The organism is Shewanella sp. N2AIL, from assembly GCF_022690845.1.
GTDB classification, from domain to species: domain Bacteria; phylum Pseudomonadota; class Gammaproteobacteria; order Enterobacterales; family Shewanellaceae; genus Shewanella; species Shewanella baltica.
The window spans coordinates 57,672-115,342 of sequence record NZ_JALBYT010000003.1; the positions used below are offsets into that span (position 1 = coordinate 57,672).

Consider the following 57,671-nt stretch of genomic DNA (forward strand, 5'->3'; position numbering starts at 1 on the left):
AAGAGCCGCCTATCAAGTCGGCGTGCTAAAAGCACTGGTTCAGCTTTATCCGCGTAATCACGGCATTCCCTTTAAAATCATTTGTGGCACCTCGGCAGGCGCCATCAATGGTACTTCTATTGCCACTCATGCTTCTTGTTTTCATCTTGGCGTCAAAAAGCTCGAATGGGTGTGGCGCCATTTTGAAACTCGCAAAGTCTATCGCGCATCCATCACAGGCGTGCTTGGCCATCTTGGGAAAATGGCTCTCAAAGGCATGCAGGATGATAAGGTGAATACCGATGCGGGCAGTCTGCTCGATAACGATCCACTGCGAAAACTGCTCAATGAATTAATCGATTTCAAACGCATCGACCGTAATATTCGCAGCGGCGCACTCACAGCTCTCAGTGTCGATGCCTCTTGCTACAACAACTCACGTTCGGTGAGTTTTTTCCAAGCTTCACGGGATATCGAAAACTGGACCCGCGCTCGGCGCAGCGGCGAACGTATGATGCTCAATACTGAACACTTACTCGCCAGTTCGGCCATCCCTATGGTGTTTCCTTCGATTAAACTCAACCAAGCCTATTATGGCGATGGCTCAGTCCACCAGCTAGCACCACTCTCAAGCCCTATCCATTTAGGCGCAGAAAAACTCTTAGTCATTAACCTAGAGAGCCCACACAAACACTTCCCAATGGAACTGGAATATCACCCGAAAACAGCAACCATAGCAGGCCACCTGCTCGATACTATCTTTTCAGATACCTTAAACAGTGACCTTGAGCGGCTCGAAAGGATCAATAACACCTTAAGCCTGATCCCCGAGTCAAGCCGTAACAAGCTCGCCTTACATCCGATTAAAACCTTAGTCATCAAGCCCAGCGAAGACCTCAGTAAAATTGCCGCCCGCTTCTACGATGACATGCCATGGGCAGTAAAAACCTTACTCGGTTTTATCGGCATTGATAGACAATCAGATTCTAGTATCGTGTCTTACCTACTATTCGAAAAAACCTACACCAGCGCGTTGATCGACCTAGGCTACAAAGATGCCATGGAGCAAATCGACGAACTAAAAGCGTTTTTTGGTTTAAAGTCAGAAAATAGCGCAGAATCTCATCGCTAACAGCTATGATGCAGCACTCATTGACTAAAGCAGATTTATAATGGCAAGTATCTATGGCGTGTTCATAGCAAATATAAATAACTCATTAAAATAAATGGGCTTAGCTAAAGTTGAGTAAAATTTCAATCGAAAGCCTGAATCCTCTTTAGGATTTAAGATTGATCATTTAGCTAGTATCCCCTATCATGTTTTACTAGATTAGCTAAAATCACTTAAATTTTTTCTAAAAGGGAATCACGATGAAAAAAACTTCACTAGCACTTATAGCTTCTATCGCTATGTTCAGTTCAGTTGCAGTTCAGGCGGTAGGTGAAGAAAATACATCTACTACATCTACTACAAGTACTACTGCTGGCGGTGCATCTGGCGGCGGTGTAGGTGGCGCAGTTGGTGGTATTGCTGCAGGTGGTATTGCTGCTGGAGCAGTGATTGCTGGGGCTGTAATCGTATCTAACAGCTCTGATGGTAACCCTATCACTAGCACAGGTACTAATACTACCACTGGTACTGGCAACTAATCAGTTATTAATGACTTTTAAACAACCGCCTATTGGCGGTTGTTTTTTTTGCTCGTTTAGAGAAAGTGAGAATCACTTCATTCATTGAAATAAGTCTCAGATATCTCTACATTAGATATTTATTACTATTGAGAATAAGCAACTCGGATGCGTATAAATAAAAAACTACTCTTACTCACAGCCTCAATTGCATTAATGAGTATTGCTGGCTGTAGTCAACGAATTAGCGCCCTCAACGATACGATGAAGTTGGCTTTTATTGGAGAGAACGATATTAAGCTCACCACCGAGCAAATAAAAGCCAATCCCTACTCCAGCATCTATGTCAAGATAGAAGGGACACCTCAAGCATTTGTAGTTTTAGCATTTGCTGAACCAAAACAAACTCTTACCTCTGTCAGACCGGCGCCAGAAGCAATGGAGCTAAAATGGCTCTCTGCAGATAAAGCAATGTTAGTGACAGTGAACGGGCGCTTGGTGAGAACTCATAGTCTGCTCTCAGGCAATTTAGCCGCGATTGAAAGTTCAGAACCTGATCCTATTCTCCTAGGTCTGCATCTAAATAGTACGCCTAAAACTTGGACTCGCACACTTGACTGGCAACCCGGCTACCATTATGGGTATAAACTTAATTCACAGTTTGATTTTATCGCTGAGGAAAAGATACTCATAAATGATACTCCCACTCAAGCATTGCATTACAGCGAGTTAGTATCTGTTGAAGGTCTTAATATTCAATATTTAAATGAGTTTTGGTTAAAACCGGATAATGGGCACGTCATTAAAAGCCGCCAGAAGATAGCACCCAATCTGCCTTTTATCGATATAACTTTACTTAAGCCATTTGCATCTTAGTGGAACCATTATGAGATATTACATCGCGCCATTGGCACTTGTACTTAGTTCAGCACTAACGGCAACCGTTCATGCTGAAACCCAGTTATTCATCAGTACATCTACGAATCAGGATGCTCAGGTTCAACTAAACTATCCGACAGCAGTGCGTATAGAAAAAATAGTACAAGACGGATTACAGCAACTCCCAGCATATAATAAAACCACGAATAAAGAGATTGTTCCTATTTATTGGTTAGGTGCGGCATTACTCGATATTCAAAATACCGCCGCTTTAGAAACGAAACGTCAGCAAGTATTGAGCCAGTTAGCTAAAATAGGCCAAGTAAAAGACGACAGTGCTTACATCGCAAAACTGGCTAAGCTCGCACAACTTATTCGCAGTCTACAACTTGGGCAGCGCGTAATGCAGCCTCTAGATATTGACCTTATTCGTATCAATGATTCATACAACTCGCTAATTGATGGTCGTTTCCTATTAGTCTTACCGCCTCGTCCAAGCACTGTCACAGTGCTTGGTGCAGTAGCTCAAACAGGGGATTTGACATGGCAAGGCCAAAAGACTAGCAAAGATTACCTCAAACAAGCAGGGTTACTCGATAATGCTGAAACAAGTTTTGTGTGGATTATTCAACCCGATGGCAAAGCGATAAAACAACCCATCGCTTATTGGAATCATCAAGAGCAAGATATTGCTCCTGGAGCAAGTCTCTACGTTGAGTTTTCAAGTCTATTTGATGACTACACTCAACTGAATGAAAACATTGTTGAATTACTTAGGAATCGGGCTCTGTAATGAAAAAGTCTAGCCACACAATCCATACCTTAGGCCGATTATCTGCACTGTCTTTGGCATTATTACCATTACTCCAGGTAACTGCAGATGAGTTTTCTTATCCAACACTGTTAGCCTCGCAATCAGATTTTGGCGGTGTTGGTTTAATGCAAATGCCCACAGGCCGTATGGCGCCTGAAGGCGAATTTAATTTTGCGACTAGCTATAACGACGAATATCAGCACTTCACAGCCTCAGTTCAGCTGTTTCCTTGGTTTGAGACCACTGTTCGTTATACGCAGGTACAGGATTTACTCTATAGTAACGACCCCAATTTCAGTGGTAACACTAAGTACACCGATAAAGGTATTGACTTTAAAGTTCGGTTGCTTGAAGAAACAAACTGGCTTCCAGAAACCTCTATTGGTGTACGCGACTTTGGCGGAACAGGCTTGTTCGATGGCGAGTTTATTGCAGCGACTAAACGAGTCGGCCCACTAGACTTCACCTTAGGGATTGGCTGGGGTTATATCGGTAATAGCGGCAACCTAACTTCAGATAAAAAGGATCTTAACTATAACTGCGATCGTGACACTTCCTATGGAGGTAAAGGGGGAACGGTTGATTATCAGCGTTGGTTTAAGGGCTGTGCTGCACTATTCGGTGGCGTTGAGTATCAAACTCCATGGAAACCGTTGCGTCTAAAGCTTGAATATGACGGCAACGATTATCAATCCGACTTCCCTGTTGTTCGAGGTGATATTGCTATGCCACAGGACAGCAAATTCAACTATGGTTTACTATACCGATTTGGTGACTGGGGCGATCTGCATTTAAGTTATGAACGTGGTAATACTTGGACGCTCGGTTTTAGTTTACAAACGAATTTCAATACCTTAACTCAGATAAAGCGCGATCCTGCTGCAGCTAAATATAAGCCAATACCAGCGGCACCATTAACGCATGTGCAAACAGCCAATATTCCATTAGATAGTGTTAGCCCTTCAGAAAATATCATTGCGAAGGCTGACACCACTCTACACATCAAAGCAGAAATAGCTGACACACATTTAATCGTTCAGCCTAAAGAAGCAATGTTAAAAACAACAATTGACTGGAATAAGGTTGCGCAGGATCTGCAAACGATTTCAGGCTATAGCAACGCTAAAATTTACCTCGACTCTGACAGTATTACCGTGGTTGGAGAGCAAACTAAATATCGTGATAGAAATGAAGCCCATCAAAGGGCCGCTACTATACTCGCTAATAATAGTGAATTATCTCAAATCAAAGAATATCGCTTAATTGAGACCCATTATAGCCAGCCGATTACAGAAACGCGTATTGATGCAGAAAAATTTGCCCAAGTAGCCAGCTTTGGTTACCTCAATGCTAAGGTTACTGATGCGAGTCAAGTTGTTGTCCCACGCTTACCCCAAGGTGAGTTAGTAACGCGTACTAATGAAGATTGGCTGGATAAATTAGGCTTCGATGTTGCTCCCACTATGGTGCAATCCTTCGGAGGCTCAGAAGGCTTCTACATGTTTAATATCGGTGTTACTGGGAGTGCAAACTATAAGTTTACCGATAATTTCGAATTTGGCGGTTCTCTTTATCTCAACTTATACGATAACTACGATAAGTTTTTATATGACGTACCACCAGACGGTACCGACTTGAAACGAGTAAGAACGTTAATACGCCAGTACGTTCATGATAACCCAGTGCGGGTTAATAACCTCCAATTGACATGGATGGATAATCTTAGTGATAACATTTCCTACCAAGCCTATGGCGGATATTTAGAGATGATGTATGGCGGTGTGGGGACAGAATTTCTCTATCGTCCACTCAATAGCCAATGGGCATTTGGTTTTGATATTAACTATGCGAAACAGCGAGATCCCGACAGTATGTTCGGTTTTTTTAGTGACGAAAACCAATTTGACCCTCTAACCAATCGGGCTTATCGAGTGCAAACCGGTGTTGTGACTGGGCATGCAACGGCTTATTACCAGCCGGAGTGGTTCCCCAATACTTTGCTTAGAATAAGCGCGGGGCAGTATCTTACCGAAGATAAAGGCGTGACGGTTGACTTCTCTAAACAGTTTGATAGCGGTGTGATTGTCGGCGCATTTGCGACTAAGACTGACCTATCGGCAGAAGAATATGGTGAAGGCAGCTTTACTAAGGGCTTCTATATTTCGGTGCCATTCGATCTAATGACCATCAAGTCCACCCACAGCCGCGCCTTCCTATCATGGATGCCGCTGACCCGCGACGGTGGTCAAATGCTCGGCCGTAAGTACAACTTATTTGATGTCACTGACGCTCGTGCGCCCTGGTATACCAGACCGAGTGTTGAACCAGCAAAATAGTACCTAGCTAAAACTAAAAACGGGCAAGATAATTCTTGCCCGTTTTGTTTTCTGCCCATAAAAACGGTTTAAAAAATCGAGGACTTAATGCCACCGATAAATATCAAGTTAAGCGCTCTACTCTATTGGCGACTTGATCCCATGTGGCGATGAGCGTAAATACTGTGGCGGCGCTTTAACCGTTGCACCGAGTGTTGCTGCCGCATGCCAAGGCCAATGGGGGTCATAGAGCATAGTGCGAGCAAGCGCGATAGCATCGGCCTGCCCCTGTGCCAGAATCGTTTCCGCTTTATTAGCATCCGTGATTAACCCCACGGCAATCACAGGCATATTGACCTTAGCTTTAATGGCCTCGGCAAAAGGCACTTGAAAGTGTTCTGCCACAGGGATTTGCTGCAGTGGACTTAACCCGCCGGTACTCACATGGATAAAATCACAGCCTCGGGCCTCTAATGCTTTTGCCAACACTAGGCTTTGGGCCAAATCTCAACCTCTCTCGACCCAATCGATTGCCGAAATCCGCACACCGAGTGCCATTTTAGGCGATATCACAGCCTTGTCCTTCCTTTTAATACAAGACGAGGCTGGCTTTATGATGCTGCACTGGCGAGACTATCTCGCGCGGATAAAATCGGTGCGGTAATTAACGGCCAATCAATAGCAAATTCAGTACTGTTCCACGCGATAACACTTTCATCTTCAGGATCATAATATTGGGTACATTGATAAATAACTTCAGCATAATCGCTGAGAACATAAAAACCGTGAGCAAAGCCCGGTGGGATCCACATTTGCAGATGATTCTCTGCCGATAGCACTCGCCCAACCCATTTCCCATAGGTGGCAGAGTCGGCCCTTATATCGACGGCCACATCACAAATGCTCCCTGCACAGACCCGAACTAATTTCCCCTGCGGTTTACACCGTTGAAAATGCAAGCCTCGTAGGACATTACGTTGCGAACGGCTGTGATTCTCCTGCACGAACACACATGACTCTAATCCCCGCTGTGCAAAGCAGGCATCAAAATAGGATTGCCTAAACGTCTCCATAAAGAAGCCGCGTTCATCCCCAAAGACTTGCGGTTCAAACACCAGTACTTCGGCTAACTCAGTTGCGCTACATTTCATCAAATACCTGCTTATCGAGTAATGCCTTGAATAGCGGTAAATCGTGGGGAGTACAAATGATCAAGATGTCTCGAATACCAGCCTGCATCAGGGTGACAAGTGGATAATAAATCATAGGTTTATCGTAAATGGGCAGTAATTGCTTACAGACAACCTGCGTCATAGGATAAAGACGCGAGCCAGTACCGCCCGCCAGTAAAATGCCTTTTCTCATTGAAATATTTAAGATTGATAAGCCATGTGAAGTGCCAAGATTGTAGCATATAAAAGACGACGAGCCGGAAGAACGGATGACAGGACATGAGCCATTCAATTAAGACAAACGCCTTTGCTGAACTAAGTGTTGACTAATCTACGCCCTTAGTACTTTCGGGGATCAGCATCTCAATACGTAACCCTTGATTTGGTGCCGAGAAGAGTGAAACATCACCATTGAGCTTTTGGGTGACCAGATTATAAATAATCGACATCCCTAACCCTGTGCCACCAGTTTGGCGCGCCGTGGTGAAAAATGGCTCGAATGCTTTGGCTTTCACTTCATCGGACATGCCGATGCCATTGTCTTGATACGTCATCTTGATCTGTGATCCCTCCTTTTCAACCACAATATCAATTTGTTTATCTGCGGCAAAGTCATCGGGGAAAGCATGGCGAAAACTGTTAGCAACTAAATTGGTAAAGATCTGAGCGATCGCTCCTGGGTAAGAATCAATGAAAATATTGTCATCGAGTTCAACTTTTAAAGTGATGTTTTTCTTACGCATTAAAGGCTTTAACGAACTAAAAATTTGGAAAATATAATTCTTTAAATTAAAGTGCTCACGTTCTAATATCGATTGATCTGCGGCAGTACGTTTAAAGTTATGCACCAGTTCAGCAGCGCGGGAAAGATTACGCTCGATTAAACATAAACCGTCCTGCATTGTATTGATAAAGCTGACAAACTTATCTTCATCGAGATCGTTTTTCTCGAATGATCCTTTTAGTAGCGACAGCTCATCCAAGCAATGGGTCACGGATGTCACCGCGATCCCCAGCGGCGTATTGACCTCATGGGCCACACCGGCGACTAAACTGCCTAATGCGGCCATTTTTTCATTCTCAATTAAGTGCTTTTGGGTCGATTTTAGGGTTGATAAGGCCGTCTCGAGCTCCGTTGTTCGCAGTTCAACTTGATGCTCTAAATCGGCATTAATGAGTTTGAGCTGTTGCTGGTATTCGAGGATCTCTTTAGCACTCATGGCTCGGCCAAACAGATCGGCCAGTGCCGAAGCAAACGCCTTTTCATCCCGCGTCCATTCCCTCGCCTCACCTTGATGCTCAGAACAAATAATCCCCACCATTTTGCCGTGGTGACGAATGGGGCTATCAAGCATAGAGGTGATCTGATTCGGTTTCAGGTAGGTTTCAACAAACTCTTTAGTGGCGGGATCGGTTTGGGCATTATTGGCGACAATAGTGCGCTCATTGTCGAGTAGGCTGAAATAATGGGGAAACTGCGCGCGAGTGAGCACTAACGCCTCTTGTGGCTGTTGGTGGTCAAGTAAATAATAACAAGCGATAGTCTGATTATCCTGACCAAACAACCAAATACCCGCCCGCGAGATATGCAATCCCTTACAGATTGAACTCACAATAAGTTGCGAGGCTTGAATGAGATCGCCCTCATCAATAACCTGAGATTTACTAACATCAAATAGGATTCGATCAAGCATTCGGGTCATAGCGGTTCATCCGGAATATGGATATGTAGGGAGGCAAACGCATCTAACAGTTTTAGGCTAGCTTCACACAATACGGGGTCAAACTGCTTACCCGATTGCGCCAAAATATACTCTCGCACCGCATCGACTGACCAAGCCTCTTTGTAACTGCGCTTGGAAAGCAAGGCATCAATTACATCGACAATCGCCATGAGTCGGCCTTCAATGGGAATATCTTCCTTAGCAATTCCACGGGGATAACCTTGCCCATCCCAACGCTCATGGTGGGTATAAGCGATTCGGGCACCCATTTTGGCAATAATACGATTTGAGCCTGCGAGCAAGTTATAGCCTTTCTCAGCATGGGTTTGCATGATCGCCCATTCCTCGGCATCAAGCTTGCCTGGCTTATGTAAGATACTCTCAGGGATACCTATTTTACCTACATCGTGCAAAGGCGCGGCGTAACGAATCGTTTCAATAAAGTCGGCGTTCATGCCAATGGCAATCGCGAGCATTTCAGTCATGCGCGCAACCCGGCGTACATGGGCTCCGGTCTCTTTACTGCGCTGTTCAATGGCATCGCCTATGATTAAAATCAGCTCCCTTTGTGTTTGCTGTACATTTTCACGGCCCGACAAATTCTCGAAGGTTAAGCTCACATTCGCCGCAAATAGCTCAAGAATACTGACTTGAAAATCCGTTAACTTAGTGTCGTGTTGCAAATATAAAATACTGGTGACATGGCCACTTAGCTCATAAAATCCAACGTAAATATTGTCACGAACGAGCGAGGTTCTTAGCGCAATAGCCTCAATAATATACTCACGTACATCCCCTGGTAGCGTCTCAACGCTGCCACCTTCACAGTAACTGACCATATCGCCCGTGGCGGCCAGTAGGTTCATTTGGGTATCGAGGTAAAGGTCTTGATGGTAACTCGTGAGATACAGGGCTGAGCTTTCAAGATTGAGTAACTGCAAAGTCTGTTCGAGCACCGCACTGCCAAAATTATGCAATGTATGGCTTTTAAGCACAGAGGTAGAGGCGGCAATGACTTTCTCCATCCCCTTTTGGCTTTGCTCGATAATTTTAATATCGCGATAGGAACGCAGCGAAGTGTAGACACAAGACTTAAGCCGAGCCGCGGTAAGTTCTGTTTTGGCTTTGTAATCATTGATATCAAAATCCCGAATTACTTGTTCTTCTGGTGCCTGTCCCGGCTGACCTGTGCGCAAAATGATGCGGGTGCTGTGATTATTTAGTTCAGTACGGATTTTTTGAACCAGTTCTAATCCGGCATGGTCGGTTTCCATGACCACATCAATAAAAGCCAATGCGATATCTGTTTCGGTTTGAAGTAACGCTAAGCCTTCCGCAGCGCTGTAACAGGAATAGAACTGTAGTACCCGATTATCTAAGGTCAGGTTTTTTAGGGCAAATCGAGTCACCTCATGGATCCCTGGCTCATCATCAATAATGGCAACTTTCCAAATGCCTTGTTTAGGCTTATGGGATGTATCCTCGATAACATCAGCACTTTTCTTAAATAACGCCACAGAACCACCGTCTACGATGAATAGTTAAGCTTTAGTATAGATTCAATCTCGAAAGTGACTAGTTTCAAAGGATAAATTATCATCTTATTAGTTACAGACTTTAGGCTAATCACTAACACTCTCGCCACGTGGAATACAAATACACAAAACTTAACCTATTGTTATAAATTAGGAATAGTCAAAGTTAGGCTCTGCCAACCTTGACGGGTATGATGAATACACTTAATCCATAACACCCTGAAATGCTATTGGAGCCACTATGAACAAATCACTATGTTACATCGCACTGCTGGCCTTATTTACCACTGCTTGCTCAGAAGCCTCAAAAGAAAACACTGCGGTTAATACAGCCCAGGTTCAAACAGAAGCCGCTACAACCGTCCCTGTCGGCGATACCAGTCAAAATTCGCTCGATTGGGCAGGCAGCTATGAAGGTGTGTTACCTTGCGCCAGCTGTGAAGGCATTCAAACCCTGATCACATTACAAGCTGATAATCGCTTTGTTCAAGAAACGGTTTATTTGGGTAAAGATGAGAAGATTTTTAAATTGATAGGCAAAGCGGTGTGGGATGAGAAAGGCCAAAAAATCACCTTGGATGATGGCACACAATATCTGGTCGGCGAGAATCAACTGATCATGTTAGATACTGAAGGCAAAAGAATTACCGGTGATCTGGCCGCTAATTATGTATTGAAAAAGAAACAATAGCAGAACAAATATACGCTCAAGGATGAGCGAGCATCATTAATCAACCTCAAGGTAAATACAGAGACGAAGGAATGACTTCAGATAAACACACGCAACTGATCCGCTACCAAGATTGCCCATCAACACCATGGAAAAATGGCGGCGGCAGTACCAAACAGTTACTTATTTCCCCAAGTAATGCGGATTTATCCAACTTTGATTATCGAATAAGCATAGCCAGCATTAGTAGCAACGGACCCTTTTCCTTATTTATTGGCATAGACAGACAACTGGTTATCCTTGAAGGCGATGGTGTTGAACTCAACATCAATAGTCGTGAAGAGGCAAAACAGCTGATTGACCTTAGGGGAGAAGAAAGAATACAGGGAGACGCAGATACAACTGAATATAAGAGGCTTACACCCGCAGATAACCCATTCTGCTTTGCAGGTGAAACCTCAATAACAAGCAAACTATTAGGTAGTGATGTTATTGATTTTAATGTGATGACCAAACGCGCAGCATTTAAAGTGCTGACTCAAAGGCTCAACGTTAATGGCATATTTATCGAAAAACATGCGGCCATATCGAACACCGCCATCGATGCACACCATAACAAGACAGAAGCGCCTATCGTTCAACTACTCTGCTTTTTAGATACAATGACATGGGAGCATAATGGGGAGAACATCAAGATCATGCCATACGACATACTTATCATTAAACCAGACCAAGATATAAAATTAGTCACGACAGCGCCAAGTCAATTACTTAGCGTCACCATTACGGCCTGTTAACCATGAAAAGTAGTTCTTGCTTCTAAGGCAACCAAAAATCAGCCTGAATAAAATGATAGCGATCACTATCGGCAATAGAGGCTAAGGACTCAAGATCACTGGCATAGGTCAACTTATCAAAATTGAACACAACACACGTCGTTTGCTCAATCAGCATCCGGACCAAAGCAGAACCGATAAAGCCAGCTCCTCCCGTAATCAGTATTCGCATATCACTCACCCAAAAAAGTTAAAGGTTAGAAAACAAAAAGCCAGAAAGTAGACAACTTTCTGGCTTGAAAACTCAGAATATCAATCCTGAATGGACGTTAGGCTTAACAGAGTCCAGAGCTAAGCTGCTCGTACCGCATCTGCGATAAACTCGGCTTGAGTCTGTGTCATAATATTATCGGTAGATTCGACCATTACCCGAATAAGCGGCTCTGTTCCGGATTTGCGCAACAAAACTCGCCCTTGGTCACCTAAAATCTCTTCGGCTTTAATCACGGCTTGCTGAACACTAGTCGTCGCTAAAATGCTATCGGCATCAGCCGTAGCTAAACGTACATTTATAAGTACCTGCGGCAACTTAGTCATCCCCGCTTTAATATCGGCTAAACGTTTACCTGACTCTAATACAGCTTTAAGTACCTGTAAGGATGCAACAATACCATCACCCGTTGAAGCATGCTGCAAACTCAATATATGTCCTGAACCCTCACCGCCCAATTGCCAGCCAGTCGCTTTAAGCTGTTCAACCACATAGCGGTCGCCTACTTTTGCGCGAACAAAAGGGATATCCATCTGCTTAAGCGCAAGCTCTAAGCCAAGATTTGACATTAAGGTACCAACCACGCCACCCGTCATTTCACCTTTGCTGTGAGCGGCATGAGCAAGAATAAATAAAATCTCATCACCATCCACTACATGGCCATTGTGATCGACAAACATAACACGGTCAGCATCACCATCGAGCGCAATCCCTAAATCAGCTTCATGCACCATAACCGCAGTTTGCAAACTGTCTAAATGTGTCGCGCCGCAGTGATCATTAATATTCACGCCGTTAGGTTTGTCATTGATGCTAATCACTTCAGCACCAAGTTCACGGTAAACATTAGGCGCGATATGGTATGCAGCACCATGGGCACTATCGACAACAATCTTCAATCCCGCTAGAGACAAATGATTTGGAAAAGTGCCTTTGCAGAACTCAATATAACGACCGGCAGCATCATCAATACGGCGTACTTTTCCCAACTTTTCCGAGGCAACACACTCCATTGCATTCTGGTTCAGCGCCTTTTCTAACAAGGCTTCGATTTCCAGTTCCTGCGCATCATTTAACTTAGTACCGGAATTAGAAAAGAACTTAATGCCATTATCATAAAATGGATTGTGTGATGCGCTGATCACCACCCCTGCGTCAGCCCTAAAGGTCGATGCTAAATACGCCACCGCGGGTGTAGGCATAGGGCCAATGAGCGCAACATTCACGCCCGCAGCAGAAAACCCAGCTTCCATAGCCGACTCAAGCATATAGCCACTAATACGGGTATCTTTACCAATCAACACTTCTTTAGTGCCAGTGGACGCCAGCACAGTGCCAGCCGCCCAACCTAACTTCATCGCAAAATCAGGCGTTATAGGGAATGTACCCACCTTGCCACGCACACCATCGGTACCAAAATACTTCCTAGACATACTGCATCCTTAAAAACCTCATAAACGAAAAAAGCCAAATCAAACCTGATTTGGCTTTTTAAAAATGACTTAAACTAAGAAACCAAATTAACTACTTTAGCTTTAACATCAATAGGTTTAGACGATTTCTTTTGTTGCCAGACTAAATCGCAAATACCATCTGTTGGTGCAAATCCCGTCGGGGCCGAGAGCAAAATCTCACGGATCGCCTCATGATTAAACTCATGGCAAGCTTTATCTAAACGATTAAGGATTTGCTCTAATTGGGTCCAGGGCAGAAATATCTCATGAGCTGTCATAATACGCTCATGGTCTGTCCCTGTTACATCATCACCAATCAGCAATTCTTCATAGAGTTTTTCACCAGGGCGTAGGCCACTAAACTCAATGGCAATATCGCCATGTGGATGATCTTCATCTTTAACCTCAAAACCACTGAGACGGATCATTTTAGCCGCCAGATCAACAATTTTGACTGACTTGCCCATATCAAGCACAAACACATCGCCACCCTTGCCCATTGCCCCTGCTTGAATAACCAGCTGAGATGCTTCGGGAATGGTCATAAAAAAGCGGGTGATTTCAGGATGAGTTACAGTAACAGGGCCACCATTAGCAATCTGTTTACGGAACAAAGGCACAACTGAGCCTGATGAACCAAGCACATTACCAAAACGCACCATACAAAAACGCGTTTGGTGCGACTCTTTAGATAGCGCCTGCAATGCCAGTTCGGCCATACGTTTAGTGGTACCCATAATATTGGTGGGGCGCACGGCTTTATCGGTAGAAACCAAAACAAAGGTTTCAACTTTTGCTGCAATTGCGGCTCTAGCGGTATACAAGGTACCAAATACGTTGTTGCGAATACCTTCAACCACATTATGCTCAACCAAAGGCACGTGTTTGTAGGCGGCTGCATGGTAAACAGTTTGTACATTAAAGGCTTGCATTACCGCTTGTACACGATTTTCACGTTGTACAGACCCCATCATGGGCAAAATTTCAATATCAATACCCAAATCATGGGCAGTAGCAGAAAGCTCACGTTCAATGGAGTAAAGTGCAAATTCTGATAACTCAAATAGCACTAGCTTTTTAGGAGACTGCTTTAAAATCTGCCGGCATAATTCAGAGCCAATCGAGCCCCCTGCCCCTGTCACCATCACCACTTTATTTATGATGTTAGCGGACAATAGGTTTTGTCTAGGTGCAACAGAATCACGGCCCAGTAAATCTTCGATTTCTACTTCTTTTACATCACTAAATAATTTATCCCCACTAACAAGATCTGCCATAGCGGGTAAGGTCATCACTTTTACAGTAAGTGGCTCAAGCTGATTAATAATTTCTTGCCTACGTGAACGCGAAGCACTCGGCATAGCAAGCAATACACGGGTAGTCACATTCTGCTTGATTAACTTACGTAGCTCTTGCGGCGCATGTACATGCAGGCCTTGAATTACCGTACCCTGCAAGGTTTCATCGTCATCTACAAAGGCAATAGGATGGTATTCATGGCTTTGTGCAAGGGCAATGGCGGTTTGACGACCACTGACACCAGCACCATAGATCACTACAGGTTCACCACGGCGATTCATTCCGGCACCCACCAGTGAACGCATTAGCGATCTAGCCCCTCCCACAAACACCAAAGCAAAGGCGGCATAAATAAAAGGCACTGTACGAGGTAAATCGACCTCACCGTAGTAGGCAAGTAAAACCAATGCAACAGTTGACGCCAGAACCCCTGCAACTATCGCGGTAAAAGCTTGTGAACCGATATAACGCAGCACTGCGCGATAAAGCCCCAGTCTTACAAAGGCAGCAATACTGATAGGAATGGTTAACGCGATTAACCCCCAGTATTGGGCTTTAAGTAAGACCTCAGCCGAATCCAAACGCACAAGTAATGCAAACCAAAAAGCAAATAGCAAAAACACCGAGTCTACAACAACACTGACTAAACGCTTTTGCGACCGTTTTAACGAGAATAAAAATTGCAAAAATTCCATCTTTTGCTCCAATGACATTTTCTTCATAAGTTAACCAATAACACTGTCGTGAACACGACACCACCCAATACATCAGGGAGCCGCATTATAGCACCCTGATAGCGTAAAGATGAAACATCCTGGCGCCATCTGAGAAGTACACAACAGTTCACCACATTGATTTCTAAAAAAGGGTCGAATGTAGCGTTACCACATTCAACATTTTGGCTACGCAAACCAAGCAGGGATGAATGCATCCTTCACGAGTAAACCACAACCAGATCGTGCCACCTTAGCAACGTCGCTTTACGCACTTGCAAACGACATGCTGGCAAACACCGACAAAGACGACTGGCAATGATCATCTGCTTAACAGCAAGGCAGGTGAGTAGCAACCGACTGACTGACACATAAAACTCGCGGCGAAAATAGGCTCCGAAATCGCCGCAACATGGCAGAACACATCGCTGCACAAAACAGCCCTGAGACAGTTTTTTCGGCCGTTCATCACATTTGAGACAGATCCCAAAAACGCTAAACGTTACAAAACAACCGCCTAGCGTTAAAGCACAAATAGATAGGCCTAAATATCTACTTTACAGCATCACCACTGCCACTGCCAGTCGCCGTCATCAGGATGTATTTAAAATAACGACCCAAGGTTAAGGTATCGATCATTTGCTTATCCGTTTGCGCAAGCAATTTAGGCGTGGACATATCAATATTTTGCACTTGCGCCAATCCTGTTATACCTGGTAACACATCATATACCCCTAAGGCATCACGCTCGGCTATCAATTCTTCTTGGTTAAATAAGTTCGGCCGTGGACCAACCAAACTCATTTCACCTTTTAAGACATTAATCAGTTGTGGTAATTCATCAATTTTAGTTTTCCGCAAAAAACAGCCAAACTTAGTAATAGCAGCATTATTGGCAAGATGACTGGCAACCGATGCGGTATTTTTACTCATAGTACGAAACTTAATTAGCTTAAATAGCCTTTTATGTTTACCAACTCGAGTTTGAATAAAAATCGGTGAGCCTGTATCAAACAGACCGATGACGGTGACGATGAGTAATATCGGCCATAGAAATAACAACCCAAAAAATGCTGCAAGAAAATCAATTAAACGAATCATGTTCTACCATCATTTAGTTTTTGTTTGAAGAAAAGCTTGCGCTGCTTGTTTAAATCCTTCTTTCAGAGTCTGCGGAGGCCTCCAACCTAAGGTTTCTTTTGTATGAGAAATATCAACCTGCAATGAACCTATTAACCTATCCACCATATCTGATTTGTTAAATATCTTAGCAGCAAATTTATAACACCAAATGGGGATGGGGACTTGCATTGAAGGCTTACCTAGTGCCTTTGCCATTTGACGCACCATTTCAGAGGTCGATACATCATGATCATCTGAAACGAGGAATACTTGATTAGCAGCTTTAGGATGGTCAATACAAGTAATGATTAAATCAACAATATTGGTAACTGACACCAGACTGCGTCTATTTTGAGTAATACATCCAAATGGCAGCGGCACACCTTTAGAGACTAAGTTCATCAGTGCAGCGAAATTCGCCTTTACACCAGGACCATAAACTAACGTTGGTCTTATGATCACGATCTGTAAACCAGTCATATCTGCAAAGTTTTTTAACAAAATTTCAGCTTCTGACTTTGACTGACCATAGTAATCATTAAAATGATGTGTATCTGAATATTTAAATATATGCCCATCCGAAGTCGAGTCGCCATTGACTTTTATGGAACTAACAAATATAAAACGCTTGACTCCAGATTCAAAAGCGTTCTTAGCCAACTTCAAAGTAGCTTCAGTATTCAAGGCTCGATATTCAGCGAGTGGATCTAACGCAGCATCATTCATGATATGAGCCCTAGCTGCAATATGAATAACAACATCGACACCTTGAAGCCTTAGATCAGCATCTGCCGAATCATTTAAATCATATAAAATAAACTCACCATCATAGTTTTCTGGCCGATTACGCCCAAGCACAACTGTTTCTGTACCTATATTATCAATAACTTGGAGTAAATGTCGCCCAATAAAACCAGTTGTACCAGTTAGCAATAACTTCATAGTTCATACCCCAACACTTCGTTATAAATATCTCGAAAAGACGATAAAACTACAGAGTAATCATATTTAGTGACAGCTAAACATCTACTATTTCTCCCATACAACTTCCGGAGCTCGATATCATTGACAAGAATCTCAATTGCATCTGCTAAAGCGAACTCATCTTTAATAGGAACAAGTAATCCATTTATTAACTGTTTATCTACAATCTGTCGGCATCCAGGAGTATCAGTGGTGACTATGGGAAGACCGCATGAACAGGCCTCTATAAGTGACTTCGGCAAACCTTCCCTGTAAGAGGGCAAACAAGCAATATTTGCACCATTATATACTTTACATATATCACGTTTAAAACCTAAATAGTCAACATTTTTAATGCTACATATTATTTTTAGCTCCTCCGAACTAATAGAAGATATATTATTTTCATCTATGTCACCAACTACTTGCATTATAACATTTACGTTTCTATCAACTAGGATTTTTGCAGCTCGAGCGAACTCCATAATTCCTTTATCTTTAAGCAGCCTAGCAAGAAAAACCACTCTGACAGGCAGTATATCTTCTTTTTCTGCAGGTATTAAAGCTCGAGTATCAACACCAGCACCATTTACTAACTTGGCTTTAGAAATAGGTAAAATATTTTTACTTACAAAAAAATTATGATCATCTTCATTTTCAAAAATAACAAGCGTACCATTTCTTGAAAATGAAAACTTATACATTAACCTTATTAAATTCCAAAGCATTTTTTTTATAAATAATCCTGATATTGATAAGGATCCCATCCCAGTGATGGAGTAAACTCCCTTTAGATTTGAGTTTCTATAAAAAAACTTAAGTAACAATGCTGAGTAAAGTACCGGTTTAATGGTAAAAGAATGGATTAGATCAAAATTAAAAAACCTCAACAACCTATAAAGAGAATATAAAGTTACTAATTCTGAGTATATAGAGGTCCCTTTTCTTGATAAAGGTAAATAATGTGTAATAAAACCTTCAGATTCAAAAATATCAAACTTTTCCTTATCACCAGATACTATATGAACTTCATGATTTGAATCCTTAAGAGATCTCGCCAACATTATAAAGTGTGAATAAAAGAATACGGAAGAGTTTACAATAAATGCTACTTTTAACTTAGGAGTCATAATGAGTACCAATCATCTAACGCTATCTATATATTGTTCAAACCTTAGCTTAGAGTTTTCAAAGTTAAAATTCAACGCTACGGTTCTTAAATAGAGTGGGCTAGCCGTGAAATCTACTTTTACTAATTTAATTAGCTCATCAAGATCATTATATAAAACATAAGCATCTGGAGGTAATCCTAACCCTTTAGCTTCTGATGTCATTAAAAAAGGGATACACCCTGCTGCAAGGGACTCAAGAGCACCTATTGCCACAACACCAGTACCCTCACCAGCGACAAGTGAAAACTTACAGCTCGCATAAAAACCTGCGATATCAAAAGAAAAGTATTCTTTCTGACCATAACCTTTAAATCTCTTGATTAAAGTAGCTAGTCCATTAGGATTAACATACAGGCCAAGATGTACTTTAAACATATTATCAAAGCTATTTCGATTTGCAATCTCATGTCTGATCGGATGCAATGTTACACGACTACGATTGTATATTCCAAAATCATAACTATTAGCATTTATGTCATGATAAGTCCCAGATACAGCAACACTTTCTTTTTTGCCTTCTATATCAACAGAAAAAAACCTATCCTTAACATAAAATGGCATAACGATAATATCACGCTTATAACCAATAAACTTGGTTTTAAAGTAAGTACATAGAGACACATCAGAGTCATACAAAAGGTTAACGTTAGGTTCTAGATATACCGTATTATAACCATAAGTATGATAATGAGTTAGATGAATACTGAAGGACTTAGCTTTTTGAACCTCTTCATGCGTTAAGCGGCTAAACTTTTTATAACCAAAACAAAATACATCTTGTCCTGAAAAACTATCAATGAAGCAACTACGATCAATTTTATTTAACTTACTCCAAAAAAAAACCTCTACCATAACAATAAATTTCATAAGTAAAGGTGGGACTTTATTTAATATAACCTGTGGTAGGGATGAATTTTTGTAAGATATATATATCTTAACACCATTACGTTCATCCAAAGCATCCTTAATATACTCATATTTCTTTAGCCCATTACGCTTTCCAAAGTAATAGGAGAGCGGAGTAAAAATATTATCATCACAATGAGGATCATATAGTATCATAAATACTTAGCCTTAATTAATCGTAATAACCAGAGAAAAGCACTGTAGTAATGTCCAAATTCAAACATTTTTTTAGCTGTATAGGCGTGGCCTTTTATCAAAGGCTGTTTCCTTCTTCTAAGTTCACAACCGTTGCTTATACTAGAGGCATTGTCGTTACAATATATTCTTGCTGGATAACCAGCATCTATGGATTTAAAATGGTCTATAGTTGATATGTACCTTAATAAGCCAGCAAATTCATGGCCTCTAAAAACCCCAATAAACGGTTTACCATTTGTTTTTCTGATGCAAAGCAATCGTTCTCCTGTATTATAAGTATCTGTAAGTAAAAAATAACTATCAAATCTTTGTCTTTCTAATACCATACCAACTAGCTTATTATTCAAGTTAACAGTACGGAACAAATAACAATCAAGATTAGTTTCAATTATGTCATTGAAAATTATCTCAAGAGATCCATCTATTAATAAATCATCAGAGTCCAAGAAAATTACATAATCTCCGCATGCTAAAAACCAGCCTTTATTGCGGCTATAAGTAACTCCCATATTCCGAGAGTTCCTTATTATTTTAATATAACTATACTTTTCAGCCCATTCTAAAATAGATTGACTCAAGACGGGTGGAGTATCATCAACAATAATAATCTCGACATCTAAATTTCCAACTTGACTAACTATGCTATTAATACACCTAGTTAAAAGCTCGTAACTCTTGTATACGGGTATGACAAATGATATTTTCATAAACTACTTCACGGACTCCGGAATAAAAAGATTACCAAAAACAGATCTGAACATGAATAAATTTGATACAACCATACCTATAGATATTGAGAATAAAAAAATCTCATAACTTTCAAAAAATATTGACAAAACATAACCCAGCAGTATAACAATTACATTTAGCACATTTGAGTAAATAACAATTGAATATTTACCTGTCATTGTTAACAAGCAAGCTAAAGGTCCTGTAAGAACATTACACACCTGGCCAATCAAAAGTATTTGCAAAAGGGTATGATATTCTTTGTACAACTCTCCAAAAATTCCCATGAAAAAAGTTGAAAAGGAAAACAAACAAATGATCACAGGGATTGTAAAAGTCACAACAAAAAATGTTGAGTTAATATATAAACGTTTCAATTCACAATTCTGATTATTTATATTATATGCAGCAAATAACGGTGCTGTTACAGTATTTACGGCTGTTATTACGATCGCAACTATTGAAGATAGTTTTAAAGCGACTTGAAAGGCTGCAACTGTAGACATGTCCATCAACCAAGAAGACATTAATAATGGCATCTGATTTATACATATCGATAATATAAGCATTAATAAAAAATATGGAGCAATTTTAAGCATTGGAATACATGCTTTAAAGCTGAATCCTGTGATAAACTTGTCCCAAAAAACACCGGATATAGAAAATATCAAATTGATGAAACAAACAGACACCGATATAATATAACTATATAAGAGATAGTTTAGTGCATAATCGTAATCTGTAGGCTCTTTAGTAAAAAATAGAATACAAAATATAGACTGTTGAATTATTGACAGGTAAAGTACACTCAGATTTGCTTTCTTGATCGATTGAAAAATAGATGAAAAAACAACGAGTAAAGCATGAAGAAGTACACATAGACTAAGCTTCAGTGACAATGCGACGTCAAATAATTCGTTTCCTACCAGATTCATGAAAATTATTATAACAGATGTTAAAAAAACGGAATTAAATATTGTTATAAAAATTATTGATCCAATATCTTTTGAAACAGAATCAAGTCTTCTTGACTCACCGATTAACTTTGGCATGAAAGAATTTAAACCAAGTGACGAGATCATACCTAATGTAATTATCAAAGTTTGAAGCAAGAAAAAATATCCTGCATTCTTTTGGTCTAAAGATAAAGTTATCACATAACTAGATAAGTATACTACAAGCGCCCCTACTCCCCAATATATTAAAGTAGTAAGCTTTTTCCATATTGACATATCGTTAAACACTCAAATTCTATTGCTCATAATTCTACAAAAATTAATATCTCGATTAATATTGAACCATGCATATTCAAGCAGTGACTCATCATTCTTTGACATATTGCTATTTACATAACTAAAAAAACCAACTCTCCCTTGAGATTCCTGTTTATAAAAAGATATAAACAAGATTGCAATTATAGCCAATAATATAGATGACATAAAAAAAACATTAACATCAATATTTCTTTTTATTTTTTTCGATTTAGCCTGCAGTTTCGCTATTAAAATAACTAAGATCGCAATTAGTGATAATTCTTTTATTTTATAACTTACTCTAATTAATACACTTTCGAGATTAAATAGATTGAATATATTGGTACTTTGGAAGGAACATAAACCTTGAGGTTCAGAATAAAGTACTGTTGCAAAATAAAATACTATACACGTAAAAATAACGAGTGTTAATCTAGCTTTTTTAACAACTATAAAATAAAAAAAACTTAGTGGAATAGATATATAATGTAAAGATAAAGCTAACAGCAAAATTGGCTTATTCTTAAGTTCTCTATCGTTGTAGAAAAAATAAAAAAAGAAAAGTATTACCGTCGCAGCTACAGACCAATAGACGACTGACACTATAACTAAAAAACTTGCACTTACAGCATATACTGGTTGATACATTCTATTGCTAGTCAATATCATAAAAACAGGTACTGAGTTGAGCAAAGCTATTGTGAAAACTGGTGGTAACGAAATTAGTGTCCCGATATATAAGATATAATGAAAAAATATATATCTCGGCATCTCACCAAAACCAAAGTTTACAGAGAAATTAAGAGTTGAAATACTATCAAGACTAACTGCACTTAAAGCGTGAAAATATAAATCAAAGCCAATCGTATTCGTCATTAATCCTAGTATACAGATAATAAAAACTAGGATGAATAAGAATAATTTTCGACCCAACCGTAATCCTTGCATTCATAATCACCAAAATACCTACACAGTTAATAGTTTTGAATAAAAAAAACTCTGCTTATTTAACAGCATTTCTTGAAAAAATAACATCGCAACAAAGATAACCGAAATAGTTTATTCATCGGTTAAGATTCACCTATTCTATAAAATGTTAACTATCAGGTAAATCTTAATTATATGTTCAATGATTTATTTAACTAAACCTTATAAAAAGCTTACTATTTACGTTAACTTAGACTTACAACTTTATTAAACTTTAATTCGTAACATTAGAATCGTCTTAGATATTCGATATATTCTGAAGGAGTGCCACAAAAAATAACTTCATTCACATCTATCAGATTATATTGAATAATCTTACCTTCATTAATTAGATGATTATATAATGGCGCTATAAACAACTCATTATTATGCCATTGTTTGGCGGGCTTAGCAGATTCCTTCTTAAATATTCTTTTATAATCACCGGTATATTTAAAGTGATAAAGCCCTGTACTACATAAATCTGAGATTTGTTTTTTTTCTGCAGTTTCTATTACTCTAATGCTGTCGGATGACTCAGGTTTTACATAAGACCAGTTACTTCCTTCGCCTTTGAAAACCTCCAAATAACCATCACAATATAGAGAGCACTGAGGTAGAATAAAATCTGGCCTAAAAGTATCTATATTGAAGATAGTAAGAGGTGTTTCATCTGCAACATCACTTAAGCCTAGATAAACTGTTTCAGCCTGGCCTCGTGTTTCATTATCTAATATTAAAATACTAAAATTTTTAATACCTAATGCTTTGCATCTTTGCTGAACAAATTCCGGCGTGTCGTACACATCACGCAATATAAACAAAAAAGGAATACTATCAAAATAACCTTTGAAGCTAAGTACTGCATGATCAAACAAAGGCATGCCGTTAGCCAGTAACATATATTTAGGCTTATCATATCCAGCATTAAAGAAACGAGAGCTCAGTCCCGCCATAGGGATTACAATCATTTGTTACTTCCTATAAGAATTTTAATTCTATCGTAAAGACGATATGCATTGCCCAAGAATCCGAGTTGGCGATCTGGGCGATCGCTATGAAGTGGCAACATCGAAATAAATAATTGTATTTGCATAGCACATAATTGAATTTCGTTTACACCGAACTGTTTATGTATCAAATTTACAAAGTCTATAATTATTTTTTGATGCCGATCTGTAACATTAATATTAAATTCCAACTCTTGATCTTTAATATTTGCGGTAAAATAACCAGCAATAATAGAATCGTACAAACCTATTACAGAATGAGATAGTTTGGCAATATCATATAGTGTATTTCCATATATACTCTGATTATCACTGGCATCAACACCTCTAGGGTCTATTACTTTTATATTACAAGTACGGAAATCATAAAGTATATTACTAAAGCAAAAGTCACCATGGAGTATATTATTACGACCATCATCTTTAGGCAGGAATTCAAGACTATACTCAGCTAGCGACACAAGACTTAGTTGTTTAATTCCGTTAACAATAAGTGGTTTATCTATATCAAAAAGTGTATGGAATTTAAACTCCACCAGACGAGCACGAGTTTTCCCTGCAAAATAATCTTCAAATGAGTTTTGGTTTATTGTCTGATATTGACTGGCATCTTGTAAAAACTGACAACAGGCTTTAAAGATTTTTCCCCAAGCAAACGCTGGTAACTGACTGAATACATAAAGTTCATTTAAGGCCGTGAGATGTAAATATTCTATTTTATAACCAAATTGATTAATTGTCTCTTCGGTTGCAAGCAATTGAGGTATATATACCCGAAGTGCTCCAGGAACTGACTTGTACCAATTAGCTTCTGCTTCAAGTTTAAATTTTTTTTTGCTTTTCTTACTTACCACTTGCCCAGTAATCGTCATCTCATTGAAGGCTCTTTGAGTAGTTATACGAGTTTTTGACTGATAGTAAGTTTGGCAATGTCCAAAATCATACCATTCATCTTGAAGCCATGGAGTTAGACCTTTATCTTTTATATAACCATTAATCCCACCAATAAAATCCCAATCTGCCATGATAATGTGACGGATGAGTGTTTTAGGTGCAGAAAAACTAAAAAATCCAGTAGCAATTAATTCACTTACAGACGGCTGATCGACTCGACATTTGCGCAGTAGACCCGTTTCAGCTTCATATTCTGCCCAATCATAGTTATCTTCAACCTTACTAAGTCCCAACAGATCGGTTTCATCAGGTAGCTTACCGAATAAAGTATCTCCATGAAGAATAAAGAGAGGCTCTGCTGGGTCAAATTCAATCAGATTCAGCGCGAGTACAACTGATTCACCCAATTTAAGATTACCTGGAAGGTACAACAATTCTACATTTTTCTCCATTAATACTTGGTTATCATAAGTACCAGGAATAAAACCTTCTGGTAGGGTCAGCAAAATTCGCTCCCCATCAGGAATTGTTGCCAATTGATGGTTAAAAAGACGTTTATTACCTACAGGTAAAAAACTTGGCGGTAAAGGACCAAATTCAGATTGTAACTCGGAAGCGACAACTGCCGCGGAAGTAATTAAATACATTCTTTATCTTTATTAATTAATTGTTCAATTTGTTGTGGGCTTAAGCGTGCAAACTCAGATGGCCGAACGGCTCTGTCATCGATGTAAAAGCCTTCGTAACCACACCAAGGTTTACCAACTATCACTTCATCATATGGAATCTGGTGCTTATCCAGCCATTGAAGAATTTCTGGTAATGTATGAATATTAATTTTGCCGATATTTGCTTCATATGTTCTCATATTTCTAGCAGTTGAAATGACAATTTCAAATCCATTTTCTTTATATTTCCTTAATTGATGAATAACGTTATCCCTAGGAAGTACAGATTTGTAATCGCTAGTATTATTCATAGTTAGCGTACCATCCAGATCAAATATCAATCGTTTCATATAACCTTCTAAATTAGCTAGAATCTAAAAATTTTAAAAAACCACATTATTCTTTATAGGTTTACAATTTAAAACATAACCTCTATTAACTTATTTTTTACTACTCTAGCATACATACTCATAAATAAATAATACCACAACTCCTAACGCAAACCCTTATAAACTAATCAGTAATAAAATTAAGAGTCTCTTAGGCTTTAGTTTTACCCAGGGTGAGATTATGCTTTGTAAATTCTGTTAACATTTAGCTATTTTGTTCTTAAGTCGACTTAATGCGAGATTATTGATTGATATAAATCATCCATAATCGAATGAAATTCGTTCGACTGGATAGGTTTGTTAACCAATTTAACAATGTATAATCCGGCCCTGTAGTTTTACCTCAGGGATTACGGCTGGATCAATCCTCTTAAATACGTTTTCATCAAGCACTTCAGCAAACATAATGGTTTTTGCCTACTCTTCAATTAGCTTATAGAGTACTGTTTTGATATCGGCAACATTGGTTAAAGCCCGAATTCAACTCCGAAGTGCGACACTCGGCAATTAAGCAGCTAATTGGCGAAACTTAACTACCACAATCGTCATCTATTTTTTATCCGCCACGCACTTGCTACCAAGGTTGACTCAGATAAGGTTCGCCAGTCAATAAAACAGGTATGCGAAGGCGCTCAAACTTCTTTTCTACTGATGCTGCCTAAAACCGAATGACGTATGTAAATCATTTAAAAAAGTTCAACTATAGCTAGTTTTTGAAATTAGCATCTGTTACTTACTTGAGATTTTCACTTTTTCATCTCAGACATTTTCTGCCGCCAGAGACACTAATTATTCATTTTGAGACAGTCGATAGCGTGGCGGCACGCGTAGAGCCTAGGTTTTGCGGTTTTTGCTTACCCCGTCCCAATAGGCCCATAAAAAGAAAAGAAGGTTCTAGATTCTAGGGCCTAGATTCTGCTCTTTTCTCATAAAATGTCTTACCAGCACTAACATCACACCTAACATACCGCCGAGCATAGTGCCTAAAACGCAAATTAATGCGCGTTTGGGTTTTGCCTTTTCTTCAGGTACTAATGCTGGATCAAGAGTTTTAAATACATATTCATTCCGTACTTCAGCAAACATGATAGTTTTAGCTTGCTCTTCCACCAACTTATAAAGAATCGCTTTAATATCGGCGACATTGGTTAGGGCAATTTGCTTATTTAAAAATTCACTGCTGCGATTGGCTTCAGCTACATCGCGCTCTTTCATCACTTTATTAATATCTTCAATTAACCAAGTGACCCATTGCTCTGCAACCGTTGGGGATAAATGCTCAACAGAAATAGTTACCATGCCTGATTCTTTATCTTTATTCACAGCGATGATTTTACTAAAAACCTTATAAGCCTCTTGCATCGATGGCTCAGGTTTTAATAGTGCTTTAACTTCACGCACCCAAGTATTAGTGGCTTCATTATAGGCATCTTCATCATAGATAAGTTTATCTGTATCACGATCCCATTTTTCAGCGGCCATTAAGTCAGCAAGGATATTATGTTTTTGGATAAAATCGCTGGTAAATTGACGCGATTTTAATACCTCAATGGCAAGCTGGGTTTTATCAGTACCGCCTTTAGCGCCTAAATTAACTCCAGCTAAGCTGGCTAAACCGCCAAATTGAGAGGCTAACGCGCTCAAGCCACCACCTTGTTCTTCAGCTGCCGGGGCAAGTAATGCCTCAGACTTATATATATTGGGTTGCATTATCGCAAATACCACAGAACCAATAGCGAACACTGCCGTAATGGCAATGACTAACCATTTGCCTTGCCAGATGACGGAGAACAACTCACGAAGATCGATTTCGTCATCTTGCACAGCCGACGGAAACTTAGCATCTTGTATATATTTGTTTATTTCATTAGACATTTAAAACTTATCTCGTTGTTTTAGTTCTCGTAGACGGTTGACGGCTTACCGTTGACGGTTGACAGAACGCTTCGCTTACAGATAACGGTAAAAGCAAAGCTAAGAACGTTGACGGAACACTCCGCTCACAGATAACGGTAAAAGCAACAAAGAATTTGTTTTCCGTAAAGGGCGAAGCCCGTTCCGTTATCCGTAAGTCACGTAGTGACGTTCCGTTATCTTAGTAACATCCGTTAGTCACGTAGTGACGTTCTGTAGCCGCAAAGCGGCGTGCGCTTATTTATTTTCTGAATTTCGACCTTTAATCGATTTGATTAACCCAGCTAGCATAGCGGATAATCTTTCAGTTTTTATTAGTAATTCATCAACATAATTTGGTTCTAAATAACCAATATCTTTACCAATCATGGCTTGCGTAATCAATTCCGCAAGCGAAGCTTTAGCAATATATAAAAACTGTATTTGCTCTTTAGCGCCATAACGTTCCATTCCCTCAGCAATATTTGACGGAACAGAAAGGCCAGACCGAGTAATTTGATCTCTGAAGCCCCAATCTCGGAGGTCTTTTGTTGCTATATAAATAGAAGATGATAATTCGTAACTAAGTTGCCAGACTTCTAGCTTTTGAAACTTCATATCCTCTCCTTGGAAAAATTTGAAACCAATCACGGTTGACGGAACCGGAAACGTTGACTGTTGACAGAACGCTTCGCTTACAGATAACGGTATAAGCAACAAGAAATTCGCTTACCGTAAGGGCGCAGCCCATTCCGTTATCCGTGAGTCACGTAGTGACGTTCTGTAGTCGCAACGCGGCGTTCCTAGCTCCTTAGTTCTACAGCCCTGAGATTACAGACACTGCTACAGCTGTGTTGTAGATAATGCCAGTGACTTGGCTCCAAAGCGTTAAGTTATCTTTGTATTCAGTATCTAGTGGTACAACTATGGTATCGCCTGGTTCCATGGCACTACCACCACTAAACCACATCGAAGATTCAGGCATTTGGACTGAACCATCAGCTTTTAAAACATAAGCGCGAGATTCATCGGCACGTTTACGCGCTCCGCCGGATAAAGCCAGATATTGATCGAAAGTCATACCTTGCTTGTATCTATGTGTACTTGGGTGTTGCACTTGGCCCATGACTGAAATCGTTTGATTAGTCGCTGGAATGTACAAAGCATCGGCATCCTCAAGCATAAGGTTTGCGCTATCAATACCTAATTCAATGGCATTAATATCAACAACTAATCGACCCACCGTTTTGACATTCTCGAGCTCATTGAGCATTTGCTGTGCATCGTTATAGCCAATAGTTGGGGTATCTTTGGTCAACGCTTTCGCGGCAATCTCTCGGCGTAATTCATCAGCGAGTTTGGATAACTCAAGTTGCTCTTTATCTTTTACTGATTTACGTAAAAATACAGCACTGCGAGGAGCGGCATCACTCGTTAAGCCGCCTGCACGAGCAAGAACATCCTTTAAGCTTTCACCGCGTTGAATGCTATAGGTACCGGGGAACTTGACTTCCCCTTTAATGGTTACCCAACGAGTATCTTGCCAATCTGGAAGGGTGCGAACAGTTAGAATGTCGCGGCTTTGTAGCTTAATATTTGCAGATGGATCATTTTGCATTACGCGGTCTAAGCTTAGCTGCACATGCTCAACTGACACCCCATTTTGCTCAGAAACCTGTTGGCGTGTTAATTCCGCAGAGAGTGTATAAGCGCCTTCCTCTAAACCACCGGCAGCGATAAGTAGCTCTTTAACATCAGCATTAATCGTGATGGGATATTGGCCTGGGAAACGCACATTTCCATTAATACTGACCAACTTAGCAGCGTCGCCAAAACGGCTTTGTTCTCTAAGTTTTTGAATTATTGGCTTTAGTAACGCTTCGCGGTCTGCATAATCAAACACTATAATTGAATCACGCGGATTCAATTGAGGATTATAGTGTGATTTAGGCTCACCTATTGCTCGTCCGAGGGCAATACGCTCAACTTGGATATCGCCACGCTGATTTATCTCACGTACTAGTAAGGCATAATCCAAATCAGCTGAAATGGTGAGGTCACCCCAAATTGAAGGGAGTAAATCCGCAACTGTCAAACCTTTCGTCCATTGATACTTACCAGGTCGAACGACAGCACCTGCGACAGTAATCGCATTATCGATACGACTTGAGGCCGATCTTACATTTAAAAGGTCACCATTTTTAACTAAGGTGTTTAAACCAGCATTTTCGGTTAAATCTACACTGATTACGGTTTTAACTGATTCGTTACTGAAACGTTCAACCGTACTTGCTTTAGGATAAGCGCCAGGGTTTAGACCACTCGCCATGCGAATAACATCGGCCATTGTTTCATTATTTTTGAGTTCATAAATAGCAGGACGACGAACCTCACCCATCACACTCACTGAACCACCTGAAGATGGAATGAACACGACATCACCAGATTGTAAACGAATATCCCCAGAGGCATCCCCGCGAAGAAGAAGATCATATAAGTCTAAGTGGCCTACCGTTTTACCAGCACGCTTAATTTGAATGTTGCGTAAACTACCAATTTGGTTAACGCCACCAGAAATAAATAGGGCTTGAGTAATAGTCGATAAACTTGAAACTGTATAAGAACCTGGTTGGAAAGCATCACCAGCAACGAAAATGCGGATTGAGCGTAATTCGCCCATAGTGATATTTGATTCAATGCCGATCATGCTTTGGCTAATCTTTTGCTGTAATAATTCGCGCACCTCAGCAAAGCTCAAACCAACCAGCGATATAGGCCCTAAATTAGGAAACTGAATGGCACCATCACGACCTACTGTTAGTGTGTATTGGTTATTTTCTTTACCGAACAACTGAACATTCAGACTATCACCAGGACCAATCATATACTCAGCAGGTACAGGCACATCGCTAACTGGCGCAAATGTACTCGGTGAACCCGCAAAGAGGTCGTAGCCAAAACGTTTGAGTTGATTTTCTTTCTTGTCTTCAATTGCCTCAACCGTAGATTCTGACTTCGTCGCCTGATTTAGCTGATCACTTTCAGATTGGTCTACAACGTTATTTTTTGCAGCGCGAGGAGTAACGACGGTAGGATTCTCAACAACTGTAGCTGTAGTACCGGCTCCGGTTATCATTGAAGGATCCACACCATATTGGCGTGCTAATCTTTCTTGCTCTGACTTAGGTAATGCTTTGAACTGCTCGATCATCTGCGGAGATGGCGTAATGGCATTAGCCTGCGCGCCCATCAAAATCGAGGCACTTATGCCTAGTATGATGAATTTTTTGACTTGTCGTAGCACGAGATATCTCCGTTTAAAAAAATTGGGGCAAAACTTATTTTTTAGAATTTAGATGTAGCACAATTCGTTCTACGTTTAAGCAGTAAACAGCTTGATGTCTTTACATAACCTGAAATACATAATGCCTTTCAGGCACGCTACCGTACCACGTGGCGGCCCGAAGCCTTCGGCGTCCGCTTAACGAATGAAACTTTTCATTTGATAAATATATCCCTATATAACTGCCAGTTCGGTATCCGTACCTCTAGTTCGAGAGCTCAACCTTCGGTTTCTCACCTTTCAGGCACGCTACCGCCCATAGATTGCGGCTTCTATATTGCCCTTCTCGACGCGAAAATTCATATTTTTCAAGCAATAAAGCTATAACATTCTTTGATATAAAGAATGGCAAGGCTCTAATCCTTTAGTATTCCTAGCGAGTAACATCATCAAACTTGTGAGAAAACACGCCGAGCAATTTCTACTTTGGGAAAGCAAAAACAAAATAGCTTAACTAGGCTAATTGTCGTCTTTGCCTCAATACCCACTTTAAACACTAAACTAGCCTCCACGGTGGGCTAGCCAGCTAATTAAAACATTATCACAACATTGAGTTTTACAAGTTTACTGTAAACTTTCAGTTTTAGCTGGTTAATTAACAAGCAAACACAAGTCATTTGTTCGAATTTTAAACACCAGTTTGATATCAAACCAACCAACAACTTCAGAAGAAGTATAAGTAGTTGATTCATAAGATATTAAATAATCTTTATTTATTGTAGTCAAAAAGCAATAATCACTAAAATAGCTAATGTCCTACAAACACTTCGTCATATTTCTTACAATGTCGCTTGCATCACTTGCTTAACAGCAAACTCTTTCAACGCTTTGCTCTGGCACAGTAACTGTCTTTATTTGTCCCATAATGCTAAATAAAACGTGACAACGCTTATTTGGGCATTTTTCTTGAAAAATACCTTCTAGATCAACAAACGGTCCATCTGTAAAACGAATTTTTTCCCCAGTTTTTAGCTCTAATGCTTCGGCTAATACAGTCTGGGAAGGCGTTAACTCTTTCATGCGAATGGCATGGATAATTCTGTCGTCAATGGGCGTCATTTTTTCTTGACAATTAACGATTCGATTCACACCACGAGTAGAGTGGACCTGCCTAACACTTGTTTGGCTTGGGTCGAAATTGATGAATAAATAATTAGGGAATAAAGGTACACGACAGACCTGTTTCCGTCCGCGTTGAGATTTCTCTTCAGAGACCATAGGTAAATACGTCTCTAAATTTTGAAGTGCTAAGTTCTGTTGCGCTCTCGCTTCACTACGAGGCTTACAATACAAAAGGTACCATGCCTTCATACGCTAATCTCACTACCCTATTTTAAGTGACGTCCATTCACGGGCGGCAATCATAGCAAAGATGCCTAAGTCGATGGAAGTAGTTTTTCGCCTATTCCAGCCTCTCGCTCGGTATGCAGACGATGTACGCCTACATTAGCGAATTCACATCTAAAATCACGGCAACACTATATTGCTGATAATGTCACCACTTAGCTTACCAAAATTGACTTTGGTTGCTTTTAAGGGGTATATAAGGTGGGATTTTAGCGAAAATACTCATTTTACAGCTAAATACATTACTTTAATTATAAGAACGTAACAATAACCCATACGTAACTAGCGGTTATTCAACAATTAATGAATGCATTTGTGTTAATTGATTGCTGATTAAACCTGCAGGCGATATTGGGACGAGCAACAACCATTTTTCTGTGGCGACATCATCCTGTTTCAGGGGCCCACAGGCAATCACGAGCTTAAGGTGGAAGACTTCATGAGCGTAGCAAAACCACAAGGAACGATGCTTGGGCATCCTAAGGGATTGTTCCTGCTGTTTACAACAGAACTTTGGGAACGTTTTAGTTATTATGCAATGCGCGCCATTTTGGTACTTTATCTAGTCGATAAAGTGCAGAGTGATGGCGGGCATGGTCTAGGTTGGACTCAAGCAGAAGCATTATCGCTTTATGGTACCTTCACAGGGTTAGTCTACTTAACACCACTTATCGGCGGCTGGTTAGCCGATAACGTACTGGGTCAACGTAAAGCCATTTATTTTGGTGGCGCTTTAATGGCTGCGGGTCAATTCTTACTTGCTGCACCGCATAGTTGGATCCCAGGTTTAGAAACAACTGTGTTCTATATTGGTCTGGGTACTCTCATTCTGGGTAACGGTTTATTCAAGCCAAACATATCCACAATGGTGGGTGATCTCTACGAAGAAGGCGATCACCGTCGTGATGGCGCATTTACGATTTTCTACATGGGCATCAACTTAGGTGCTGCACTGTCAGGCTTTATTGTGGCCTGGGCTTACACTAGCTTCGGACACGCTACTATCGTTGACGGACAAGAAGTGTTTGTTAACAACTGGCAAGCAGGTTTCTTCTGTGCCGGTGTTGGTATGATTTTCTCTTTAATCATCCAATTCTTGTTCGCACAGAAGTATTTAGGCGATATCGGCAGAGTGCCTGCCGCTAAGCTTGAAAAGCAAAAAGCGGAAGAGAAAGGTGAAGTACGCAAAGAGCCACTGACCAAAGTAGAACGTGACCGTATTAAAGTCATCATGATAATGGGTTTGTTCACGATTATCTTCTGGGCTGGTTTCGAACAAGCTGGCGGTTTAATGAACTTGTTTACTAACGAGTTCACCGATCGCATGGTCGGTAGCTTTGAAGTTCCGACGACTTGGTTCCAATCATTAAACGCTATTTTTATCGTATTATTTGCACCTGTAATTGCTTCTATCTGGATCCGCTTAGGTAAGAATGAACCTAACTCTCCAGTGAAATTTGCGCTTGGTCTGTTCTTACTAGCGATCGGTTTCCTATTCATGATAGGTGCTGTAATGCAAATGGGTGGCGATGCATCGGTTAAATCGAGCATGTGGTGGTTAGTGGGCGCTTATTTCTTCCACACTATGGGTGAACTTTGCTTATCACCTATCGGTTTATCTATGGTGACTAAGTTAGCACCTCTGCGTATCGCATCTTTGATGATGGGCGCTTGGTTCCTATTCGTTGCTGCCGCCAACAAGATTGGCGGTGTGGTTGGCTCATTCATCGGCCATGGCGGTGCAAAAGAAGAACAACTGGCAAATGCAATGGCGATCTTCTCTGGCATTGCCATCACAGCAGCTCTTTCAGGCATTATTCTGTATTTTATGGCTGATAAATTAGTGGACTGGATGCATGGCGCTGAAAGCAAGCACCAGACTGAAGCAGAAGTATTAGAAAGTGAGATTGCTGTAACTGCTGAGCATGAAGCAATAAAACGCTAATTAGCTATTCGACTGTAAAAACAAAAACGCCTTACTAGCAATAGTAAGGCGTTTTTCGTTGTGTCATGTTTGAACTGAATACTGACTTCACTGCAACATGAGCAAAAAGCTAGAGACTCAACTGCAGGAAACCGCCTTCGGGCATTGCGGCATCGTAAACTAATCCCTTAAACTTATTCTCAAGCAAAGCTTGTTTATGCTCAGGCTCACTGGTCGCAATACACAACTGCTCTTGCGGTAAAAGACTACGGAACTGAATACTCGGCTTACCCCAATCTAATACACCCAACTGTAGACTCTCTGAGAGTGCCAGCGGGCTTAATCCCTCGTCATTACGCAAATAGCAACGAAGCCCCTTCCCAGCCTGCGCGATAGCAGCACGGTACTTTGTCAGCTCAATAGAGACATAAATCATATCCGCTTTGATATCGAGACCAGACTTGACTAAACGTTCATTCAAATAGCTCATCATATTGAACGGTTCAATGATGCTTTGACTCTGGCCATTTCGAAAATCTTTAAGTTTCTGATTAACAAAACTTCTCAGCAGAACGCAAGCAAAAGCAGCTCGATTATCTTCGGGATATAAATGCGCCATATACATGATCAAGTGATCAGTGCCGACCATAGTTGAATCAATAAAGTAACTGCTAATGTCACTATTTTTATACAGACTGTAGTCAACCTTCGCCGCCGGATAGCTTATGTTTGAAGCGGGGAACAATTGTTGCTGCACTTGCTTTGCCGCAGCAACACTCTGCTCGAGCAAGGCGAGATTATCGCTTAACTCTTGATGGGATAGGGCTTCAAAATCGGCAGCTTGGGTATCATCAATGTAGGAACTATGGAGGCTTTGTTTAATGGCTTGTTCAATGATGAATAAATCGGATACTGGTTTAACGAGATAATCACTGGCGCCAATGCGTAATGCCTCAACAACGTCAGCCATGACATTATTACCTGAGATCACAACAGAAGGGACAAGCGGCGCTAACCTTGTCATTTCCTTAAGCATGTCGAGCCCACCAAGCTTAGGCATGCTTAAGTCTGCAAGAACAACATCAAAGTGTTGCGATTTAAAAAGTGATAATCCTTCTTCACCGTCACAGGCTTGCGTGACTTGTGCGCCTCTAGTATCAAGAAAGCTTGCGACAATCTGCCGAAACACCGGATCATCTTCAACTAAAAGAACCGCAACACCATTTAACGCCATAAAAGTTCCCGAATAGAGTTCATCGCTTAACCATTACTCAAGTGAACATGCCGATAACGTTTTTCGATAAGGCTAACACTTGAATACTAACGACAAATGCTGTCAAGTACGGCCTAGAGGGTTACTCAAGCTCCTGCATATACTGATCGAGTAACTCATCATCATCTTGTTTTTGAGGAACATTACCATCATAGACTTTATAGTCCATATGTTGTAAATACGCATCTTTGACAAAGGCATAAGGATCGAGTGCATTATCAACGAGTCGTTCTTGATCGATCGCAGACGCTCTGGAATGAAGATTTTTAAGTCCCCATTTAACAATGGTTTGCCACATTGTTAACTCAGACAAGGGAAAGTATAGACCATCAACCCAATCAGACGCGAGTTCTCGCACGACGTAAGGACCCGCAAACGGCGCCATGAAGTATGGTCCATTAGGCACGCCATAATAACCAAGCACTTCGTTAAACTCATCTTGCTTACGGCTCATACCCATCATATCTGCGACGTCAATGACACCTAATAAACCGACTGTAGAGTTGATGGTAAAACGTCCACCGGCATTCGCCGCCCAGCCCCACTTTCCTTGCAGCACGTTGTTTACCAAGCTGCTAGGTTCTTCTAAATTCTGTACAAAATTATTGACGCCTGTTTTAGCTGGCATTGGAATATAATCGTTATAACCATGGGCAACAGGACGATATAAATATCTATCTAAAAAGAGATAGTTAAAATCCCACATTGCACGGTTAAACCCTTCGAGCGGGTCGCGGGGATCATCATAGCTGATTTGTACCTTAGCAGGTGCTTCCTGCTGAATGGTATCTGATACGGGCACTTCAGCCGCTTGCACTTTAGGCAACAGCATTAACCCCAAAGATAATCCCATCCATTTTAACTTCATATCGCTCTCTTAATATAAATGTACAGCTTAGGCATCAAGTTTTCGCTAAAGTGACAATACAAAAATGACGATATAAAGATAATTCGTCTTAGTGGCATACTATCCAGTATGACAGTTCCGTTGTCACAAGGCGCATAAGCATACTTGGCAAAAAAAATTGGTCAATTGTTAATTTTACTAAACGAATATATCGCCAGATAAACTATATAAGGTCACTAAATGGAGTCGATTCCACTTGTTAGCAGTCAAAATCCGCAGTTACACACTGCGACAGCCCAAGCTGATGCTCTCAGTGCTACTCCGCGTGCCATTCCTGCTCAGGTGCAAACCTCCCCTGAGGGAGATAGTATTATTCTAAACGGTACAGAATATAATTTAAAGCTTGTTAACGCTCAGCAGCGGCAAATATTATTGACGGCTAATACTTTTCTAGTCACGCCCAATACGCAAAATACTCCACCGACAGCTGCAGCGACTCAAGATACCACCAGCCAACTGCTTGCCTTAGCCACGCCTATTGCTCTGAAAGTCCCTGAAGCTGTTATCAATTTGGCGCAACAAAATGGCATATCTCAGGCACAGCTTTCAGCTCTTGCGGCTCGTACTCAAGGCTATCCGTTACCGAACGTCACCATTATTAACAAAGAGTTTCATTTTGCTAATGGCACTGTTGTAGCACAAGATTCTGGACCTCAGCTGAATCAAGGAGAATTCTTAGCAAAAATAGCCTTTCAGCAAGGGCAGCCTATTTTATTACTCACCCCAATACAGAGCAAACTCGAAATCGTTATTGGGGCGCCAGTAAATGAAACTCAGGTTCCCACAAATAAATCGTCTTCTGACATTGTGATCGCCAAAGTTGAGCCGGTTCAGATCATCGCTTCCTTTTTAAAAAAACTTGAAACTATCGTTTCTTTACCTGAGCCAACAAAACAAACCACCGCGCCCAAAGTCGATACCATACAAGCTCAAGTTAAAGTCGATGCTCCTCATACTTCTAATTCAGCCAGTTCTCCCAATACTTTCAATGCGCAAGCCATAACGCCAATACCTAAAGGTTTAGAACAAGGTCTTCCAGTCAGTGCTCAAAACTCAGAGAATGTAAATCGGCTTGCAAGTCAATCTCTGCCATCACCAGTCAGTACCGAAACAAATAGTAAAAGTGCATTGTCGCAAGACATTGGGGCTGCAGTAGGCAAAACGCCTCAAGAAACTCTTGGGGCAAATCCAGCAGACGTAAACAAGCTTAGTCATATTTTAGGTTCCAGTGGTCAAAAGAATGAACAACAAGCGAGTGACGCTAAAACTGACAGCACTATGAAGGTTGCTGATGTTTTGCAAAAAGCATTCAATAAAGCGGGGGCACTTCCTATTGAACTATCTCGTTCTAACAACAGCTCAAATTTAGCCTCAGAGTTGTTAAAGCACTTACCGTATATAGGATTACCACCACTGAGCCAGCTAAATGATTTAGATGAGCTTAAAGCCAATATTCTGGGATTAGCAAGTCTTAACCTTGCCGCACCTCAGTCAAATCAAGCCTCAATGTTTATGAATGCGAGTGCGATTACCTCACTATTTCAACTGCTACTAGGCTTTAAAGCTAATAATAGTTCGAATTCAATGAGTAAGAAGCTCGCAGATTATCTTGAGCAACTGCAAGCCAAAGTTGGCTTTTCCGCTAAACAACTTGGCCAACTGAGCAAAGCAGGCGGCCTTGATAGCATGGGACAACTAGCCTCTAACTTGCTTTTATACCAACAGGCAAGCAATGAGAGCGCGGGCAATTTAGTGTGGTTCTTTGCCCTGCCCTATGGCATTAACCAACGTCATGAGCAACTGGAAGGGAAATTTGAGCAAGAAGCGGATCCTGATGATCCAGAGAAAAAAGCAGGATGGCGTTTACAACTCAAATTTAATTTAGCACAAGGTCCGCTACTGATTGCAGCTCAACAGCACAATCAACAATTGGATATCCAGTTTAAAGGCAATAGCCAAATGCTACTTAATAAGGTCAATAACTTTTTAACGCCCTTAAGCCAAAAACTGTCACAGCTAGGGTTTACACCAGGTGAACTCTCGACGCAAATAGCGCAAGTGCCAGCAACCTTATTACCTGGTGATCATTTCCTCGTAAAGACAAAAGCTTAGCTAGAAAAAATACCTAAACGGACATTGAATCCATCATCTAATTTTAGGAAGAACCAAATGAGCGAAGAGAGTGAACCGAAACAAGCTGTCGCGCTGAGCTACGATGGTCGTAACGCGCCTAAAATTGTGGCGACTGGTGAAGGGCTTATCGCAGAAGAGATTATTGCACTAGCCAAGGCTAACGGCGTGTATATCCATCAAGATCCCCATCTAAGCCATTTTCTACAGTTGTTAGAGTTAGGAGAGGAAATTCCTAAGGAGCTTTATCTGCTTATTGCCGAACTGATCGCATTTGTGTATATGCTCGACGGTAAGTTTCCCGAGCAATGGAATAATATGCATCAAAAAATTGTTGAGAAGGCATAAAATAAAAAGCTAATTTTGGCAAATTAGCTTTGAGAGTTAAACAAAGTATCACTATCAATTCTATGCGATCATTTGCGATGAAGTCGGATCAATAGCTCAGCTTCCGCTTTGGGTAGTTCGCATTCTTTAATCAACTCATCAACACCAGCGCCAAGCGCGACCATTTTCATGGCTCGAGTATAAAGTTTTGCCTGTGGATCCTGCTGAGTTGTCTCTTCTATCCGTTCCGACTGCTGAAGTAGGCGTTTTTCTAACTCAATCACACGCCGACCGACTCCGATAGTGCCACTGCGCAACTCTTGTAACTCACGCTTAAATGACTCTCGCTGACGATCACCTTCTTTGACTAAAACGGTTAACGCTTCGACCTTGCTTCTTAGTTTGCTCAATTGTTTTTGTAAAAAGAGTACTAATCCTAAGCATGCGATGACATAGACTAACGCTGCGATCAAAAATTCATCGCCCATTAAAAATCCTTATACTCATTCATAGCCATAAATTAGCAGGCATTCCAACTGAGTTATCTATTCCAAAGTGCTGTATTTAAATGACTCAATATCATTAGCCATTGTTCAAACCGCGATAAAATACTTTGTCTATCCATAAATCATAAAGACTTAGAATCATCGATTTATTCGCAAATACACAAAATAGCTGAATGAATTGATATCATTCAGCCTTATCTCGCTAATTGATTAAATCTGAGTCAATTCGGCCCATTCTTCATCGGATAATAACTTGTCGAGATCGACTAAGATGAGTAATTCATTGTCGCGATTACTCACACCTTGAATGAATTTAGCACTCTCTTCCGTTCCGACATTTGGTGCATTGTCGATTTCTGAGCGGCGTAAATAAACCACTTCGGCAACACTATCAACTAAGATGCCAATGACTTGCTTTTCAGCTTCGATGATAACGATTCGAGTTGAGTCATCAACTTCGGCAGACTGCAATCCAAAACGTGAACGGGTATCAATAACTGTGACAACGTTACCACGTAAGTTAATGATGCCTAATACGTAATAAGGCGCACCGGGCACGGGAGCGATTTCAGTGTAACGCAATACTTCCTGCACTTGCATTACGTTGATGCCGTAAGTTTCATGGTCTAACTTAAAGGTAACCCATTGTAATACTGCATCATCTTTACTTGCAGCGACTGCTGCTACATTTCTTGTATCTTTCATGTTTACCTCAACCAATTGAGTCCTGACAACCTAAACCCGCATTAAGCATTTCAACTAAGGCTTGTACGTGCAAAATGCCACACATCTGCTCTTTCACTACACCCGCTAACCAAGGGCGCTTGCCTGCTTGACTACGCCAGTTGACTTGCGATTTATTAATTTTTACCGCATTGACCAAGGACTCACAAGTTAATCCCCAGTTACTACCTTCTAATAATACAAGATATTGATAATTTACCGATTGCGCCAGTTTATCTGAGTATTTTTCTGGCATAACCCACGCACAAGTGTCAACGATGTTCAATTGCTCCTCCCTATGCGTCTGTACACCGAGAAACCATGCGGGTCGGCCAAAGATGTGGTTTATCCGCTCAATTTTAACTATTCCGCCTAAACTGACCAAAGGCACCGCCAATGTCAGCCCTGCTACTTTAAAGAATAGTACCTGAAACTCATCATCGAGCACTTCTTGCAAATCTTTTGTCACGCTAGGAGGCGTAATGCCGACTTGTGTTTCGGGCACAACCACTGCCTCAACGACTTTTTCAGCAATTATTTCATCAACAACCGCCTCATCAATAACAGGCTTGGCTTGCGGTACTTCGACAACTGGTTGAACATCAACAAAAGGCGTGACCTCAACAAGAGGTGGCGTCGGTGCTAATGTTTGAGTCTTAAGTACAGGCTCCAACAATTTTTCTAGCGCTTGCTTGTTCACTTGAGAAGCAATCTTACTTACTGGAGCAACAAACTCATGTTGTCTTGACGTTGCTTTTGGCTGCAACTGTACCGCCGGCGTTATCGTCTTCTCTAAAGCTTGTGATGCAGTCGTACGACCATTTTCAGCCAAGATTGCGGCATCAAGTAATGCTGCCTCCGTTTGATTAACGGCCACATTTTGATTTGAGTCTGCTGTTACAATGCTTTGAGAGGAAACAACCTGACTTGGAGTGTCGTCTTCCTGCAGCAATAATGCGAAAAAATCAAAAACAGTTTCATCAACCGATTTTGACATGGCCAAACTCCCCAACTAATAAGAAATCTAATAATCTTTCATAGGCTTTCACGCCACGACAACCACTCGCATAATGCGATGCTGGTAAATGTGCCAAACTGGCATCTCTAAACTTAGTGTCGACAGGAATAACGTCCTTCCACAGGGTTTCACTGTATTCAGCACCAAGCACTTGCAAAGCGGCGGGTGACGCCTTGGTACGTTTATCATACATAGTGGGCACGACGGTGTAACTGTAACGCGTCTTCTTCGAGCGCCCCATCAATTCCATCGTTTTAATCATCCGCTCTAGCCCTTTAATGGCAAGAAACTCAGTCTGCACGGGAATAATAATATGCTGACTTGCTGCAAGGGCATTAACCATTAAAACGCCAAGTACGGGGGGGCAATCAACGATAGCCACATCATAATCATCAGCAACTAGCGCTAATAAATTACGCAGTACTAATCCCATCCCCTCTTGATGACCTAAGGCTCTGTCCAAAGTTGCAAGTGCCATAGTGGCGGGCAATAAATCGAGACCATCGACTAAGGTTGGTACTACATGGGATAAAACGAGTTCTTTGGAAAGGCTTTTATGGGCCAGAAACACATCAAATAAAGAGCCTGGAACCTCTTCAGAATCAATGCCTAAGTAATAACCTAGCGAAGCGTGTGGATCGGTGTCTATCATAAGCACACGCTTGCCGCGCTTAGCCAATGTTCCCGCTAAACTCGCTACCGTTGTGGTTTTACCTACGCCACCTTTTTGATTCGCTATGGTCCAGACTTTCAAGAAGTGACCCCCATATTAATTGATTAAATGCTAATGAATGAGAATATTGAGCCCACACATTCCAAAGGTTACTGCTCTTTTCTCGTCGTTACTCGAATACCACCATTCGGTAAACTAATCACTTTAACACCATCGGCATTTTCAGAAATCACCACAGGTAGCATCTGTGCATTTTTCGGTTCAATTGGCGAAATAGCAGCCTTAACTTCTGCTTCTGGCGTCTGCAGCAGTGTCGGAACTAAAGGTTGCTGATTAGCGTTATCCTTCGCCGTATCCATCGCTGCACTTTGCTTACCCAGCAAAGGCGGGACACTAATCTGCGTAGATTCTGGACCTATAGCAACAGCCTTTTGCTCACCAGGAGCAGCCAATTGCAGCATAGCTTTAGTCTGATCAGGGTGAGACGCTAACCAGGTTGCAATAGCCTCAGCTTGTTCATCAGGGACCATTAACAGCACCTGAGTCGATTCCAAACGCTTTATATCTTCACGCAACAAACTATTTTTGTGCCGATAATCGAGACTCAAGGCGCCAAGACACAAAATGGCAATAGCCATAAGCAAGATGATGAGCACACTATTTGTGCTCATCGGATTTTGACTCTTAGACACGAACAGACTCTTTTAAAATGCATTCAGCCATGCTGTCTAAGGCAATCGACTGAGTGGCAATACCTGCACTAGCGACAGCCTGAGGCATACCATAAACCACACAACTGGCTTCATCCTGTGCCCAAATGGTCGCACCGACCGCTTTCAACATACGGGCACCTTCTCTGCCATCCGCGCCCATACCAGTTAATACAACAGCAAGCACGTCACCACTGAAGGCTTTAGAGGCAGAAGCAAAGGTGATATCAACACAAGGCTTATAGTTCATGTCCGCACTACCAGCGATGACCTTTAATCGACCACTACCTCCAGTACGTTCAACCATCATTTGCATACCGCCAGGCGCTAAATATGCACAACCCGGTTTAAGAAGATCGCCATTAGCGGCCTCTTTTACTTCAATCTTACATAAGCCATTCAAACGACTTGCAAATGCTGGCGTAAAAGCTGCTGGCATATGCTGGATTAATAAAATCGGATGCGGATAGTTTGCCGGGAATTGGGTAAGAATTTTTTGCAAGGCAACTGGACCACCAGTAGATGTGCCGATCAGCAGTATTTTATACTGCTTACCGCTTGCACGAATCGACGCTGCTGTTGAGGTCCTCACAGGAGCCGTGGCTGGAGTATGCGACGCTATACTCGTTGTCCCTAAAACGCTACTTGTTGGGCGCACACTAGATGTTGAAGTGACGACAGGACGTGCAATAGGGCGAAACATTCTGCGGCGTCCCAATGCCTTCACTCTCTGCTGCAACAATAAAATAGCATCATCTTTATTGGTAGCAATGTCTTCAAAACGTTTAGGTAGAAAATCTAACGCACCAGCATCTAAAGCGTCTAGCGTAGCTTTAGCGCCATCATGGGTTAAAGAAGAAAACATCAAGATCGGCGTCGGACATTTAGCCATGATTTCACGGACGGCAGTAATACCATCCATCACGGGCATCTCAATATCCATAGTGATAACTTGAGGATTAAGTTCAGCAGCCATCTTCACCGCTTCGGCCCCATTTGAGGCCGTCGCGATAACTTCCAGTTCAGGATCTTGATTGACTATTTCACTAACACGTCGTCTGAAAAAACTTGAGTCATCAACGACTAATACTTTAATGGCCATTCCATTCCTTAGCTTGGAAACTAATTCTTACTTTTCGCATAATGCTTTAACAATCCAGGGACATCTAAGATCAGTGCGATACCACCATCCGATGTAATAGTCGCACCAGCCATCCCAGGAGTGCCGTGTAACATAGCGCCAAGGGGTTTAATCACCACCTCTTCTTGTCCTATTAGGGCATCAACCACAAAACCAATTTGCATCATGCCTAATTGTACAATCACCACATGACCATGCTTTTTATCGCCATGTTTAAAAGTGGTTTTATTTCTATGTAGCCAGTGCTCCAAATAGAACAAAGGCACAGCCTTGTTACGCACTATGACGGTGAGTTGTCCATCGACGATATTGGTCTTAGTGAGATCGAGATGGAATATCTCGTTCACACTAGACAGAGGTAATGCAAACACTTGCTTAGCGACATCAACCATTAAGGTTGGCATGATCGCCAGCGTTAACGGTACTTTAATCTCAAGTATCGTGCCCTTACCTTTCATAGAATCAATATGCACTGTGCCGTTAAGCTGAGTGATACGGGTTTTTACCACGTCCATCCCAACGCCACGACCAGAAATATCTGAAATCTCGACCTTAGTCGAAAAACCGGGCGCAAAAATCAAATTATAAGCTTCGCTGTCAGTCATTCGCGAAGCTGAATCTTCATCGAGCACACCGCGCGTTATCGCGATTTTTTTCAGTTTTTCAGGGTCCATACCTGCGCCATCGTCTTCGATTTTCAGCAGTATATGGTCACCTTCCTGACTTGCAGATAAGGTAATCGTACCCGTTCTCGGCTTGCCATTGGCTTCACGCTCGTTTGGCATTTCAATACCGTGATCCACAGAGTTACGCACTAAGTGGACGAGTGGATCGGCAAGCGCTTCAACTAAGTTTTTATCTAGGTCGGTTTCTTCACCAACCATGATCAAATCAATTTCTTTATTGAGTGTACGCGCAAGATCACGTACTACCCGAGGGAAACGACCAAACACTTTCTTGATCGGTTGCATACGGGTTTTCATCACCGCGCCTTGCAAATCGGCCGTCACGAGATCTAAGTTCGCAAGGGCCTTAGACATTTCCTCATCATCACGACTGATACCTAAGCTCACTAATCGATTACGCACTAACACTAACTCGCCCACCATATTCATGATTTGGTCGAGTCGTGCAGTATCAACACGTACTGTAGTTTCACCTTGAGGCACATTTGCTGAACTTGCTTTAGCTGGCGCTTTATCTACAACTGCAATGTCCACTTTCGGTTTTGCGGCAACAACGGGGGCTGGAGCAGGCGCAGCAGCTTTTACTGGTGTGGGAGTCGGAGCAGCTTTAGGTGCAACAGTCGAAGCAGGCGTTACTGGTGCAGTAGGCGCTTTTACTTCTGCTTTTGCAGGGGCCGCACCTTTACCATGGAGTTCATCGAGTAATCTTTCAAACTCGTCATCGGTAATTTCATCGGCATCCACTATCGGTTGAGGCGTGGGAGCCGAAGCGACCTTTGGTTTAGCTGGCACTTCTGCCTCAGCTTTAAACTTGCCTGAACCATGTAGTTCATCAAGCAATGCCTCAAACTCATCATCAGTGATGTCATCACCCGATGCTGAAGACGCTTTAACTGGCGCAGCTGGCTTAGCGACCACAGGTTCAGACGCCACAGCGGTAGCAGCCGCAGGGCCTTTTCCTGAGCCATGAAGCGCATCTAACAAAGCTTCAAATTCAGCATCGTTGATATCATCAATACTTGAAGATGAGCTATTACTTATCTCTGCGGGAATGTCTTGTGGGACGGGAGTTTCAACAATGGCTTCAACGACAGGCTCTGGTTCGACAACGTCTACCACCTCTGCAGACGCAACTTCAGATGGCAATGGCGCACCTGAACTCAGCATTTTAAGCCTAGCCAACAGGCCCGACTCAGCAGGATCTTGTTGTTCGCCCTGCTGCGTTTGAGCAAACATGGTATTAATAGCATCAACAGCCTGCAAAATAATATCCATCAGCTCTGCGTTTACGCTGCGTTTGCCTGTGCGCAATAGATCGAAGGTATTTTCAGCCTCATGACACACATCGACCATGGGAGTTAAGCTAAGAAAGCCTGCGCCACCTTTAACGGTATGAAACCCTCGGAAAATGGCGTTTAGCAAGTTTGTGTCATCAGGATTATTTTCAAGCGCAACGAGTTGCTCTTGAAGAAGCTCTAAAATTTCACCGGCTTCGATTAAAAAGTCCTGGAGTATCTCTTCATCTACATCAAAGGCCATCAAATTGACTCCCAGTTAGAAACCCAGACTCGATAGAAGATCATCCACTTCGTCTTGACCCGTTACTACATCTTGACGAAGCTCGGCATTCATTATCGGCCCTTCCGCTTCAATATTATTTTTCTGAGCAATCTGAGTTTCAATCATAGGTTGCTCACCAAATACCGTCAGCATAGAAACGAGATTACTTTCAACTTCCATTACTAGATCAATAACACGACGGATTATTTGTCCTGTTAAGTCTTGAAAATCTTGCGCCATCAAAATTTGATTCAGCAATTCACGTAATCGAGTCGAGTCATTTGCACTACGGGACATAAGATCTTGGACATCGTGACAAAGAACCTTAAATTCGCTCAGTGCTATCTCGCGTCGCATTAATCTGTCCCAAGATGGCATGACTTTTTGAATATTAACCGTTACGGCATTGGCCAAAGGTAAACATTCTTCAACCGCATCCATGGTTTTATTTGCCGCTTGTTCAGTCATGTCAATAACGTAATTTAAACGTTGCTTGGCATCGGGAATTTCTGTATTGGCTAATTCAGAAAGACGATTATCAACTTGAAAATCCATCAGCGCACTATGAAGTTGCCGAGTTAATTTTCCTACCTCTTCAAATAATTCTCGTTGCAGTGGAGCTGCAAGCTCCCGAAATAAATCATCTGCCTGACTTTGCTCACCTGCACTTAATAATTCAACAAAGTGCTGAGCTTGCTCGAGCGTGATGAGCCCTGATGTTTGTGACTTCATAGCTCATCCTTGCTCAAGCGAGTCGTTCGAATATTTTATCTAACTTCTCTTTCAGCGTTGCTGCGGTAAAAGGCTTAACCACATATCCATTCACTCCCGCTTGAGCGGCAGCAATAATCTGTTCACGTTTTGCTTCAGCAGTTACCATTAATACGGGTAAATGCTTTAGCGAATCATCTGCGCGAATTGCTTTTAACAGATCGATCCCTTGCATGCCGGGCATATTCCAATCTGTAACAACAAAATCAAAATCCCCCTTTTGCAACATCGGCAGGGCTGTTGAGCCATCGTCTGCTTCTTGGGTGTTGTTAAACCCCAAGTCTCGCAACAAGTTCTTGATGATACGCCTCATTGTCGAAAAATCGTCAACAATGAGAATCTTCATATTCTTGTCCAAGGTTTCCTCCGGTGAGCTGACATTCTGTGCTCGATTAATAATTATACTTATGTCCAGTGCTTGAGTTTAGCTTTCAATCGCAACATTGCCTGACTTAATATCTGGCTAACCCGCGATTCACTGACTTCAAGAATGGCGCCAATCTCTTTTAAATTCAATGCTTCATCGTAGTACAGGGATAACACTAATGCATCTCTTTCAGGCAATAATTTAATTGCCTCAACCAGAGCAGAATGAAATTGGTTCTCAGCTAATGCTTCAAATGAATCATCATCGGACCGATCACTCACTGTAAGTATATCCTGAGATACGCCTAAGTCTTCTATCCCTATGATTTTTCCGACAGAAACATCGTTAAGAATATGATGGTACTCATCGAGCGTCATATCAAGTTTTTCTGCAATTTCTGTGTCGCGTGCATCACGACCCAGCGCTTGCTCTAACTCATCTATTGCATGTGCAACCTTGCGGTTGTTACGATGAACGGAACGAGGGACCCAATCGCCACGGCGAATTTCATCTAACATGGCCCCACGTATGCGTATGCCGGCGAAGGTTTCAAATTTCGCACCCTTGCCACCATCAAACTTGGATGATGCTTCTAATAACCCCATCATCCCAGCTTGGAGTAAATCATCTAACTGCACGGAGGCAGGTAGTCTGGCGAGTAAATGATGCGCAATTCTTTTAACCAACGGAGCATACTGTTCAACGATCGACGATTTATTGTCTAAACAAGTATACGCAGCGGCTTTATTCACTCGTTTTTTCCTCTTGAAAATCTGGTCGTTGTACTAAACGCTCAACGAAAAACTCCAAATGCCCACCAGGTTGCTGCGGTACAGGCCAGCTTAGAATTTTATTTGCCAACCCTTGATACGCAATCGCTGCTGGTGATTTAGGATAAGCTTCAACCACCAATTTTTGTTTACGAACTGATTTACGTAAGTTTTCGTCAAATGGGATTGTTGCAACCAATTCAAGGGCGACATCCAAAAATCTGTCGGTCACTTTACTGAGTTTAGCAAATAATTCCATACCTTCGCGTAAACTACGCACCATATTGGCAACTATTTTAAAACGGAACACGCCATGCTCACGGCTGAGGATTTTTATCAGGGCATAGGCATCGGTAATTGATGTGGGTTCATCACAAACAACGACCAGCACATCCTGCGATGCACGTGAGAAACTGAGCACCATATCTGAAATCCCAGCAGCAGTATCTACGACTAGAATATCAAACTGAGTCCGCATCTCACTAAATGCGCGAATTAACCCGGCATGTTGCGCTGGACTTAATTCCACCATCCCTTGTGTTCCTGAAGTGGCTGGTACTATGCCAATCCCTTTAGGGCCACGAACGATAATATCGTCAAGCTCTGCATCACCAGAGAGGACATGGGAGAGGTTACGCTCGGCACGAATACCCAGCATGACATCGACGTTTGCTAAGCCAAGGTCAGCATCAAGTACCAAGACACGCTTGCCTTTTTCGGCTAATGCCACAGCTGTATTAATGGAAACGCTGGTTTTACCAACGCCACCTTTACCACCTGTGACCGCGATTACTTTCACTTTTTCGTTATAGGGTTGATTCATCATACGTAAACCACTTGCTTGATCCAGGGTCATAAATCTACTCAAATGCACAGGCCATATTATCTGACCACGCTGTGTCTTGTAATGATTGTTGTTCAGTACTATCTAACGCTGCGAGTGCCTGCTGGGCTAAATCTAAGGTATCCGCAACTTTCATATCTTCAGGAACTCTTTGTCCATCAGTAACATAACTTAATGGTAATCCGTTTTGGATCAACACACTTAATGCCCCTGCTAACGACACAGATTCATCGAGTTTTGTGAGAACGACACCAGATAGGGGAATGCGTTTAAAATGATTGACTGCATCTTGCAGCACACGGCGCTGTCCTGTCGCAGACAGTACCAGATAACTGCGGATAGGTATCCTGCTATTTGCAGTTAAATTATCAAGTTGCTGGTAAAGACGCATATCTCGTTGTCCCATGCCAGCCGTATCTATCAATACTAGCTTGCGATTCCTAAACTGATAGAGAATTTGCTCTAATTCATTCAGATCATGAGCTTGCTTTACTGGGCAGCCCATTATTTTGCCATAAGTTGCTAATTGCTCATAGGCTCCGATGCGATAATGATCTGTCGTTATCAAAGCCACATGCTCAGCACCGTGATGGGCAGCAAAACGGGCTGCTAGTTTCGCTAACGACGTGGTTTTACCCACACCAGTTGGCCCCACCAATGCCACTACGCCGCCCTGTTTAACAATGTCATCACCTTGATTATCAAGCATATTAGCTAAACTTTGAGGTAAGGCTCTGACTAATTCTGCAGGCGTATAATGTTGGCTCAGCGCCGCTAATTTATTCGCAACCGCAGGGGAAAATTCAGCCTCGAGTAACTTGGCTTCGAGCATAGCACCAACGGGGTCGATGCGTTTCTTATGTTCTGTCATCAAAGAGGACACTTGGTGTGTCAATAAATTACGCAATGAGGCTAACTCATCACGCATTGCCTCAATATCAGCGCTTTGTTTCTGTGATGTTTGTGGCTTCTTATCAAACGTAGCAGGCGCTTCGCGACGCTCCACTTTTGCCGCTGCCGGCGCTTGTAACCCCTGTGCCCATGCGGGTAACGCGGCATCAACTTGCTGATGCGACATTTGTTGATTCAAACGGCTTTGTTGCTTCTCTAGCAAGGCTTGTAATGAGTCAGCAGGTGCCGCTGGCTTAGCACGGGTTTCTACTCGTACTGGCTGCTTAGCACCCAAGGACACAAGGTCGTCACTCACGTCCATAAAGGTTGGCGCTGGCGCAGTAGCTGCGGTTTTCGCTTTAGGTTCGTCATAGTCAACGGCGGCGACAATTTCGATGCCCCCATTCACTTTCTTATTTGACATAATGACGGCATCTGAGCCGAGTGTTTCTTTCACTTGGGCCAGTGCGGCGCGCATGTCTTTGGCAAAAAATCGTTTAATCTTCACTTATGCGTCCTCTACTGGCCGACTGCAGATACGATACGTATTTGCTTCTCATCAGGTATTTCTTGATATGAAATGACTCTGAGATTAGGAATAGTATGTTTAACAAAGCGTGACAGCGTCGCGCGTAACATACCTGACGTCAACAATATGGCGGGTTGTCCGACCATTTCTTGCTTCTGAGCCGCATCGGCAAGGGACTGCTGCATGCGTTCTGCAAGACCGGGTTCAATGTTAGGACCATCACCACCGGTTGCTTGCATTGACTGATGCAACATCTGTTCCAACTCTGGCGCCAAAGTTATGACAGGGATTTCGAGCTCTGGGCCTGAGATTTCCTGAACGATCATACGTTTCAACGCGATACGGACTGCAGCAGTCAAGACTTCAGTGTCATTACTCTTAGTGCCGTATTCTAACAAAGTTTGCACTATAGTACGCAAGTCTCTGACTGAAACCCCTTCATTTAATAGGTTCTGCATCACTTTTACGACATGCCCTAACGGCATGACATCAGGAATAAAGCCATCCACCAGCTTAGGCGAATGTTTCGCAAGCATATCCATCAGTTGTTGCACTTCTTCGTATCCTAACAACTTAGCAGCATTATTGGTCAGCAATTGACTAATATGGGTTGCCACAACCGTAGCGGCATCGACAACCGTATACCCTAATGTTTGGGCATGCTCACGTAATTCAGGGGCAATCCATACTGCTTCAAGACCAAAAGCTGGATCGCGCGTTTCGATACCATCGAGCTTGCCATAGACTTGGCCAGGATTAATCGCCAATTCGCAGTCGTGACGAATATCCGCCTCACCAACAACAACGCCCATTAGAGAAATGCGGTAGGCATTAGGTGACAAATCTAAGTTATCGCGAATATGCACCGCAGGCACTAAGAAGCCCAACTCTTGCGATAACTTCTTACGGACGCCTTTGATACGGCTTAATAACTCGCCACCTTGGCCCTTATCGACCAGTGGAATTAAGCGATAGCCAACCTCAAGGCCAATAGTATCAACATGATGCACATCGTCCCAGCCCAGTTCTTTAGGCTCTTTATCTTGTCTCTCAATCGGACCAGATTTGACTTGTTCTAGGGCTTTAATACGTTTCGTCTCATTGCGCTTATAGACAAAATAGGCAGCACCCGCAGTAATAAAGGCGAAGCTTAAGAACGCCATATGCGGCATGCCAGGGACAATACCCATGACAAATAACACTCCGGCGGCGATACCCAATGATTTATGACTGTCAAACATCTGACTCATCATCATTTGGCCCATATCGCCCGATTCATTTTGACGGGTTACCATCAAGGCAGCAGCGATTGACAACAACAAACCTGGGATCTGCGCCACCAGACCATCACCAATGGTCAGCAAGGTATAAATTTCAACCGCTTCAGAGAAACTTAAGCCATGTTGAACAATACCTATGATGAAACCACCTAAGATGTTAATCACTAAAATCATGATACCCGCAATTGCATCACCTTTTACGAATTTTGAAGCACCATCCATCGCGCCATAAAAATCAGCTTCACGGGTCACTTCGGCGCGACGTAATCTTGCTTGATCTTGATTCAAAGTTCCGGCATTTAAGTCGGCATCAATAGCCATTTGCTTACCAGGCATAGCGTCCAAGGTAAAGCGGGCGCTCACTTCTGCGATACGACCGGCACCTTTAGTAACCACCGCAAAGTTGATGATAATCAAAATGATAAAGACAACTAAACCAACGGCATAGTTACCGCCAATCACCACAGAACCGAAGGCTTCAATTACCTTACCAGCCGCATCACCACCATTATGCCCCTCGAGTAACACTACACGAGTAGAAGCGACGTTTAGCGCAAGGCGTAATAACGTCGCCACTAGTAGAACACTTGGGAAAGCGGCAAAATCCAACGGTCTATCAGTATAAATTGCGACTAATAATACGATGAGCGCTAAGGCTATGTTGAATGAAAAAAGTATGTCTAGTAAGAATGGAGGGATAGGTAAAACTATCATGGCCAATGCTGCGAGTACGAGTATAGGAGTGCCTATACCTTTAAACGTGCTCAAGCGCATTTGTTTTACTTGACCTAAGGTCGCTCTAACATCCATTCATATTTACCTAAACTTTGACGTATGACAGCATGAAAGCAAAAAGTACGCCAATAGCGTATTGGCGCACAATAATATCACGACTTCAAAGAATTTTTAGCTTAGATCTTAATATTTTAACTCATCGGGAATGGGTTGATTAAGTGGGATTGGAATAGGCTTGCGACCTCGGCCTTTTTGGTACTGGCGCAACTGGAATACATATGCCAAAATCTGCGCCACTGCGGTAAACAATCCTTCAGGAATTTGTTGATCTAACTTAGTCGTATGGTATATAGCTCTTGCTAATGGCGGGGCTGAGACGATTGTCACGTTATGGGCCCTTGCTATCTCACGAATTTTAAATGCGACATCATCGACACCTTTGGCAACAACAAAAGGCGCGACTGAACGCTGCACGTCATATTTAATCGCTACCGCAAAATGCTCAGGGTTAACGACGATGACATCGGCATTGGGTACTTCGGCCATCATTCGACGCTGAGCCAACTCGCGTTGCATCTGCCGTACTCGCCCTTTGACTTCAGGCTTCCCTTCAGTATCTTTATACTCATCTTTAACTTCTTGTTTGGTCATCTTAAGTTGTTTGTTGTGATTCCAAAGTTGAAATGGCACATCGATGACGACAATTAACAAAATAGAGGAACATAACAGGATAAACATCCACACGAGCAAATCTAATGCATGGTAAACATTCCCAGGAAGATGGTCGCTAGACAACAACAGAATTTCATTAAAATAAAAGCTCAGTAGCAAATATGCAGAAAATGCCACCACAGAAAACTTGGCAATCCCCTTTGTCAGCTCAACTACTGCTTGCACGCCAAACATGCGCTTTAGACCTGCTGCAGGGCTCATTTTACTGGCCTTAGGCATCATAGCTTGGGTCGAAAAATTCATTCCACCTAAGGCAATGTTGCCGATAAAAGCAACAACGACGATCAACAGCATAATTTTTGCCATAGGCCAGGCGATTTCGCTCGCGACAACGCCCCAGACATTAAACATTTCTTCGGTATCAAAAATTTGTGCCCTGTCCATGGTAAAAACAGTCTCAAACACCCGAGTTAAACTCGTGGCTAGACTAGGACCTAGCATATAAAAACCACATGCTGCCGAAATTAATACCGCTGCTGTACCGAGTTCTTTAGAACGCGCAATCTGCCCTTTTTCCCGCGCCTGTTCTAGACGCCTCCCTGTGGGTTCCTCACTGCGTTCACCGCTTGATTCTTCAGCCATGGGCTGCTCCTAATACCGTCATATCAAGCCATCTGCGTTACATTGAAGCGCTAACATATCGCAAAGCAGCACTTGAGCCGCGGCCCACACTTCATCAAAATGCTCCATAACAGGTGTTAAGGTTAACCAAAGAATAAACAGCCCGCCAATCATAGTGATCGGAAAACCTATAGAGAAAATGTTTAACTGCGGCGCGGCGCGGGTCATCACCCCGAAGGACAAATTGACTAACAACAGGGCGATAATCGCGGATATCGACATAGTTAATGCCGCACCAAACATATACGAACCCCAATCTGCTAGAGCACGGTAGCTAGTGAGTGTTAATCCTTGATTTGAAATGGGTAGGGTATCAAAGCTCGCCACCAGCATACGGATCATCAACAGATGGCCATCTACAGCTAAGAAGATCAATGTCGCCAACAATAGGAAAAAGTTACCAATAACCGGAGTTTGCTGACCAGAACCGGGATCCACCATAGAGGCAAAACCGAGACTGGTTTGCATACCAATAATCTGTCCGGTTAATACAAAAACTTGCATCACCATTTGAGTCACAAACCCCATGGCAACACCAATAATGATTTGCTGCGCTGTGATAAATACTGCGCTGAGTGAAAATAAATCGGCATTTTGAACGGGAGGAAGCACTGGTGCTATCGCAAAGGTAATCGCCATAGCCAATAATAAGCGTACGCGGCTCGGTGTTGTTGCCGCCCCAAATACCACCATTACCATCAGCATACTGGTGACACGAAACAGCGGCCACATATAAGCGGCAATGGTCTGCATTAAGGTATCGAGCAGCAACTCCATTGGGTTAGCCTATTACTTGCGGGATGCGATTAACCATCTCGACAAAAAAGTCCATTAGGGTTTCTACTAACCAATGTCCCATGAACATCAAACCGAAAAGTGTCACTAATAATCGCGGAAGAAAGCTTAATGTCTGTTCGTTGATCGAAGTCGCGGCTTGAAACACAGCAACAATCAAACCGATACCTAGCCCAGGTAGTACAATAGCAGACACCATCATGACAATAACGGATAGAGCCTCACGAAAAATATCAATTAGCGCCTCTGGACTCATGTGCGTACTCTCCCTTGGCTACCCGAAACTATTCGCTAATGTCCCTAGGACTAAGCTCCAACCATCGACGAGCACAAACAGCATAATCTTAAACGGTAGCGACACTATCATAGGAGATAACATCATCATACCCATGGCCATTAAGATACTGGCCACCACAAGATCTAACACTAAAAATGGCACGAACAACATAAAGCCAATTTGAAAAGCTGTTTTCAACTCGCTGGTAATAAAGGCGGGGATCAGCACACTCATCGGAGCTTCTTCGGGCGACTTAATGTTCTTATATCCTGAAATTTCGATAAAAGTTTTTAAGTCAGTGGTCCTGACTTGCCCCAACATAAAACCTTTGAGTGGCTCTTTGCCTTTTTCAAACGCTTGCAGCAAGGTTAACTGCTCTTCAATGTAAGGCTTAACCCCTTCGTCATAAATCCGGTCAAACACCGGCGCCATAATAAAGAAGGTCATGAATAAACTCATGCCAATTAAGACTTGATTAGACGGCGTCTGTTGCAACCCAATGGCTTGACGTAATATTGACAGAACTATGATGATCCGCGTGAAAGAGGTCAACATAATGAGCATCGCAGGTAAAAAACTCAGCGATGTCATCAACAGTAAAATCTGCATTGTGACCGAGTATTCTGTTGAACCGTCAGGTCCTGTTGTTACGGTAACCGCAGGCAAAACACCATCGGCAGCCCATGCCGACGGCATGCATAACAGAATAACTAAGCCAACTAACGCGAGGATACGTGTTGTCATTGTTTTAATTTCGCCTGACGTAGCCGACTCGCAAAGGAATCAGACTCTATATGGATAGGTTCAGCTAACTTATCGATCAAACTCACCTGCTGCGAGCTCACTCCAAGTAAATATTGCTGTTCCCCCACCTGTACCAAGACTAAACGCTCTTTTTGACCGAGGGAAGTCACGGCTATCGTTTTTAGAACACCGTTGGTAGTGGGTACTAAATTGAACCGCCTCAGTAGATAAGCTAACGCAAAAATTAAGAGTAAAACCAGAATCAAGCCACCTAACATACTCGCTAGGGTTGCGACTTGAGAAGGTTCAGCCATTTTTGCGGCTGTAGGAACGGCTGGAGTCATGTTCGCTGCGCTTTCCCCGAGGCTATCGGCGCTCGTTTGAACCGCTGCCACTAAACTCTGTATTACCGATGTGCTCATTTAAAGTTCCAACTACTTATACAGCTCGTATTATTTAAGCTTTTTAATTCGCTCGGTTTGACTGATCACATCGGTTAAACGAATACCGAATTTATCGTTTACTACCACAACCTCACCATGCGCAATCAGCGTACCGTTAACCATCACATCTAAGGGTTCACCTGCAACTCTGTCTAGCTCAACCACAGAACCTTGGTTTAACTGCAACAGGTTACGAATACTAATGTAGCTACGGCCCACTTCCATAGAGATAGTGACGGGGATATCTAAAATAGTATCTAATTTTGCCGCTTCTGCCTTAGTGATAGGTCTTGAATCATCAACTAATTCATCGAGTTCAATCGCGTTAGCTTCCTCTAGGGCTTGTTCTGCCATTGCTGCAGCCCAATCATCCGTATCGTCTGTGCTCATCTTACTTCACCTTATAATTCTGATATATCGCGAGATTTACCCTTGCGCGTCACTAATTGTAGCTCGGATTTAACTGTCTCTGGCCGAGGGATCTTTTCATATATTTTAAGCGCTAGGTTATCTCTAGAACGGCCCATTTTACAACGATATGTCGGTAAATCCTCGATTTTCATCATAATATATTCCGGCAGCTCAATCGGAATAATATCGCCCGCTTTAAAATTCATCACATCTTTGAGCGTTAACTCATGTTCCACAATATTGGCATCGAACCCAACCTTCACATCCATGATTTCATCATGCAATGCCTGAGACCAACGCATGTCAGTATCTTGCTTATCACTTTGTACACCGGCATCGAGCAACTCGCGAATAGGCTCAATCATGGAATAAGGCATAGTGATATGGAAATCACCGCCACCGCCATCGACTTCAATATGGAATGAGTTAATCACGACAACTTCGGTAGGGCTGACAATGTTGGCCATGGCCGGATTGACTTCAGAGTCCAAATAATCAAACTCCACATCCATTACAGGTGCCCAAGCATCTTTATAATCTTCAAAAATTATTTTGAGCAACAGTTGTACAATACGTCTTTCTGTTGGCGTAAATTCACGCCCTTCAATCTTGGCATGGAAACGCCCATCACCACCAAAGAAGTTATCCACTAGGATGAACACCAATCGAGCTTCCATGGTGATCAATGCAGTACCTTTGAGCGGACTAAAACGCACCATATTCAAGCTAGTAGGAACGAATAGCGTATGTACATACTCGCCAAACTTGAGCATCTGTACACCGTTAATCGACACTTCGGCAGCACGGCGCATCATATTGAACATGCTGATACGCAAATGGCGTGCAAAACGCTCATTCACGATTTCCAACGTCGGCATACGCCCACGAACTATTCGATCTTGGGAAGAGAAGTCGTAAGAGCGAGCATCTTCTCCGACAGCGTCAATTTCATCATCATCGACGTCATCAACCCCGTGCAGTAGCGCATCAATTTCGTCTTGGCTTAATAAATCACTCACTATATTGCCTTCGCCTCTTTTGGTGCTGAAATTAAAGGGTTATTGCATCACAAAACCAGTAAACAGCACTTTCTCGACAACTTTACGGCCAGTAACCGACTGCAAAGTATTTTGCACACTCAAGAGTGCTAACTGACGTAACTCATCTTTCCCAGCCTGCGTACTGAGTTTTTGCACATCAGCGCCGCTAAAGGTCGTTAACAGCGCATCTTCAATCAGGGGGATGTGTTTTTGTGTCAGCACATCATCGTCTGTACCACGCACCATAAGTTGTACTTTGATCTCAACTAAACGCGCTCTATCAGGCCCAGGTAAGTTGAATAAGAAAGGGCGTGGCATAGGCACATATGAAGCAGTGGCTAAATCTCCAGAGGCAGGGGCTTCAGCCTGAACAGTTCCATCAGCGGCAGCGACTGGTACTTCCTCGGAGCTGCTCCCCATAAAAAACCATACGCCGCCACCGATTAAAAGAGCGACTAGAACACCTACTCCAGCGAAAATAAACAGTTTTTTCTTACTTTTAGGCTCTTCGGTACTTTCAAGTTCTAACGATTCTTCCTTAGCCATCACTATTCTCTTTAATTTAGGCGGAACAAATGACGATTCTGGTTTACCGAAACGTCATTATGTTAGTCATTGCTATAGGTTACCTACTTAAGCGTAATAATCTATACCTGAATTTACACTAGTGGCTTGATTTAAACCTAAATGTAGCTCTTCTGCTGAGATTTCATCCACATCAGCCCCATTTGAACCGCCACCATCACCAAAACCACCCTCT

At 42.1% G+C, this 57,671-nt stretch carries 53 protein-coding genes and 4 pseudogenes (2 of these 57 cut by a window edge); 10 read left to right on the top strand and 47 right to left on the bottom strand.

Annotated features, from left to right (window positions below):
• From MO387_RS03315 to MO387_RS03335, 5 genes are all read left to right on the top strand, one after another.
• Positions 1–1,111: the 3' portion of a patatin-like phospholipase family protein gene (locus MO387_RS03315; protein WP_106651022.1), read on the top strand. Its footprint begins 41 nt before the window's first position; only the last 1,111 of its 1,152 coding nucleotides appear in the window; its start codon lies beyond the left edge, outside the window; its stop codon occupies positions 1,109–1,111.
• A gap of 239 nt (positions 1,112–1,350) precedes the next feature.
• Complete coding sequence (locus tag MO387_RS03320) at positions 1,351–1,629, top strand: hypothetical protein (protein ID WP_107948318.1); 279 nt, start codon at positions 1,351–1,353, stop codon at positions 1,627–1,629.
• A gap of 147 nt (positions 1,630–1,776) precedes the next feature.
• The gene (locus MO387_RS03325) at positions 1,777–2,484 is read left to right on the top strand and encodes a YjbF family lipoprotein (RefSeq protein ID WP_107948321.1); all 708 of its coding nucleotides are present in this window, start codon (positions 1,777–1,779) and stop codon (positions 2,482–2,484) included.
• Between the two features lie 10 nt (positions 2,485–2,494).
• Positions 2,495–3,280: a capsule biosynthesis GfcC family protein gene (locus MO387_RS03330; protein WP_106651025.1), complete on the top strand. Its 786-nt coding sequence runs from the start codon at positions 2,495–2,497 to the stop codon at positions 3,278–3,280.
• Positions 3,280–5,637: a YjbH domain-containing protein gene (locus MO387_RS03335; RefSeq protein ID WP_107948324.1), complete on the top strand. Its 2,358-nt coding sequence runs from the start codon at positions 3,280–3,282 to the stop codon at positions 5,635–5,637. Before MO387_RS03330 ends, MO387_RS03335 begins: the two co-directional genes overlap by 1 nt.
• A gap of 117 nt (positions 5,638–5,754) precedes the next feature.
• Here the strand turns inward: MO387_RS03335 and MO387_RS03340 are convergent.
• The 5 genes and pseudogenes from MO387_RS03340 to MO387_RS03360 all read right to left on the bottom strand — a co-directional run.
• Positions 5,755–6,195, bottom strand: a pseudogene (locus MO387_RS03340) (tRNA-dihydrouridine synthase); the annotation flags it as partial.
• A 32-nt stretch (positions 6,196–6,227) separates the two neighbouring features.
• Positions 6,228–6,767, bottom strand: a complete 540-nt coding sequence (rfbC, locus tag MO387_RS03345; protein ID WP_107948326.1) for a dTDP-4-dehydrorhamnose 3,5-epimerase — start codon at positions 6,765–6,767, stop codon at positions 6,228–6,230.
• Between the two features lie 16 nt (positions 6,768–6,783).
• Positions 6,784–6,981 (bottom strand): annotated as a pseudogene (locus MO387_RS03350) (sugar phosphate nucleotidyltransferase); the annotation flags it as partial.
• Between the two features lie 133 nt (positions 6,982–7,114).
• Complete coding sequence (locus MO387_RS03355) at positions 7,115–8,491, bottom strand: GAF domain-containing sensor histidine kinase (RefSeq protein WP_107948328.1); 1,377 nt, start codon at positions 8,489–8,491, stop codon at positions 7,115–7,117.
• Complete coding sequence (locus MO387_RS03360) at positions 8,488–10,029, bottom strand: DUF3369 domain-containing protein (protein WP_107948330.1); 1,542 nt, start codon at positions 10,027–10,029, stop codon at positions 8,488–8,490. Before MO387_RS03360 ends, MO387_RS03355 begins: the two co-directional genes overlap by 4 nt.
• A gap of 259 nt (positions 10,030–10,288) precedes the next feature.
• Between MO387_RS03360 and MO387_RS03365 the strand changes: the two genes are divergently transcribed.
• Positions 10,289–10,738 carry a copper resistance protein NlpE gene (locus tag MO387_RS03365; protein WP_107948332.1) on the top strand — a complete coding sequence of 150 codons (450 nt, stop codon included), beginning with the start codon at positions 10,289–10,291 and terminating at the stop codon, positions 10,736–10,738.
• 71 nt (positions 10,739–10,809) lie between these two features.
• Positions 10,810–11,514, top strand: a complete 705-nt coding sequence (locus MO387_RS03370) for a HutD family protein (protein ID WP_107948334.1) — start codon at positions 10,810–10,812, stop codon at positions 11,512–11,514.
• Positions 11,515–11,551: 37 nt separating this feature from the next.
• Here the strand turns inward: MO387_RS03370 and MO387_RS03375 are convergent.
• From MO387_RS03375 to rfaH, 18 genes and pseudogenes are all read right to left on the bottom strand, one after another.
• Positions 11,552–11,725 (bottom strand): annotated as a pseudogene (locus MO387_RS03375) (GDP-mannose 4,6-dehydratase); the annotation flags it as partial.
• A 119-nt stretch (positions 11,726–11,844) separates the two neighbouring features.
• Positions 11,845–13,197: a phosphoglucosamine mutase gene (glmM, locus tag MO387_RS03380; protein WP_242325995.1), complete on the bottom strand. Its 1,353-nt coding sequence runs from the start codon at positions 13,195–13,197 to the stop codon at positions 11,845–11,847.
• Between the two features lie 74 nt (positions 13,198–13,271).
• Complete coding sequence (locus tag MO387_RS03385; protein ID WP_242325996.1) at positions 13,272–15,212, bottom strand: nucleoside-diphosphate sugar epimerase/dehydratase; 1,941 nt, start codon at positions 15,210–15,212, stop codon at positions 13,272–13,274.
• A 570-nt stretch (positions 15,213–15,782) separates the two neighbouring features.
• The gene (locus MO387_RS03390) at positions 15,783–16,331 is read right to left on the bottom strand and encodes a sugar transferase (protein WP_242325997.1); all 549 of its coding nucleotides are present in this window, start codon (positions 16,329–16,331) and stop codon (positions 15,783–15,785) included.
• 9 nt (positions 16,332–16,340) lie between these two features.
• Positions 16,341–17,294: an SDR family oxidoreductase gene (locus MO387_RS03395; protein WP_242325999.1), complete on the bottom strand. Its 954-nt coding sequence runs from the start codon at positions 17,292–17,294 to the stop codon at positions 16,341–16,343.
• Positions 17,291–18,445: a glycosyltransferase family 4 protein gene (locus MO387_RS03400; protein ID WP_242326000.1), complete on the bottom strand. Its 1,155-nt coding sequence runs from the start codon at positions 18,443–18,445 to the stop codon at positions 17,291–17,293. The genes MO387_RS03395 and MO387_RS03400 overlap by 4 nt, the downstream gene beginning before the upstream one ends.
• Positions 18,446–18,457: 12 nt before the next feature.
• Positions 18,458–19,549, bottom strand: coding sequence for a hypothetical protein (locus MO387_RS03405; protein WP_242326002.1), 1,092 nt, complete (start codon positions 19,547–19,549; stop codon positions 18,458–18,460).
• Positions 19,546–20,298 carry a glycosyltransferase family 2 protein gene (locus MO387_RS03410; RefSeq protein ID WP_242326004.1) on the bottom strand — a complete coding sequence of 251 codons (753 nt, stop codon included), beginning with the start codon at positions 20,296–20,298 and terminating at the stop codon, positions 19,546–19,548. The genes MO387_RS03405 and MO387_RS03410 overlap by 4 nt, the downstream gene beginning before the upstream one ends.
• A gap of 3 nt (positions 20,299–20,301) precedes the next feature.
• On the bottom strand, positions 20,302–21,564 hold the full coding sequence (locus MO387_RS21310) for an MATE family efflux transporter (RefSeq protein ID WP_242326005.1): 1,263 nt from the start codon (positions 21,562–21,564) through the stop codon (positions 20,302–20,304).
• Positions 21,565–22,449, bottom strand: a complete 885-nt coding sequence (locus tag MO387_RS03420) for a hypothetical protein (protein ID WP_242326007.1) — start codon at positions 22,447–22,449, stop codon at positions 21,565–21,567. It abuts the gene before it with no gap.
• A gap of 338 nt (positions 22,450–22,787) precedes the next feature.
• Complete coding sequence (locus tag MO387_RS03425) at positions 22,788–23,510, bottom strand: glycosyltransferase family 2 protein (protein WP_242326008.1); 723 nt, start codon at positions 23,508–23,510, stop codon at positions 22,788–22,790.
• On the bottom strand, positions 23,507–25,090 hold the full coding sequence (locus tag MO387_RS03430) for a capsular biosynthesis protein (protein WP_242326010.1): 1,584 nt from the start codon (positions 25,088–25,090) through the stop codon (positions 23,507–23,509). Before MO387_RS03430 ends, MO387_RS03425 begins: the two co-directional genes overlap by 4 nt.
• Positions 25,081–25,461 (bottom strand): HAD-IIIC family phosphatase, encoded by a 381-nt coding sequence (locus MO387_RS03435; RefSeq protein ID WP_242326011.1) that lies wholly within the window; start codon positions 25,459–25,461, stop codon positions 25,081–25,083. Before MO387_RS03435 ends, MO387_RS03430 begins: the two co-directional genes overlap by 10 nt.
• A gap of 351 nt (positions 25,462–25,812) precedes the next feature.
• Positions 25,813–25,974 (bottom strand): annotated as a pseudogene (locus tag MO387_RS03440) (LPS O-antigen length regulator); the annotation flags it as partial.
• Between the two features lie 420 nt (positions 25,975–26,394).
• Positions 26,395–27,375 (bottom strand): Wzz/FepE/Etk N-terminal domain-containing protein, encoded by a 981-nt coding sequence (locus tag MO387_RS03445; protein WP_242326012.1) that lies wholly within the window; start codon positions 27,373–27,375, stop codon positions 26,395–26,397.
• A gap of 276 nt (positions 27,376–27,651) precedes the next feature.
• Positions 27,652–28,011, bottom strand: coding sequence for a four helix bundle protein (locus MO387_RS03450; RefSeq protein ID WP_006085588.1), 360 nt, complete (start codon positions 28,009–28,011; stop codon positions 27,652–27,654).
• 199 nt (positions 28,012–28,210) lie between these two features.
• On the bottom strand, positions 28,211–30,697 hold the full coding sequence (locus tag MO387_RS03455) for an SLBB domain-containing protein (protein WP_242326013.1): 2,487 nt from the start codon (positions 30,695–30,697) through the stop codon (positions 28,211–28,213).
• An 843-nt stretch (positions 30,698–31,540) separates the two neighbouring features.
• Positions 31,541–32,047, bottom strand: coding sequence for a transcription/translation regulatory transformer protein RfaH (gene rfaH / locus MO387_RS03460; RefSeq protein ID WP_126491533.1), 507 nt, complete (start codon positions 32,045–32,047; stop codon positions 31,541–31,543).
• A gap of 475 nt (positions 32,048–32,522) precedes the next feature.
• On the opposite strand from rfaH, the gene MO387_RS03465 reads away from it, so the two are divergent.
• Positions 32,523–34,028, top strand: a complete 1,506-nt coding sequence (locus MO387_RS03465; protein WP_242326014.1) for a peptide MFS transporter — start codon at positions 32,523–32,525, stop codon at positions 34,026–34,028.
• Between the two features lie 109 nt (positions 34,029–34,137).
• On the opposite strand, the gene MO387_RS03470 is transcribed toward MO387_RS03465, so the two are convergent.
• Together MO387_RS03470 and MO387_RS03475 are read right to left on the bottom strand one after the other, a co-directional pair.
• The gene (locus MO387_RS03470) at positions 34,138–35,241 is read right to left on the bottom strand and encodes a response regulator (RefSeq protein ID WP_012089690.1); all 1,104 of its coding nucleotides are present in this window, start codon (positions 35,239–35,241) and stop codon (positions 34,138–34,140) included.
• A gap of 121 nt (positions 35,242–35,362) precedes the next feature.
• Positions 35,363–36,148: a VacJ family lipoprotein gene (locus MO387_RS03475; protein ID WP_242326015.1), complete on the bottom strand. Its 786-nt coding sequence runs from the start codon at positions 36,146–36,148 to the stop codon at positions 35,363–35,365.
• A 219-nt stretch (positions 36,149–36,367) separates the two neighbouring features.
• Here MO387_RS03475 and MO387_RS03480 point away from each other — a divergent pair, with 219 nt between their 5' ends.
• On the top strand, positions 36,368–38,299 hold the full coding sequence (locus tag MO387_RS03480; protein ID WP_242326016.1) for a hypothetical protein: 1,932 nt from the start codon (positions 36,368–36,370) through the stop codon (positions 38,297–38,299).
• 57 nt (positions 38,300–38,356) lie between these two features.
• Positions 38,357–38,665, top strand: a complete 309-nt coding sequence (locus MO387_RS03485; RefSeq protein ID WP_006082378.1) for an EscU/YscU/HrcU family type III secretion system export apparatus switch protein — start codon at positions 38,357–38,359, stop codon at positions 38,663–38,665.
• A 68-nt stretch (positions 38,666–38,733) separates the two neighbouring features.
• On the opposite strand, the gene MO387_RS03490 is transcribed toward MO387_RS03485, so the two are convergent.
• The 22 genes from MO387_RS03490 to MO387_RS03595 form a co-directional block, all read right to left on the bottom strand.
• Complete coding sequence (locus tag MO387_RS03490) at positions 38,734–39,132, bottom strand: DUF2802 domain-containing protein (protein WP_006082379.1); 399 nt, start codon at positions 39,130–39,132, stop codon at positions 38,734–38,736.
• 228 nt (positions 39,133–39,360) lie between these two features.
• On the bottom strand, positions 39,361–39,855 hold the full coding sequence (locus MO387_RS03495) for a chemotaxis protein CheW (RefSeq protein WP_006082380.1): 495 nt from the start codon (positions 39,853–39,855) through the stop codon (positions 39,361–39,363).
• 7 nt (positions 39,856–39,862) lie between these two features.
• Positions 39,863–40,870, bottom strand: coding sequence for a chemotaxis protein CheW (locus MO387_RS03500; protein ID WP_242326017.1), 1,008 nt, complete (start codon positions 40,868–40,870; stop codon positions 39,863–39,865).
• Entirely contained in the window at positions 40,854–41,645 is a 792-nt protein-coding gene (locus tag MO387_RS03505; RefSeq protein ID WP_006082382.1) for a ParA family protein, read from the bottom strand. Before MO387_RS03505 ends, MO387_RS03500 begins: the two co-directional genes overlap by 17 nt.
• A gap of 68 nt (positions 41,646–41,713) precedes the next feature.
• Positions 41,714–42,235, bottom strand: a complete 522-nt coding sequence (locus MO387_RS03510; protein WP_242326018.1) for a membrane anchored protein in chemotaxis locus — start codon at positions 42,233–42,235, stop codon at positions 41,714–41,716.
• Positions 42,236–42,248: 13 nt separating this feature from the next.
• Positions 42,249–43,376, bottom strand: coding sequence for a chemotaxis response regulator protein-glutamate methylesterase (locus MO387_RS03515; protein WP_242326020.1), 1,128 nt, complete (start codon positions 43,374–43,376; stop codon positions 42,249–42,251).
• A gap of 20 nt (positions 43,377–43,396) precedes the next feature.
• Positions 43,397–45,640, bottom strand: a complete 2,244-nt coding sequence (locus tag MO387_RS03520) for a chemotaxis protein CheA (RefSeq protein WP_115334221.1) — start codon at positions 45,638–45,640, stop codon at positions 43,397–43,399.
• 15 nt (positions 45,641–45,655) lie between these two features.
• Positions 45,656–46,393 (bottom strand): protein phosphatase CheZ, encoded by a 738-nt coding sequence (locus tag MO387_RS03525; protein WP_006082386.1) that lies wholly within the window; start codon positions 46,391–46,393, stop codon positions 45,656–45,658.
• Between the two features lie 13 nt (positions 46,394–46,406).
• The gene (gene cheY / locus MO387_RS03530; RefSeq protein ID WP_007649667.1) at positions 46,407–46,790 is read right to left on the bottom strand and encodes a chemotaxis response regulator CheY; all 384 of its coding nucleotides are present in this window, start codon (positions 46,788–46,790) and stop codon (positions 46,407–46,409) included.
• A gap of 47 nt (positions 46,791–46,837) precedes the next feature.
• A complete protein-coding gene (locus MO387_RS03535; protein ID WP_006082388.1) occupies positions 46,838–47,551 on the bottom strand; it encodes an RNA polymerase sigma factor FliA in 714 nt (237 codons plus the stop codon).
• Complete coding sequence (locus tag MO387_RS03540; protein WP_006082389.1) at positions 47,544–48,425, bottom strand: MinD/ParA family protein; 882 nt, start codon at positions 48,423–48,425, stop codon at positions 47,544–47,546. The genes MO387_RS03535 and MO387_RS03540 overlap by 8 nt, the downstream gene beginning before the upstream one ends.
• Positions 48,426–48,429: 4 nt before the next feature.
• Positions 48,430–49,812, bottom strand: a complete 1,383-nt coding sequence (gene flhF / locus MO387_RS03545) for a flagellar biosynthesis protein FlhF (RefSeq protein ID WP_126491522.1) — start codon at positions 49,810–49,812, stop codon at positions 48,430–48,432.
• A gap of 11 nt (positions 49,813–49,823) precedes the next feature.
• Positions 49,824–51,923, bottom strand: coding sequence for a flagellar biosynthesis protein FlhA (flhA, locus tag MO387_RS03550; RefSeq protein WP_107404157.1), 2,100 nt, complete (start codon positions 51,921–51,923; stop codon positions 49,824–49,826).
• Between the two features lie 108 nt (positions 51,924–52,031).
• A complete protein-coding gene (gene flhB / locus MO387_RS03555) occupies positions 52,032–53,162 on the bottom strand; it encodes a flagellar biosynthesis protein FlhB (protein WP_242326021.1) in 1,131 nt (376 codons plus the stop codon).
• A gap of 18 nt (positions 53,163–53,180) precedes the next feature.
• Positions 53,181–53,978, bottom strand: a complete 798-nt coding sequence (gene fliR / locus MO387_RS03560; RefSeq protein WP_242326022.1) for a flagellar biosynthetic protein FliR — start codon at positions 53,976–53,978, stop codon at positions 53,181–53,183.
• Between the two features lie 4 nt (positions 53,979–53,982).
• A complete protein-coding gene (gene fliQ, locus MO387_RS03565; protein ID WP_107404155.1) occupies positions 53,983–54,252 on the bottom strand; it encodes a flagellar biosynthesis protein FliQ in 270 nt (89 codons plus the stop codon).
• 18 nt (positions 54,253–54,270) lie between these two features.
• The gene (gene fliP, locus MO387_RS03570) at positions 54,271–55,017 is read right to left on the bottom strand and encodes a flagellar type III secretion system pore protein FliP (RefSeq protein ID WP_242326023.1); all 747 of its coding nucleotides are present in this window, start codon (positions 55,015–55,017) and stop codon (positions 54,271–54,273) included.
• Entirely contained in the window at positions 55,014–55,439 is a 426-nt protein-coding gene (fliO, locus tag MO387_RS03575) for a flagellar biosynthetic protein FliO (RefSeq protein ID WP_242326024.1), read from the bottom strand. The genes fliP and fliO overlap by 4 nt, the downstream gene beginning before the upstream one ends.
• A 30-nt stretch (positions 55,440–55,469) precedes the next feature.
• Entirely contained in the window at positions 55,470–55,850 is a 381-nt protein-coding gene (gene fliN / locus MO387_RS03580) for a flagellar motor switch protein FliN (protein ID WP_006082397.1), read from the bottom strand.
• Between the two features lie 11 nt (positions 55,851–55,861).
• On the bottom strand, positions 55,862–56,890 hold the full coding sequence (gene fliM, locus MO387_RS03585; RefSeq protein ID WP_006082398.1) for a flagellar motor switch protein FliM: 1,029 nt from the start codon (positions 56,888–56,890) through the stop codon (positions 55,862–55,864).
• Between the two features lie 39 nt (positions 56,891–56,929).
• Complete coding sequence (gene fliL, locus MO387_RS03590) at positions 56,930–57,457, bottom strand: flagellar basal body-associated protein FliL (RefSeq protein WP_242326025.1); 528 nt, start codon at positions 57,455–57,457, stop codon at positions 56,930–56,932.
• An 87-nt stretch (positions 57,458–57,544) separates the two neighbouring features.
• A protein-coding gene (locus MO387_RS03595) for a flagellar hook-length control protein FliK (protein WP_242326026.1) crosses the window boundary here: on the bottom strand, positions 57,545–57,671 show its 3' portion. 1,511 nt of this gene lie beyond the right edge of the window; 127 of the gene's 1,638 nt are visible here — the last part of the coding sequence; its start codon lies off the right edge, out of view; it ends in the stop codon at positions 57,545–57,547.

What these genes read in the sequence shown, in the direction of transcription:
- MO387_RS03320 (WP_107948318.1), top strand. Translation starts at nt 1,351, where the DNA reads ATGAAAAAAACTTCACTAGCACTTATAGCTTCTATCGCTATGTTCAGT.
- MO387_RS03325 (WP_107948321.1), top strand. Translation starts at nt 1,777, where the DNA reads ATGCGTATAAATAAAAAACTACTCTTACTCACAGCCTCAATTGCATTA.
- MO387_RS03330 (WP_106651025.1), top strand. Translation starts at nt 2,495, where the DNA reads ATGAGATATTACATCGCGCCATTGGCACTTGTACTTAGTTCAGCACTA.
- MO387_RS03335 (WP_107948324.1), top strand. Translation starts at nt 3,280, where the DNA reads ATGAAAAAGTCTAGCCACACAATCCATACCTTAGGCCGATTATCTGCA.
- rfbC (WP_107948326.1), bottom strand. Translation starts at nt 6,767, where the DNA reads ATGAAATGTAGCGCAACTGAGTTAGCCGAAGTACTGGTGTTTGAACCG.
- MO387_RS03355 (WP_107948328.1), bottom strand. Translation starts at nt 8,491, where the DNA reads ATGACCCGAATGCTTGATCGAATCCTATTTGATGTTAGTAAATCTCAG.
- MO387_RS03365 (WP_107948332.1), top strand. Translation starts at nt 10,289, where the DNA reads ATGAACAAATCACTATGTTACATCGCACTGCTGGCCTTATTTACCACT.
- MO387_RS03370 (WP_107948334.1), top strand. Translation starts at nt 10,810, where the DNA reads ATGACTTCAGATAAACACACGCAACTGATCCGCTACCAAGATTGCCCA.
- glmM (WP_242325995.1), bottom strand. Translation starts at nt 13,197, where the DNA reads ATGTCTAGGAAGTATTTTGGTACCGATGGTGTGCGTGGCAAGGTGGGT.
- MO387_RS03385 (WP_242325996.1), bottom strand. Translation starts at nt 15,212, where the DNA reads ATGGAATTTTTGCAATTTTTATTCTCGTTAAAACGGTCGCAAAAGCGT.
- MO387_RS03390 (WP_242325997.1), bottom strand. Translation starts at nt 16,331, where the DNA reads ATGATTCGTTTAATTGATTTTCTTGCAGCATTTTTTGGGTTGTTATTT.
- MO387_RS03395 (WP_242325999.1), bottom strand. Translation starts at nt 17,294, where the DNA reads ATGAAGTTATTGCTAACTGGTACAACTGGTTTTATTGGGCGACATTTA.
- MO387_RS03400 (WP_242326000.1), bottom strand. Translation starts at nt 18,445, where the DNA reads ATGACTCCTAAGTTAAAAGTAGCATTTATTGTAAACTCTTCCGTATTC.
- MO387_RS03405 (WP_242326002.1), bottom strand. Translation starts at nt 19,549, where the DNA reads ATGATACTATATGATCCTCATTGTGATGATAATATTTTTACTCCGCTC.
- MO387_RS03410 (WP_242326004.1), bottom strand. Translation starts at nt 20,298, where the DNA reads ATGAAAATATCATTTGTCATACCCGTATACAAGAGTTACGAGCTTTTA.
- MO387_RS03420 (WP_242326007.1), bottom strand. Translation starts at nt 22,449, where the DNA reads ATGACGAATACGATTGGCTTTGATTTATATTTTCACGCTTTAAGTGCA.
- MO387_RS03425 (WP_242326008.1), bottom strand. Translation starts at nt 23,510, where the DNA reads ATGATTGTAATCCCTATGGCGGGACTGAGCTCTCGTTTCTTTAATGCT.
- MO387_RS03430 (WP_242326010.1), bottom strand. Translation starts at nt 25,090, where the DNA reads ATGTATTTAATTACTTCCGCGGCAGTTGTCGCTTCCGAGTTACAATCT.
- MO387_RS03435 (WP_242326011.1), bottom strand. Translation starts at nt 25,461, where the DNA reads ATGAAACGATTGATATTTGATCTGGATGGTACGCTAACTATGAATAAT.
- MO387_RS03445 (WP_242326012.1), bottom strand. Translation starts at nt 27,375, where the DNA reads ATGTCTAATGAAATAAACAAATATATACAAGATGCTAAGTTTCCGTCG.
- MO387_RS03450 (WP_006085588.1), bottom strand. Translation starts at nt 28,011, where the DNA reads ATGAAGTTTCAAAAGCTAGAAGTCTGGCAACTTAGTTACGAATTATCA.
- rfaH (WP_126491533.1), bottom strand. Translation starts at nt 32,047, where the DNA reads ATGAAGGCATGGTACCTTTTGTATTGTAAGCCTCGTAGTGAAGCGAGA.
- MO387_RS03465 (WP_242326014.1), top strand. Translation starts at nt 32,523, where the DNA reads ATGAGCGTAGCAAAACCACAAGGAACGATGCTTGGGCATCCTAAGGGA.
- MO387_RS03470 (WP_012089690.1), bottom strand. Translation starts at nt 35,241, where the DNA reads ATGGCGTTAAATGGTGTTGCGGTTCTTTTAGTTGAAGATGATCCGGTG.
- MO387_RS03475 (WP_242326015.1), bottom strand. Translation starts at nt 36,148, where the DNA reads ATGAAGTTAAAATGGATGGGATTATCTTTGGGGTTAATGCTGTTGCCT.
- MO387_RS03480 (WP_242326016.1), top strand. Translation starts at nt 36,368, where the DNA reads ATGGAGTCGATTCCACTTGTTAGCAGTCAAAATCCGCAGTTACACACT.
- MO387_RS03485 (WP_006082378.1), top strand. Translation starts at nt 38,357, where the DNA reads ATGAGCGAAGAGAGTGAACCGAAACAAGCTGTCGCGCTGAGCTACGAT.
- MO387_RS03490 (WP_006082379.1), bottom strand. Translation starts at nt 39,132, where the DNA reads ATGGGCGATGAATTTTTGATCGCAGCGTTAGTCTATGTCATCGCATGC.
- MO387_RS03495 (WP_006082380.1), bottom strand. Translation starts at nt 39,855, where the DNA reads ATGAAAGATACAAGAAATGTAGCAGCAGTCGCTGCAAGTAAAGATGAT.
- MO387_RS03500 (WP_242326017.1), bottom strand. Translation starts at nt 40,870, where the DNA reads ATGTCAAAATCGGTTGATGAAACTGTTTTTGATTTTTTCGCATTATTG.
- MO387_RS03510 (WP_242326018.1), bottom strand. Translation starts at nt 42,235, where the DNA reads ATGAGCACAAATAGTGTGCTCATCATCTTGCTTATGGCTATTGCCATT.
- MO387_RS03515 (WP_242326020.1), bottom strand. Translation starts at nt 43,376, where the DNA reads ATGGCCATTAAAGTATTAGTCGTTGATGACTCAAGTTTTTTCAGACGA.
- MO387_RS03520 (WP_115334221.1), bottom strand. Translation starts at nt 45,640, where the DNA reads ATGGCCTTTGATGTAGATGAAGAGATACTCCAGGACTTTTTAATCGAA.
- MO387_RS03525 (WP_006082386.1), bottom strand. Translation starts at nt 46,393, where the DNA reads ATGAAGTCACAAACATCAGGGCTCATCACGCTCGAGCAAGCTCAGCAC.
- MO387_RS03540 (WP_006082389.1), bottom strand. Translation starts at nt 48,425, where the DNA reads ATGACCCTGGATCAAGCAAGTGGTTTACGTATGATGAATCAACCCTAT.
- flhA (WP_107404157.1), bottom strand. Translation starts at nt 51,923, where the DNA reads ATGGATGTTAGAGCGACCTTAGGTCAAGTAAAACAAATGCGCTTGAGC.
- flhB (WP_242326021.1), bottom strand. Translation starts at nt 53,162, where the DNA reads ATGGCTGAAGAATCAAGCGGTGAACGCAGTGAGGAACCCACAGGGAGG.
- fliR (WP_242326022.1), bottom strand. Translation starts at nt 53,978, where the DNA reads ATGGAGTTGCTGCTCGATACCTTAATGCAGACCATTGCCGCTTATATG.
- fliQ (WP_107404155.1), bottom strand. Translation starts at nt 54,252, where the DNA reads ATGAGTCCAGAGGCGCTAATTGATATTTTTCGTGAGGCTCTATCCGTT.
- fliP (WP_242326023.1), bottom strand. Translation starts at nt 55,017, where the DNA reads ATGACAACACGTATCCTCGCGTTAGTTGGCTTAGTTATTCTGTTATGC.
- fliO (WP_242326024.1), bottom strand. Translation starts at nt 55,439, where the DNA reads ATGAGCACATCGGTAATACAGAGTTTAGTGGCAGCGGTTCAAACGAGC.
- fliN (WP_006082397.1), bottom strand. Translation starts at nt 55,850, where the DNA reads ATGAGCACAGACGATACGGATGATTGGGCTGCAGCAATGGCAGAACAA.
- fliL (WP_242326025.1), bottom strand. Translation starts at nt 57,457, where the DNA reads ATGGCTAAGGAAGAATCGTTAGAACTTGAAAGTACCGAAGAGCCTAAA.